The sequence below is a fragment of the Nonomuraea sp. JJY05 genome (assembly GCF_043496855.1).
GTDB lineage: Bacteria > Actinomycetota > Actinomycetes > Streptosporangiales > Streptosporangiaceae > Nonomuraea.
Genome location: NZ_JBIEIS010000030.1, coordinates 115,343 through 165,412, shown reverse-complemented (window position 1 = coordinate 165,412; position 50,070 = coordinate 115,343). Strand labels below are relative to the sequence as shown.

At 68.7% G+C, this 50,070-nt stretch carries 46 protein-coding genes and 3 pseudogenes (1 of these 49 running past the window's edge); 23 read left to right on the top strand and 26 right to left on the bottom strand.

Annotation, left to right across the window (positions count from 1 at the left end; genetic code table 11):
- The 3 genes from ACFKCF_RS39020 to ACFKCF_RS39010 all read right to left on the bottom strand — a co-directional run.
- On the bottom strand, positions 1 to 1,022 hold a 1,022-nt coding region (locus tag ACFKCF_RS39020), incomplete at its 3' end, for a non-reducing end alpha-L-arabinofuranosidase family hydrolase (protein ID WP_394500329.1).
- A 106-nt stretch (positions 1,023 to 1,128) separates the two neighbouring features.
- Positions 1,129 to 3,150, bottom strand: a complete 2,022-nt coding sequence (locus tag ACFKCF_RS39015; protein ID WP_394500328.1) for a family 43 glycosylhydrolase — start codon at positions 3,148 to 3,150, stop codon at positions 1,129 to 1,131.
- On the bottom strand, positions 3,147 to 5,873 hold the full coding sequence (locus ACFKCF_RS39010) for a beta-L-arabinofuranosidase domain-containing protein (RefSeq protein ID WP_394500327.1): 2,727 nt from the start codon (positions 5,871 to 5,873) through the stop codon (positions 3,147 to 3,149). Before ACFKCF_RS39010 ends, ACFKCF_RS39015 begins: the two co-directional genes overlap by 4 nt.
- A 929-nt stretch (positions 5,874 to 6,802) precedes the next feature.
- On the opposite strand from ACFKCF_RS39010, the gene ACFKCF_RS39005 reads away from it, so the two are divergent.
- The gene (locus ACFKCF_RS39005; protein ID WP_394500326.1) at positions 6,803 to 7,381 is read left to right on the top strand and encodes a GNAT family N-acetyltransferase; all 579 of its coding nucleotides are present in this window, start codon (positions 6,803 to 6,805) and stop codon (positions 7,379 to 7,381) included.
- Positions 7,382 to 7,487: 106 nt separating this feature from the next.
- Here the strand turns inward: ACFKCF_RS39005 and ACFKCF_RS39000 are convergent, their stop codons facing one another.
- The gene (locus ACFKCF_RS39000; RefSeq protein ID WP_394500325.1) at positions 7,488 to 8,093 is read right to left on the bottom strand and encodes a DinB family protein; all 606 of its coding nucleotides are present in this window, start codon (positions 8,091 to 8,093) and stop codon (positions 7,488 to 7,490) included.
- A gap of 563 nt (positions 8,094 to 8,656) precedes the next feature.
- Positions 8,657 to 10,510, bottom strand: a complete 1,854-nt coding sequence (locus tag ACFKCF_RS38995; RefSeq protein ID WP_394500324.1) for a PHB depolymerase family esterase — start codon at positions 10,508 to 10,510, stop codon at positions 8,657 to 8,659.
- A gap of 245 nt (positions 10,511 to 10,755) precedes the next feature.
- Here ACFKCF_RS38995 and ACFKCF_RS38990 point away from each other — a divergent pair, with 245 nt between their 5' ends.
- Entirely contained in the window at positions 10,756 to 11,226 is a 471-nt protein-coding gene (locus ACFKCF_RS38990) for a MarR family winged helix-turn-helix transcriptional regulator (RefSeq protein WP_394500323.1), read from the top strand.
- A 231-nt stretch (positions 11,227 to 11,457) separates the two neighbouring features.
- Here the strand turns inward: ACFKCF_RS38990 and ACFKCF_RS38985 are convergent, their stop codons facing one another.
- Positions 11,458 to 12,609 (bottom strand): hypothetical protein, encoded by a 1,152-nt coding sequence (locus ACFKCF_RS38985; protein WP_394500322.1) that lies wholly within the window; start codon positions 12,607 to 12,609, stop codon positions 11,458 to 11,460.
- Between the two features lie 384 nt (positions 12,610 to 12,993).
- On the opposite strand from ACFKCF_RS38985, the gene ACFKCF_RS38980 reads away from it, so the two are divergent.
- Together ACFKCF_RS38980 and ACFKCF_RS38975 are read left to right on the top strand one after the other, a co-directional pair.
- The gene (locus tag ACFKCF_RS38980) at positions 12,994 to 13,335 is read left to right on the top strand and encodes a PadR family transcriptional regulator (protein WP_394500321.1); all 342 of its coding nucleotides are present in this window, start codon (positions 12,994 to 12,996) and stop codon (positions 13,333 to 13,335) included.
- A complete protein-coding gene (locus tag ACFKCF_RS38975) occupies positions 13,332 to 14,330 on the top strand; it encodes a hypothetical protein (protein WP_394500320.1) in 999 nt (332 codons plus the stop codon). The genes ACFKCF_RS38980 and ACFKCF_RS38975 overlap by 4 nt, the downstream gene beginning before the upstream one ends.
- A gap of 374 nt (positions 14,331 to 14,704) precedes the next feature.
- Here ACFKCF_RS38975 and ACFKCF_RS38970 read toward each other — a convergent pair whose 3' ends face one another.
- Positions 14,705 to 15,547, bottom strand: coding sequence for a LysR family transcriptional regulator (locus ACFKCF_RS38970; RefSeq protein WP_394500319.1), 843 nt, complete (start codon positions 15,545 to 15,547; stop codon positions 14,705 to 14,707).
- A 72-nt stretch (positions 15,548 to 15,619) separates the two neighbouring features.
- Between ACFKCF_RS38970 and ACFKCF_RS38965 the strand changes: the two genes are divergently transcribed.
- Together ACFKCF_RS38965 and ACFKCF_RS38960 are read left to right on the top strand one after the other, a co-directional pair.
- Positions 15,620 to 16,849 (top strand): MFS transporter, encoded by a 1,230-nt coding sequence (locus ACFKCF_RS38965; RefSeq protein WP_394500318.1) that lies wholly within the window; start codon positions 15,620 to 15,622, stop codon positions 16,847 to 16,849.
- Between the two features lie 9 nt (positions 16,850 to 16,858).
- Complete coding sequence (locus ACFKCF_RS38960; protein ID WP_394500317.1) at positions 16,859 to 17,038, top strand: hypothetical protein; 180 nt, start codon at positions 16,859 to 16,861, stop codon at positions 17,036 to 17,038.
- Between the two features lie 446 nt (positions 17,039 to 17,484).
- Here the strand turns inward: ACFKCF_RS38960 and ACFKCF_RS38955 are convergent, their stop codons facing one another.
- Complete coding sequence (locus ACFKCF_RS38955; RefSeq protein ID WP_394500316.1) at positions 17,485 to 18,435, bottom strand: helix-turn-helix transcriptional regulator; 951 nt, start codon at positions 18,433 to 18,435, stop codon at positions 17,485 to 17,487.
- A gap of 175 nt (positions 18,436 to 18,610) precedes the next feature.
- Here ACFKCF_RS38955 and ACFKCF_RS38950 point away from each other — a divergent pair, with 175 nt between their 5' ends.
- Complete coding sequence (locus ACFKCF_RS38950; protein ID WP_394500315.1) at positions 18,611 to 18,952, top strand: carboxymuconolactone decarboxylase family protein; 342 nt, start codon at positions 18,611 to 18,613, stop codon at positions 18,950 to 18,952.
- Positions 18,953 to 18,991: 39 nt separating this feature from the next.
- On the top strand, positions 18,992 to 19,597 hold the full coding sequence (locus ACFKCF_RS38945) for a YdeI family protein (protein ID WP_394500314.1): 606 nt from the start codon (positions 18,992 to 18,994) through the stop codon (positions 19,595 to 19,597).
- A gap of 82 nt (positions 19,598 to 19,679) precedes the next feature.
- Here ACFKCF_RS38945 and ACFKCF_RS38940 read toward each other — a convergent pair whose 3' ends face one another.
- Positions 19,680 to 19,826 (bottom strand): hypothetical protein, encoded by a 147-nt coding sequence (locus ACFKCF_RS38940; protein WP_394500313.1) that lies wholly within the window; start codon positions 19,824 to 19,826, stop codon positions 19,680 to 19,682.
- A gap of 267 nt (positions 19,827 to 20,093) precedes the next feature.
- Between ACFKCF_RS38940 and ACFKCF_RS38935 the strand changes: the two genes are divergently transcribed.
- From ACFKCF_RS38935 to ACFKCF_RS38925, 3 genes are all read left to right on the top strand, one after another.
- Entirely contained in the window at positions 20,094 to 20,558 is a 465-nt protein-coding gene (locus ACFKCF_RS38935) for a Tn3 family transposase (protein ID WP_394500312.1), read from the top strand.
- An 86-nt stretch (positions 20,559 to 20,644) separates the two neighbouring features.
- Positions 20,645 to 21,484, top strand: coding sequence for a helix-turn-helix domain-containing protein (locus ACFKCF_RS38930; RefSeq protein WP_394500311.1), 840 nt, complete (start codon positions 20,645 to 20,647; stop codon positions 21,482 to 21,484).
- Between the two features lie 67 nt (positions 21,485 to 21,551).
- Positions 21,552 to 22,133 (top strand): dihydrofolate reductase family protein, encoded by a 582-nt coding sequence (locus ACFKCF_RS38925; protein WP_394500310.1) that lies wholly within the window; start codon positions 21,552 to 21,554, stop codon positions 22,131 to 22,133.
- A gap of 172 nt (positions 22,134 to 22,305) precedes the next feature.
- On the opposite strand, the gene ACFKCF_RS38920 is transcribed toward ACFKCF_RS38925, so the two are convergent.
- The 4 genes from ACFKCF_RS38920 to ACFKCF_RS38905 all read right to left on the bottom strand — a co-directional run bounded on the left by ACFKCF_RS38920 (position 22,306) and on the right by ACFKCF_RS38905 (position 25,460).
- Complete coding sequence (locus ACFKCF_RS38920; RefSeq protein WP_394500309.1) at positions 22,306 to 23,211, bottom strand: alpha/beta fold hydrolase; 906 nt, start codon at positions 23,209 to 23,211, stop codon at positions 22,306 to 22,308.
- Positions 23,212 to 23,414: 203 nt separating this feature from the next.
- Positions 23,415 to 24,224 carry an alpha/beta fold hydrolase gene (locus ACFKCF_RS38915; protein WP_394500308.1) on the bottom strand — a complete coding sequence of 270 codons (810 nt, stop codon included), beginning with the start codon at positions 24,222 to 24,224 and terminating at the stop codon, positions 23,415 to 23,417.
- 115 nt (positions 24,225 to 24,339) lie between these two features.
- Positions 24,340 to 24,465: a hypothetical protein gene (locus tag ACFKCF_RS38910; protein WP_394500307.1), complete on the bottom strand. Its 126-nt coding sequence runs from the start codon at positions 24,463 to 24,465 to the stop codon at positions 24,340 to 24,342.
- Between the two features lie 134 nt (positions 24,466 to 24,599).
- Positions 24,600 to 25,460 (bottom strand): SDR family oxidoreductase, encoded by an 861-nt coding sequence (locus ACFKCF_RS38905; RefSeq protein ID WP_394500306.1) that lies wholly within the window; start codon positions 25,458 to 25,460, stop codon positions 24,600 to 24,602.
- Between the two features lie 685 nt (positions 25,461 to 26,145).
- On the opposite strand from ACFKCF_RS38905, the gene ACFKCF_RS38900 reads away from it, so the two are divergent.
- Together ACFKCF_RS38900 and ACFKCF_RS38895 are read left to right on the top strand one after the other, a co-directional pair.
- On the top strand, positions 26,146 to 26,715 hold the full coding sequence (locus tag ACFKCF_RS38900; protein ID WP_394500305.1) for a terpene synthase family protein: 570 nt from the start codon (positions 26,146 to 26,148) through the stop codon (positions 26,713 to 26,715).
- A gap of 31 nt (positions 26,716 to 26,746) precedes the next feature.
- A pseudogene (locus ACFKCF_RS38895) lies at positions 26,747 to 26,836 on the top strand (hypothetical protein); the annotation flags it as partial.
- Between the two features lie 69 nt (positions 26,837 to 26,905).
- Here the strand turns inward: ACFKCF_RS38895 and ACFKCF_RS38890 are convergent.
- From ACFKCF_RS38890 to ACFKCF_RS38865, 6 genes are all read right to left on the bottom strand, one after another.
- Positions 26,906 to 27,901 carry an RNA polymerase subunit sigma-70 gene (locus tag ACFKCF_RS38890; protein ID WP_394500304.1) on the bottom strand — a complete coding sequence of 332 codons (996 nt, stop codon included), beginning with the start codon at positions 27,899 to 27,901 and terminating at the stop codon, positions 26,906 to 26,908.
- A gap of 125 nt (positions 27,902 to 28,026) precedes the next feature.
- The gene (locus ACFKCF_RS38885) at positions 28,027 to 28,368 is read right to left on the bottom strand and encodes an EthD family reductase (protein ID WP_394500303.1); all 342 of its coding nucleotides are present in this window, start codon (positions 28,366 to 28,368) and stop codon (positions 28,027 to 28,029) included.
- A 66-nt stretch (positions 28,369 to 28,434) separates the two neighbouring features.
- Complete coding sequence (locus ACFKCF_RS38880) at positions 28,435 to 29,427, bottom strand: zinc-binding dehydrogenase (RefSeq protein WP_394500302.1); 993 nt, start codon at positions 29,425 to 29,427, stop codon at positions 28,435 to 28,437.
- A 273-nt stretch (positions 29,428 to 29,700) separates the two neighbouring features.
- On the bottom strand, positions 29,701 to 29,931 hold the full coding sequence (locus ACFKCF_RS38875; protein ID WP_394500301.1) for a hypothetical protein: 231 nt from the start codon (positions 29,929 to 29,931) through the stop codon (positions 29,701 to 29,703).
- 67 nt (positions 29,932 to 29,998) lie between these two features.
- The gene (locus ACFKCF_RS38870; protein ID WP_394500300.1) at positions 29,999 to 31,054 is read right to left on the bottom strand and encodes an ankyrin repeat domain-containing protein; all 1,056 of its coding nucleotides are present in this window, start codon (positions 31,052 to 31,054) and stop codon (positions 29,999 to 30,001) included.
- Between the two features lie 557 nt (positions 31,055 to 31,611).
- Positions 31,612 to 32,550 carry a hypothetical protein gene (locus ACFKCF_RS38865; RefSeq protein ID WP_394500299.1) on the bottom strand — a complete coding sequence of 313 codons (939 nt, stop codon included), beginning with the start codon at positions 32,548 to 32,550 and terminating at the stop codon, positions 31,612 to 31,614.
- A 291-nt stretch (positions 32,551 to 32,841) separates the two neighbouring features.
- On the opposite strand from ACFKCF_RS38865, the gene ACFKCF_RS38860 reads away from it, so the two are divergent.
- Complete coding sequence (locus ACFKCF_RS38860; RefSeq protein WP_394500298.1) at positions 32,842 to 33,459, top strand: hypothetical protein; 618 nt, start codon at positions 32,842 to 32,844, stop codon at positions 33,457 to 33,459.
- 446 nt (positions 33,460 to 33,905) lie between these two features.
- Here the strand turns inward: ACFKCF_RS38860 and ACFKCF_RS38855 are convergent, their stop codons facing one another.
- On the bottom strand, positions 33,906 to 34,745 hold the full coding sequence (locus ACFKCF_RS38855) for a TIGR03620 family F420-dependent LLM class oxidoreductase (RefSeq protein WP_394500297.1): 840 nt from the start codon (positions 34,743 to 34,745) through the stop codon (positions 33,906 to 33,908).
- 93 nt (positions 34,746 to 34,838) lie between these two features.
- Between ACFKCF_RS38855 and ACFKCF_RS38850 the strand changes: the two genes are divergently transcribed.
- Positions 34,839 to 35,705: a LysR family transcriptional regulator gene (locus tag ACFKCF_RS38850; protein ID WP_394500296.1), complete on the top strand. Its 867-nt coding sequence runs from the start codon at positions 34,839 to 34,841 to the stop codon at positions 35,703 to 35,705.
- On the opposite strand, the gene ACFKCF_RS38845 is transcribed toward ACFKCF_RS38850, so the two are convergent.
- A complete protein-coding gene (locus tag ACFKCF_RS38845) occupies positions 35,629 to 36,198 on the bottom strand; it encodes an STAS domain-containing protein (RefSeq protein ID WP_394500295.1) in 570 nt (189 codons plus the stop codon). The genes ACFKCF_RS38850 and ACFKCF_RS38845 overlap by 77 nt on opposite strands.
- A 588-nt stretch (positions 36,199 to 36,786) precedes the next feature.
- On the opposite strand from ACFKCF_RS38845, the gene ACFKCF_RS38840 reads away from it, so the two are divergent.
- Together ACFKCF_RS38840 and ACFKCF_RS38835 are read left to right on the top strand one after the other, a co-directional pair.
- Positions 36,787 to 37,599, top strand: a complete 813-nt coding sequence (locus ACFKCF_RS38840; protein WP_394500294.1) for a class I SAM-dependent methyltransferase — start codon at positions 36,787 to 36,789, stop codon at positions 37,597 to 37,599.
- Between the two features lie 113 nt (positions 37,600 to 37,712).
- Positions 37,713 to 38,207 carry a hypothetical protein gene (locus ACFKCF_RS38835; protein WP_394500293.1) on the top strand — a complete coding sequence of 165 codons (495 nt, stop codon included), beginning with the start codon at positions 37,713 to 37,715 and terminating at the stop codon, positions 38,205 to 38,207.
- 181 nt (positions 38,208 to 38,388) lie between these two features.
- Here the strand turns inward: ACFKCF_RS38835 and ACFKCF_RS38830 are convergent.
- Together ACFKCF_RS38830 and ACFKCF_RS38825 are read right to left on the bottom strand one after the other, a co-directional pair.
- A pseudogene (locus ACFKCF_RS38830) lies at positions 38,389 to 39,379 on the bottom strand (transposase family protein); the annotation flags it as partial.
- Positions 39,380 to 39,951: 572 nt separating this feature from the next.
- Complete coding sequence (locus tag ACFKCF_RS38825) at positions 39,952 to 40,830, bottom strand: helix-turn-helix transcriptional regulator (protein WP_394500292.1); 879 nt, start codon at positions 40,828 to 40,830, stop codon at positions 39,952 to 39,954.
- A 103-nt stretch (positions 40,831 to 40,933) separates the two neighbouring features.
- Between ACFKCF_RS38825 and ACFKCF_RS38820 the strand changes: the two genes are divergently transcribed.
- The gene (locus ACFKCF_RS38820; protein ID WP_394500291.1) at positions 40,934 to 41,629 is read left to right on the top strand and encodes an SDR family NAD(P)-dependent oxidoreductase; all 696 of its coding nucleotides are present in this window, start codon (positions 40,934 to 40,936) and stop codon (positions 41,627 to 41,629) included.
- Between the two features lie 273 nt (positions 41,630 to 41,902).
- Positions 41,903 to 42,736, top strand: a pseudogene (locus tag ACFKCF_RS38815) (IS5 family transposase).
- A 341-nt stretch (positions 42,737 to 43,077) separates the two neighbouring features.
- On the opposite strand, the gene ACFKCF_RS38810 reads toward ACFKCF_RS38815, so the two are convergent.
- On the bottom strand, positions 43,078 to 43,623 hold the full coding sequence (locus ACFKCF_RS38810) for a TetR/AcrR family transcriptional regulator (RefSeq protein ID WP_394500290.1): 546 nt from the start codon (positions 43,621 to 43,623) through the stop codon (positions 43,078 to 43,080).
- Between the two features lie 190 nt (positions 43,624 to 43,813).
- On the opposite strand from ACFKCF_RS38810, the gene ACFKCF_RS38805 reads away from it, so the two are divergent.
- The 4 genes from ACFKCF_RS38805 to ACFKCF_RS38790 all read left to right on the top strand — a co-directional run bounded on the left by ACFKCF_RS38805 (position 43,814) and on the right by ACFKCF_RS38790 (position 48,370).
- Positions 43,814 to 44,653, top strand: coding sequence for an oxidoreductase (locus ACFKCF_RS38805; protein ID WP_394500289.1), 840 nt, complete (start codon positions 43,814 to 43,816; stop codon positions 44,651 to 44,653).
- Between the two features lie 103 nt (positions 44,654 to 44,756).
- Positions 44,757 to 46,208 (top strand): aldehyde dehydrogenase, encoded by a 1,452-nt coding sequence (locus ACFKCF_RS38800; RefSeq protein WP_394500288.1) that lies wholly within the window; start codon positions 44,757 to 44,759, stop codon positions 46,206 to 46,208.
- A 305-nt stretch (positions 46,209 to 46,513) separates the two neighbouring features.
- On the top strand, positions 46,514 to 47,947 hold the full coding sequence (locus ACFKCF_RS38795) for an MFS transporter (protein WP_394500287.1): 1,434 nt from the start codon (positions 46,514 to 46,516) through the stop codon (positions 47,945 to 47,947).
- A gap of 141 nt (positions 47,948 to 48,088) precedes the next feature.
- Entirely contained in the window at positions 48,089 to 48,370 is a 282-nt protein-coding gene (locus ACFKCF_RS38790; protein ID WP_394500286.1) for a transposase, read from the top strand.
- 136 nt (positions 48,371 to 48,506) lie between these two features.
- Here ACFKCF_RS38790 and ACFKCF_RS38785 read toward each other — a convergent pair whose 3' ends face one another.
- Both ACFKCF_RS38785 and ACFKCF_RS38780 read right to left on the bottom strand, forming a co-directional pair.
- The gene (locus ACFKCF_RS38785; RefSeq protein ID WP_394500285.1) at positions 48,507 to 48,869 is read right to left on the bottom strand and encodes a nuclear transport factor 2 family protein; all 363 of its coding nucleotides are present in this window, start codon (positions 48,867 to 48,869) and stop codon (positions 48,507 to 48,509) included.
- A gap of 582 nt (positions 48,870 to 49,451) precedes the next feature.
- On the bottom strand, positions 49,452 to 50,070 hold the 3' portion of the coding sequence (locus ACFKCF_RS38780; RefSeq protein ID WP_394500284.1) for an NAD-dependent epimerase/dehydratase family protein. The gene runs 410 nt beyond the window's last position; the window shows 619 of its 1,029 coding nt (coding positions 411-1,029); its start codon lies beyond the right edge, outside the window — the gene reads right to left on this strand; the stop codon is at positions 49,452 to 49,454.

The window sequence follows — 50,070 nt, the reverse complement described above, 5'->3', positions numbered from 1 at the left end:
CTGCCCGGGAAGTTCCCGATGGGCATGCTGGCCCGGTAGATCTTGCCGTTGTCCCCGGCGAAGAACAGGTACATGTTCGTGCTGTCACCGATGAGCGTCTGGTCGATGGGTCCTGTTCCGGAGCCGGAGATGCTTCCGGAGAAGAGTGTCTGCTGCGATGACCAGCCGTTCGGATTGGTGGGGTCGCTGGAGGTCCTGTAGGAGAAGGCGGTGCCGCCCCACTGGTAGGCCAGCACCCAGATGTTCTTGGGGGCGAAGTAGAAGAGCGTGGGTGCGACGGTGGCGGAGGACATCGTGTTCTGGCTGGCCGAGGCCATGTCGGACCAGTTGGTGAAGAGGCTGAAGTTCATCGAGCCCCACCTGGTCCCCGTGTCGTGCGTCGTGGCGTAGACGAGGTGCCTGCCGTTGTAGGGGGCGACGGTGAAGTCCTTGAGGGAGACCCAGCCCGACTTCGGGGTCGCCAGCGGGCCTGTCGAGGTCCAGCGGTATGTCGACGGCAGATCGCATTGACCGGGGTTGCCGCCGCCGTCGACCGGGACGAGTTGCCATTGCTGGTTGGTGCCGCCCCAGTCGTCGTACTGGACGATGTTGGCGCCGTCGGCGGTGGAGGCGCCCTGGACTTCCAGGGCCTTGTTGCTGTGGCGGGAGATGAGCCTTACGTAGCCGTCTGTGCTGTCGGCCAGGCGCCATTGCTGGTTGGTGCCGTTGCCGTCGGCCCATTGCACGATGGCGCCGCCGTTGGCGGTGGAGAGGTTGTAGACGTCGAGGACCTTGCCGGAGTGGCGGGATTTGACGCGGTAGTAGCCGCCGCCGGAGTCGACGAACTGCCATTGTTGCTGGTTGCCGTTGTTGCGGGTCCATTGGGTGATGCGGCCGCCGTCGGCGGTGGACAGGTTGTAGACGTCCAGGGCTTTGCCGCTGTTGCGGTTGACCAGGACGTACCACGCGTTGGTGTCGACGGTGGCCGCGTTGGCGGACTGAGTCTGAAGGGCGGCGAACAGGCTCGCCAGTAAGGTGACCACCGCCGCGAGAACGGATAGGGACCTTAATTTCATGATTTGCTCCGATTTATCCGACTTGGACGAGTTGCCATTCCTGGTGGTTGCCTTCCTGTGCCGACGTGTCGTCTCAGGGGGTCGTGAGGTCGAAGCGGCGCACGGTCACCGCGCCGCCGAGGGACTGGGTGGCGTAGTTGAAGATCCCGAAGCGGTAGCCCATGAAGAACTGCCAGGCGTTGTTCAACGTGAAGGCCGGGCCGAGGCTCACGAAGGTGCTGCCGTCGGTGCTGTAGGAGAAGCGGGCCTGCCTGCCGGACCCCGGCCGGATGTCGGCGTTGACCCGCAACCAGATCCGGCCGCCCGAGATGTTCGCGCCGGCCGCCTCGGTGCCGGTGCCGGTGGTCTGCCACGAGCTGTTCATGGTCAGCCCGTTGGTCATCACGACCCGGTTGACGCCGTTGTCGCGTTTGACGCCGATCCAGGCCGACTGGTCGCGCAGCATGGCCAGCCCGGCGCGGTCGCCGTTGGCCATCTGCGAGTAGTCGAGCTCGATCGTCGCCGTCGACGACGGGCCCTGGATGCGGTGGGTCAGCGTGTTGCGGGCGTTGTAGAGGTCGCCTGTGACGGTCGCGGTCTGCAGGCGCAGGCCGTTGCCGGTGGAGAAGCGGCTGGTGTCGGGGTTGTGGTTCCACTCCCAGCGGTGCCCGAGGCTGCCCGAGGTGAAGGTGTCGGGGCCGATCATGGACGCCACGGTCCGGCTGGTCTGGATGTTCGGCTTCGGGTAGTTGACGCCCCAGCCGCCGTTGACGGTCTGCACGGTCGGCCAGTCATTGGTCCAGGTGATCGGCGCGAGCGCCGGGACCCGGCCGCCGGGGTAGGCGTCGACGAACGACATGTAGTACCAGGCGCCGTTCTGGGTCTGGACGAGCCCGCCTTGGTGGGGGACTCCGCCGCCGGAGATGGGACCGGGCATGTTGAGCAGGACCTGCCGCATCTCGTACGGACCCCACGGCGAGGTGGAGCGGAGCACGTACTGGCCGTTGGCGGGGCGGGTCAGCCAGATGTAGTAGTAGCCGTTGCGCTTGTAGAAGCGGGAGCCTTCCAGGGTGCCGACGTTGCTCGGGGTCTGGAACACCTGCTGGGCGCGCACCTGGCTGAGCCCGTCGGGGGAGAGCTGGGCCACGCTGATGGTGCTGTTGCCGTAGGCGACGTACATGGTGTCGTCGGTGTCGATCAGCAGGCCGGCGTCGTAGTAGCAGTTGTTGATCTGCGAGCGCTTGGTCCACGTGCCGTCGACGGCTGAGGCCGTGTAGACGTAGGTCCGGTTGAACTCGACGCAGCCGATCCAGTAGTAGGTGCTGTTGCCGGGCCGGTAGTTCAGGCTCGAGGCCCAGATGCCCTTCACGTACGCCCGGCCGCCGTTGAGGTCGTAGGCGCCCGAGTTGAAGTCGAGTCTCGGCACCGAATGTCCGGCGTACTCCCAGTCGACCAGGTTGTAGGAGCGCAGGATCGGCGCGCCCGGCGAGTAGTGCATCGTCGAGGCCGAGTAGTAATAGGCGTCGCCGACCCGGATGATGTCGCCGTCGGCGAAGTCCTGCCAGACGACCGGGTTGGTGTAGTCGCCGCCCGGAGTCGGGTCGTTGCCGACCGGGACGAGTTGCCATTGCTGGTTGGTGCCGCCCCAGTCGTCGTACTGGACGATGTTGGCGCCGTCGGCGGTGGAGGCGCCCTGGACTTCCAGGGCCTTGTTGCTGTGGCGGGAGATGAGCCTTACGTAGCCGTCTGTGCTGTCGGCCAGGCGCCATTGCTGGTTGGTGCCGTTGCCGTCGGCCCATTGCACGATGGCGCCGCCGTTGGCGGTGGAGAGGTTGTAGACGTCGAGGACCTTGCCGGAGTGGCGGGATTTGACGCGGTAGTAGCCGCCGCCGGAGTCGACGAACTGCCATTGTTGCTGGTTGCCGTTGTTGCGGGTCCATTGGGTGATGCGGCCGCCGTCGGCGGTGGACAGGTTGTAGACGTCCAGGGCTTTGCCGCTGTTGCGGTTGACCAGGACGTACCACGCGTTGGTGTCGACTGTCGCTGCTGATGCCTGGGGCGTGAGTGACACGCCCACGAGAAGCAGGCACGAGAGCACCGCGAGCACGCGCCTCACAGGAACCTCCAGAGGTTGTTGTTCGAGCCGTTGTCGTCGGCGAGCACGACCTGGGCGCCCTGGGACGTCCCGCCGAGGCCGAGGACCCGGCCGCCGTTGGCGCACTGGATGCGGAAGGCGGCGCCCGACCCGTGGCGCAGCCGCCAGCGGTGGTCGGCGGTGCCGTTGTCGGCCCACTGCACGACGCGTGACCCGGAAGCGGTGCCGCTGTTCTCCACGCCCAGCACCTTCTGGCTGGCCGAGTTGCGCAGCCGCAGGTAGCCGCCGGTGTCGGCGATCGCCGTCCACAGGTGGTCGGCGGTGCCGGTGTCGCCCCACTGGACGACGAGCGCGCCGTCGGCCGTGGACATGTCGGTGACGCCGAGCACCATCCCGGTTCCCACGTTCTGGATACGCCGCGCGCCGTTGGGCATGAATCGCCACTGGTTGTCCGCGCTGCCGTTGTCGGAGTCCTGGACCACCTGGGCGCCGTTGGCGCTGGAGCCGTTCTGGATGCCGAGCAGCTTGGAGCTGTGGACGTTGCGGAGCTTGACGGAGCCGTCGCCGACGTCGATGATCGTCCAGCGATGGTCGGCGGTGCCGGTGTCACCCCACTGGAGCACCCGGGCGTTGTCGGCGGTCGACATGTTCTCGACGCCGAGCACCTTGCCGCTGTGCACGTTGCGGAAGCGCAGGGCACTGCCGTCGACGACCGGTACCCAGTCGTGGTCGGCGGTGCCGTTGTCGGTCCACTGGAGGGCCAGGCCGCCGTCGGCGGTGGACATGTTCTGGATGCCGAGGGCCAGCCCGCTGGCCGCGTTGATCAGCCGGAAGCTCGCCGCGCCGGCACCGCTCTGGCCGCCGGTGTTCCAGTAGACGACGTAGTTGTGATCGTGAGCGTCGTAGAACGGCCCCAGCCGCACCGACGCCCCGTTGGCCGTGGCCGTGAAGGTCAGGGAGGAGGTGCTGGTGCGGGTGATCGATGAGGGGCTCAGTGCCGGGGCCGACGACAGGCCGGTGTTACCGTAATCGCCCGACAACACGACCGGGCCGTAGGTGACGGCTTGCACGTCTGGGTTGTCGTTGGTGGCCTTCATGACCACGCGCATGGGCAGCCGCACGGTCACGGTGTCGCCCGCCGCCCACGACCGGCTGAGGTCGGCGTAGGCGCCCGGCGTCGTGGCGATGTCCTGCTGGACTCCGTTGACGCTGATCGTCGCGCCCTGGGCCCAGGCCGGGATGCGGACGCGCATCGCCCACGATCCGCTCACGTTGCCGGTGACCTGCAGCGACGTGGTGTCGCCGACCGGGTAGGAGGTTGTCTGGGTGACCATGATGCCGCGCTGGCTCCAGTTGAGCGTGGAGGGCGCGAACAGGTTCACGAACAGGGTGGTGCCGTTGTGGAAGTAGATCGAGTCCATCAGCTTGGTGTTGGTCTCGATGCCGGTGCCCTGGCAGCACCAGAAGGAGTTGTAGTCCGTGCTCCAGGTGCCGCCGCCCCAGGCCGGGCCGACGCCCCGCCGTCCCCCGGGGTTGAGCGGGGTGAAGTAGGTGACGTGCCCGTGTGCGTCTGCCGGGTTCTGCTGCCCGAGCAGATGGTTGAGCAAGGCGTTCTCGTAGTAGTCGAAGTAGTCGGCCCGGGCCGGCGACAGCAGCCACAGCTCACGGGTCAGCTTGAGCATGTTGTAGGTGTTGCACGCCTCGCCGGTGTCCCTCGTCAGGTAAGCGGCGATCGCGTTGGGGGCGCGGAAGTGCTCGGCCTGGCTGTTGGAGCCGTTCGCGTACGTGTGCGCGCCGACGGTGATGGACCAGGCGTTGGCGGCGATGTCGCGGTAGCGGGTGGTGCCCGTCGCCTTGTACTCGCGGGCCGCCCCGATCCACTTGGGCACCTGCGTGTTGGCGTGCAACCCGTTGAGCCGGTCCTGGCCTGAGGCCAGCGGGTCGAAGACGGCCGCGTGGTCGAACCGCTGGGCCGTGGTCAGCCAGCGGGAGTCGCCGGTCATCTGGTACAGGTCCGTGAGCACGGCGTTCATGCCGCCGAACTCGGTGCCGAGCATGGCCTGCAGCCGGCTTGAGGTGAGCCGCGACGTGCGGGTGTCCACCCACCCGGCCAGGGCCAGCAGCACGGTCCTGGCCTGGGTGTTGCCGATCAGCCGCCAGACGTCCAGCAGCCCGGCCAAGGTCTTGTGGATGCAGTAGTAGGGCACGTTGCCGTTGGTCAGGGTGCGGTTCTCCACGGCCGTGATGTCGGACTCGGGGAAACCGGACAGGTAGCCGCTGGTGAATCCGGCGGCGCCGTTGTTGGCCTGGCATCTGGCCAGTTCGGCCACCATGTAGGCGGCCTTGTCCCGGCAGGTCATGTCGCCGAGCACGGCGTAGGCCTGCGCCCACGCCGTCAGGAAGTGGCCCTGCATGTGGGACCGGAACGGGAAGCTGGGCGCGTCCCAGCCGCCGTTGGCCGCCGCGCCGTTGGTGGACAGCCGGTGGTTGGCCCGGAAGACGTACAGCAGCCGGTCGACATCGACCAAGCGCAGGTAGCTCAGGGTGCGGTTCTGGTTGTCCAGCCAACGGCCGGAGGTCAGCCGGACCTGGCCGAGGTCGAACTCGTAGGCCGAGACGCCGATGTCGGATCTGGCCCAGGGGACCGCGGCCAGGGCGGGGGATGGGCCCGCTATCTGGCCGGCGACCGTGAGGGCGGCGGTCGCGCCTGTGGCTTGGAAGAGCTGACGACGGCTCAAGGACATGCGGAGCTCCTTGGAGGTGGGGGGCGGTGACCGGCGTCCGCCGGTCACGTGTGCACCGGGTCAGGCCCTCGAACAGGTCGCTCTCAGGCGAGGTGTTAGCGCTAACAACTCGCTCGTGGGCGGAACCGTGGCGGTCGTGGTTCCTGTGCCGTCGCGGGTAATGAGAGGGGACATCCAGGGCTCCGTTACTGAATCGCAGAGGGGCAGCCTGTTGGCGCTGACACCCGATTCCTGCAGAGAGCTGTGTGGCCTGCTCCGTTTGAGCGCGTTGTCGCGGAGTACATCCGACGGTCAGGCCCGGCGTCAACGAGGGGCGCCCTCACCGACCTGGGCGTCGCCATCCGGACGCCTTTCCGCCTGGAGTTTTGCCTCCAGCGAGATCGCACGGTACTGCTCGTGCATGTGAAAGTTTCATAGAAGTTACGCGGTGGCAATGGGGTAATTTGCGACAGATCGCGAGTTAAGTTGCTGACCTGGAGTCGAGACGCGGGTGATCACCTTGCGCCTGGCGCTGCTCGGTCGCCGCAGTAGGCAACCCGCTGCCGCCAACGGCTGTGCTGCCGACGTGGCCGAGGGCCCTAATTGATCTTAATTAAGTTTCGTCCCCGAGTGGTTGAGGTGTCCGCGCTTGTAGGCCCACTTCTGGTTGCTACCGCCCCAGCGGCTGTAGAGCTGGATCTTGGCGCCGTTCCCCGTGCCTGCGGCGTCCAGGCACTGCCGTAGAGCTTCGGCTGTCCTGCTGAGGTCCGCGTCCACTGCTGGTTGGTCTGGCCGTTGCAGTCCCGCAGCTGGGCGGTGTGCGCCACGTGAAGCCCTCGCAGGGGGCATGACCTGGGTGGATGTAATTATTGGCAGGCACAGCGCGACGGGCAGAGCGCTGGTCGAAACTCGAATGACCGGCAAGTGGCTCGTGCGCGAGAATGCAGCCCATGTCTCAGGCGAAACTCCGCACCGACCGCATCGAGCTTGTCCCGCTGTCCGACGAACACCTCGAACACGAGATCGAGCTCGACGCTGACCCCGAGGTCATGCGGTACCTCGGCAACGGCCGTGCTCGTAGCCGTGAGGAGGTCGAGGTCCTCCATGGGCAGCGGCTCGCGGTCGCGGGTCACGTTGCGGGACTGGGTTTCTGGGCCGGGTTCGTCGACGGGCGGTTCGTCGGCTGGTGGATCCTGGAGCCGCCGGAGCGCATCGATCAAGGGCCGGTCGAAGGGCAGGCCGAGCTCGGCTACCGGATCCTGCGTCGTTACTGGCGCCAGGGATTGGCCAGCGAGGGAGCCCGCGAGCTCATTCGACACGGCTTCGAAGATCTCCGACTGTCCCGCATCTTCGCCGAGACCATGGCGGTCAACACCGCCTCCCGTGCGACCATGACCGCACTCGGCATGGAGCATGTCCGTACGTTCCACATGGAGTGGGACGAGCCGCTCCCCGGCAGCGATCTCGGTGAGGTCGAGTACGCGATCACCCGAGAGCGGTGGCTCGCTTGCCAGGCGGCCGAAGCTTGAGCGCTCGCCGAAGACCCCGCCACGAGGATCGCGGCCGTTCGTTGTGTCCTGCTCGCTTACCGGGTCGCGCGGCAGTGCGAGAGCCAGTTCCTGCGCTCGGGCGCTGTCATGTGCCTTGCGGCTGGTTCTCGGCGGCCTTCCGGGCGGCTTGTTCGAGGCGTTCGCGGTAGTCCGTCCACCATGAGTCATCATCGGCGTTCGGCAGGCGGTCGTGGCTGTGGCGGCCGGCGGCGCCGTCGATCAGCTCGCGGACGATGTCGGCGTGCCCGGCGTGGCGGTTGGTCTCGGCGATCACGTGGACGAGGATGCGGTGCAGGGAGACCGTGTTGCTGTCGGCCGGCCACCAGGCGACATGGCCGGTCGCGTCCAGAGGCAGCTCCTCGATCGTGGCGTCCGCGTGGGCCCAGGCGCGGTGGTAGAGGGCGATCATCTGCTCGCGGGACTCGTCCGGGGTCGCCCACATGTCGGCGTTCGGCTCGGCGCCATCCTCGAACCAGGGCATCGGCTCGCCGGACGAGCGGCCGAAAGTGTCGCCGAAGTAGCCGAACTCGACGCTGGCCAGGTGTTTGACCAGGCCGAGGAGGTTGGTGCCGGTCGGGGTATGGGGGCGGCGGATGTCGTACTCGGACAGGCCGTCGAGTTTCCACAGAAGGGACTCGCGGGCGGTCCTGAGGTAACGGTGGAGGTCCGCTTTCGGGTCCCATCCGGTCATGTCGGCCATTGTGTCAGCGTAGGCCATGAAGAGGGCATATCAGGGTGCGGCGAGCTGCGCGGGATCGCTGCGTGGAGGCCGTGCGGCGACAGGTCAGCTCGACCCACTGGGACCACGGTCCCTTCACGCACGTGCCGTCGTCGGGATCCAGGCGCAGCGGCGTGAACGCGTGTCCGATCTCGGCTGAGATCGGGTTTTCCCTGCTCTGGGCCAGGAGTAGAGGAAACGATCCAGAGTCCGTGCTGGGCCCTCGCCAGGGTGCGCGTCACTGTCGACTGCGGCGTTGTCGCCGGGGTCGAGCTACGAGGGCCCTGGTGGTGCGGGCGGAGGGGTGGGATGACGCACCCAAGAGTGGCGAACACCCCGGGGGGCTTTCGTCCCATAACCCATGGTGTCGCGCGAGTGTTCGTGATCGAGCCGGCTCGCGCGGGATTTTGGTCGCCCGGACCTGCCACAGCACGATGGCGGTACGCAGCCGGTTCGCCCGCCGGTACGGATCCCTTGATCACGGCCCGGTTCCACCTGTCAATGACAGGGCCGTGATCGGGGAAGCGCGCTGATGGTCAGGCGCAGGTGTAGCCGGACGGCAGGGCGGTGTTGCCGTTGGGCCTGCTCGCTTGGAAGCCGAAGCTGGTGGTGCTGGCTCCCGGCGCGAGCGTGCCGTTGTGGCCGGCACTTCTGACCGTGACGGTCTGGCCGCTGGTGGTGACGGTGGCGTTCCACGAGCCGGTCAGGGTGTGCCCGGCCGGCAGGGTGAAGGTGACGGTCCAGCTGGTGATCGTCGAGGTGCTGGTGTTGGTGATGGTCAGCGGCTGGATCACGTACCCGTTCCCCCACTGGGACTGCACGGTCGGTGTGGCCGAGCAGGCACCGGTCGTGCCTCCCTGAGTGGTGATCTGGACGGTGTTGGAGATCGGTGAGACATTGCCGGCGGCATCGCGCGCCCGGACCTGGTATCGGTAGGTGGTGTTCGCAGTCAGGCCCGTGTCGGCGAACGAGGTCGTGGCCGAGGTGCCGACCTGGGTGAACGTGCCGCCCGTCGCGCCGGGAGCGCGCAGGATCTCATAGCCGGTCACACCGGTGTCGTCAGTGGAGGCCGTCCAGGTCAGGCTGGTGCCGGTTGAGGTGGTGCCCGAGGCGGTGAGCCCGGCCGGGGCGGTCGGCGGCGTGGTGTCGCCTCCGGTGGCGGCCGTGGTGAAGGTGACCGGCGCGGAGTTGCCCGACAGGTTGCCCGCGCCGTCACGCGCCCGTACGTACACCTGGTATTGGGTGTTGGAACTCAGTCCGGTCAGGGTGATCGAGGTGGTGGTGGACTGGCCGAGCTGCGGGTCGGTGGCGCCCTGCTCCCGGTAGACGTTGTAGCCGGCCAAGCCGGAGCCGCCCTGGTCGGTGGAGGCGGTCCAGGTCAGCGTGGCACTGGCGGCGGTCACGTTGGACGCGACCGGGGTGCCTGGCGTGGTCGGCGGCGTGGTGTCGGTCGGACTGGTGGTCAAGCCGAAGAACTGGATGGCGTAGAGGGCCATACCGCTCTGCGGAAGAGCATGCCCGGCGCCCTGGATGCTGTACGCCTCCACCTGCACGGTGCCGGACAGATCGGCGTACCGGCTGCGGGTCCAGTTTGCCTGCGGGGTGTCGGTGCTGGTCGGGGTCTGGCTCAGCCCGAACACATTGGTCCACTGCTCGATCGACTCTCGCAGCAGCGAGTAGGGCACGAGGGTGTCGCTGGTGCCGTGCCACAGCTGCATGCGCGGGCGGGGGCCGGAATATCCCGGGTACGCCTGGCGGACCGCATCGCCCCACTGCTGGGATGTTCGGTCCATGCTCCCGCCGGTGCACCTGCTGCTTCCGGGCGGATAGTCGGAGGCGCCGGCGAAGCAGTTGAAGGGCACACCCATGAAGGAGGCCCCTGCCTTGAACACGTCCGGGTAGACGGCGAGCATGTGCTGGGTCATCATGCCGCCGGACGAGCTCCCGGTGGCGTAGACCCGGTTCGGGTCTCCCCGATAGTTCCGCTCGACATAGTCGATCATCGAGGTGATCGAGACCGGATCGCTGCCGCCGCCGCGCTGCTTGGCCGCGTTCGACCAGGTGTCGAAGCAGTTGCCGAACCCTGCCGACTGGGTGGCGGTCGGGTAGATGACGATGAAGCCGTATCGATCCGCCAGCGAGGCGAACTCACTGCCCTGGTAGAAGCCGGGACCGGAGCCGCCGCAGCCATGCATCGCCACCACGATCGCCGGCGAGGCCGGGTGCGAGTCCGGCACATAGACGTGCATCCGCATGTTGCCCGGGTTGTTGCCGAAGCTGGTCACCTCCACCAGGGTGGCGGCGACGGCCGGCGATCCGAGTACCACGGTCATGACGGCAAAGAGCGCCGCGGCGCAGGCACCAGCCAGCACCGTGGTCAATCGTCTCATTCGCGCTCCTCCTGTCCATATCCGCGGCGCGCCGCCGATCGGTCCGCCGCGTATTGACGTCGGTCGCTGGAAAATAGAAGGGCCACGATCCGCCGTCAATGCACGCTTGGTGCGCATTCCCGCCGGTTCACCTGGCAGAGAGCCGTTTTCCCTGGTTATCAAGTAACTTGCTATCAAGATCCTTGATATGGGTGCGGGAAACTTACATTGGAGCTCGTTCTGACGGGGCGCGATATCGTCTCCTGGTGACCGATCCGGGTGTCCCCGCGGCCGCTGCGCCGGACGCACCGCCGCCCCGTGTGAGCTACCTGGTGTTCCGGCTGGAACGCCGCATCCGCGCCTGCCTGGATGAAGCGCTCGCCCGGCACGGCATGACAACCACCGAATACATGGCGCTCAGCGAGCTGCGCCTGCGCGACGCCCCGTCGTCGGCCGACCTGGCCCGCATCGCCTTCGTCACTCCGCAGGCGATGAACCTGGTCATCCGCGATCTCGAGCAACGCGGCCTGATCCGCCGCGACCCGCATCCCCGTGGCGGCCGCGCTCTGCGCACCCGCCTTACCCCGAAAGGCCTGAGCACCCTCCGGCGATGCGACCGCTCCCTCGACAGCATCGAAGCCGTCATGCTCGCCGAGATCGACGACCCGGACCGCATGACACTCGCGGAAGCGCTCACGCTGTGCGCCAGGGCCCTCCATCCGGACATGCGGCCCTGATCCCAGTCCTTCGCTCGCAGAAGCCACCACCGTCGCCCCTGGCCATGCTGTGGTCCGTGGCCGGCCACGGACCGCTCCTACGGGTACGGCACTGCACTGGCAGGAATTCGACGGTGACACCGCGCGGCAGGTCCTATGGGATGTGGCCCGGCCCCCGCCTCCGCGCGGGGGCGATCGGTCCTGGATGATCCGCAAGTGCATCGGATGCCATGCCGCCCAGGCCGGAACCGATCATCCAGTTCGCCATATGGCGGTACGCGCATCGGGAAAATCTCGGCAGGTTTTCTCGCCACCGTCTGGGCTGTAAATGCTGCCGACCGCGTAGACCTCTTGAGAAGCGGGACGCCGAACGAGAGCGCTCACTTCTGCCTTGCAGCCGTCCGGGACGGATAGCTGTTCGCGTGTCCAGCGGCCCTCCGACAGATGCAACAGCTCCGTTGCGAACCTCCAGCACCAAGGAGGGCATTCGAGATGACGGACGCTTGTCATCCACATGCCGCCGGCACCATCAGGTTCGGCATGATTGAGGTAATGATCATCCACCAGGCCCCAGCGACAGCTCCACGAGGCCCCATCCCAGTGCAGGGCCAGCGAACGTGTCGGTCCGTTCCCCTCAAGCTCTTCGTTCGACATGCTCACCTCGCCGACCGCCCATACGTCATCGGCATCCAGGGCCACCACGTCCGAGATAGACCAAAGGTTATAGGTGATCTCCCCGTGCTCCGGATCTTTGCGGGGAGATGGCAGGTTGGGTGTGGGCAGGCCGATTTCCCGCCAGCCGGAGCCCTCCCAGCGCAGCACGTTGAAGTCAAAAGCGTCCGCTCCCGGCGCAACAGCCCACGGTTCGGCTCCATCGTCGCTGAATACCGTCGTGCCATCAGTGGGAAAGTCCGGGTCGGGGGGCGACAAGGTGTGCAACTGCCATGACGATCCCTCCCCATGCAGTACGCGCCCGAACAGCCTGACCCAGGACCCGTCGGCGGACACCGGATCGCCCCACGAGTCGTTGACGTGGGTGGAGTGGGTGCCCGACAGGATGTCACTGCGCCAACGACCCGCATCGAAGGTGTGGACGACTGCTCCAAGGGTGACCGTCAAGGGGCTGTCCCGAGGGTACTCCACGACGTTGAAGACGTGTACCTGCTGCGCCGACGTCACAACCATCGCGATGTCGACCGGGGACTCACCATAAAACTGTTCGGTCGGCACGATGGGAGATGAGGGGACGTCGAACGTCTGCCAAGCCTCACCGTTCCAGCGGCGTAGACGGTCCACCGCACCATCGGATGAAAACATGTCGTAAAGGGCCCAGAGCGTTCCGTCAGCGGCGACCGACACCTGTCTCGGATCGCTGTAGGTGTCATCGTTGTCAACAGCGAGCATCTTCCAACTCGACCCCTTCATGGGAGCACGGAAGTGGTTAACGCGGCGCGGCGGCTGACGACACAATGCGGGCTTAGCCGGGATGCGCTTAAGCGCTGAGACGTTGACCGCGCGCGGAGACAGCGTCGCAGCCGCCGTCGGAGAGGGCGAGGCGGACACATGGCTCGGGGCAGGTTGGCCGCTCCTGCCAGATGGGGGTTCGCCGCCGGACAAGGCCGAACATGCGCACAACCCCACCGTCAGCACGACCACCGCCAGCCGTGAACCCAACATGGGCCTTCTACCGTGAATCCGGACGATCTTGTGATCTCTCAAATTTACAACATCCTTGCCATTATATATTGTTGGACATGATATACCAGACCTGTGAACGTTACGGAACCCATGTTCTTGGCCCTAACCGCGCTGGTGGACGAGCCACGTCACGGCTACGGAATCGCCCAGGAGGTCAATCGCCTGTCAGAGGGACGCATACAACTCAAGATCGGGACCTTGTACGGCGTGCTCGATCGACTCTCGGCCGACGGGCTGATCGCGCTCGACCGCGAGGAGGTGCAGCAAGGGCGGCTGCGGCGTTACTACCGGCTGACCGACAAGGGCGTCCACACGCTCCAGGAGGAGGTCGCCAGGCTGGCCGCCAATGTCAGCGCCGCCACGGCCCGCCTGCGCGCCAGGCGCTCTGGTGGAGCCGCCCCGACGAGCGCGTTCGCCGGAGGTGCCGCGTGAACCTGCTCGAACAGCGTTATCGCAACGTTCTGCGCCTATTGCCTGCCTCCTACCGCGCCGGACGCGAAGAGGAGATGGTGGCCGCGTTCATGGAGATGTCCGGCGACGCCCCCAACGTGGGCTCGCGCCCAGGCTGGGGCGAGATCGCCAGCGTCCTGGCACTGTCGGTACGAGTGCGATTCGGCGCTGAGGGCGCCCCACCCCGCGCCTTCGCATGGGGCGAGACGGTCCGGCTCGTCGCGCTGCTGGGGTTGGCCTATCAGATGATGAACGCAGCCATCAACATGGTGATCCTGATCCGCGCACTCGCGTCGGCCGATGACCGGTACCCGGTCGGGCCCGGGCTCAGCATCGGCGAAATGGGGGCCGCCGCCTGCTCCGCTGTGGCCTTCATGGCGATCATGCGAGGCAGCCCACGCCTGGCGAAAACCGCGGCGCTCCTCAGTACGACACCCGCACTGGTCTATTTCGCGATTCCCCTGCAAATGCCCGGCCCCGCCGGAATGATGCGTCCGCTGGAGGAGGTGGCCAACGCCATAATCTCGATAGTGCCGGTGATCGCGCTCATGCTGGGCTTTCATCGCGACGTTGCACCACTGCGCCGATCATGGTGGCTCACTCTGTCGCCGCTCGCCGCGGCTCTGATGGTGCTGGGCTGGGTCGCGGTGGGGTGGTATTGGCTGCGGCTCGGCGAATCGAAATGGCTGTATCTATGGCTGGACGAGCTAGGGATGTCGATCGTCGCGCTGGTCGTGGGCTCGGCGTTCGCGATAACTCGCAGACGCGGGCCATCCTGGCCGCTCGCCTTGTCGGCCATCGGTCTGCTCCTGCTACTGGCCCGGCTGCCGATGATGATCGACCTTTTCGGGTGGCCCGGCTACGAGATCGTGAACACGGTGCTCTCCGGACAGGTCGCGTTGCTTGCCGTGCTGATCGGCACGCTGGGCACGATGGGCCTGCGGTCGCTACCCGATGCGCGCGCCACCCTGACCTGAAGCTCCACTGCCGCGATCCGGTGAGATCCTCACCGGATACCGATCGGGGTTAGTAGCTGCAAGGCCTCCCGCTCGGGTCGCCGTCCACACGAGCAAGCTGACCTTCCTGGACTGCAGAGGGCTAAGCGTCCTCATTTGCGTGCAGGCCTTCGCCGAACAGCATGGCACCGCCTGTACCTGGCCGCCGTGCGCGCCGCGCCCGCTCGCCTGCTGGAACTCCCCGGCACCGGGCGGCGCCTGCACTGGTACCCCAGCGCGGAGCACACCCTCGACAACTGCCGACCCACCGTGACCCCGCCAATCCGATGACGTCTCTGCGTAACTTGCGCGGCGGTCGCGTCGAGTTGACGTGCTGTCTCGTACGGCTGCCTCAGTCAGATCATGCGTCGTAGCGCGATCTCCACGGCGTCGATCAGGGGATCGCCGTCCGTCCGTGGATGCCGTGCGAGACCCAGCTCGACGTCCGGCAGAGTGGGCAGGGCGTCCTCGTCGTGGCAGGCCATGGCCGGTTCGAGGTTCGTGGGCATGAGCGCCGCCACGCCGAGCCCGGCCCGTAGCGCGGCGAGCACGCCGACCAGGCTGTTGCTCTCGAACGTCACCCGCCAGCGCCGATCGGTACGTTCCAGCGTTTCCAGCACCGACGTACGCCAGGCGCACGTGCCCGAGAACAGCACCACCGGCAGGGGATCGGCCGCCACGTCCACGCCGTGGCCGACCGCCCAGACCAGCGGGCGGCGTACCGTCCAGCGCGGTGGCCCGGGAACGTTCGGCGCCTCGTCGAGCACGAGGTGAACGCGGCCCGCGTCGTACGCCTCCCGCGTCGCGGCGCTGGAAAGGCTGAGCACCTCCAGCGTCGCGCCCGGATGCAGCCGGGCGAGGTCGGCCAGCGCCTGCGAAAGCTGGGACGCGGCGAGGTCTTCGAGCAACCCGACGCCACAGTGACCGGTGAGCGCGCGCCCGGTTTCGGTGAGTGCCTGCGCGGAGAGCGCGAGAATGCGTTCGGCGTACGGCAGCAGCTCCTCACCCGCCCGCGTCAGCGAGACGCCGGACGGCGACCGGTAGAGCAGCGGACGGCCGACGACGCTCTCCAGCCTGCGCACCTGCTGGCTCAGCGCGGGCTGAGTATGTCCGAGTACGGTCGCCGCCCGGCTGATGCTGCCCGCCCGCACGGCGGTGACGAACGCCCGCAACAACGCGGTCTCGAGATCTCGGGCCATAAGAAACCATTATGTCAGCCCCAAGGAATTAACCACTTCCTATGACATGACGGGTCATCTAGCGTCACCCGGGTGACCAGCTACCGGCAGGTTCTCGCCGTACCAGGAATGGCATCGCTGCTGGGCGTCTCCCTGCTCGCCCGTGCCGCGATCACGGCCGACGTGATGGCGCTGACGATGTACGTCGTGCTCGGCCTGAAGATGAGCTACGCGGCGGCGGGCGGCGTCGCGGCGGCTCTGACCGCCGGGGTGGCGCTGGGCGGGCCGCTGCTCGGCCGCCTGATCGACCGGCGGGGCCTGCGTACCGTGCTGCTGGTGACCGTCATCGTGCAGGTCGTGTTCTGGCTGAGCGTGCCGATCCTGCCGTACAAGATCCTGCTGGGCGCCGCCTTCGCGGCAGGTCTGCTGATGGTGCCGGCTCAGCCGGTGACCAGGCAGGCGATCGCCGCGATGACGACCGCGGGACAGCGCCGGGCCGCGTTCGCGCTGGAATCGGTGCAGGGCGAGCTGTCGTACATCGTGGGCCCGGCGTTGGTGATCCTGTGCGCGGCCGAGATGTCCCCCGAAGCGGTGGCCTGGGGCGTCGGCGCGGTGATCGCGGCCGGCGGAGCCGGGATTGCCCTGCTCGACCCGCCCCTGCGCGCCGAGGACGAGGCGGATGACGGCCCGGCCGGCCGGGTTCCGCGCCGGAAGTGGCTGGGCGCCGGCATGATCGCCGTACTGACGATGGCCTTCGGCACCACGATGCTGCTGAGCGGCATCGACCTCGCCATCGTCGCCACGCTCGAGGAAGCCGGTCAGGTGTCCTGGGCCGCCGTGGTCGTGGCCGTGTACGGGGTGGCCTCCGTCGCCGGCGGGCTGGTCTACGGCGTACTGCCACGGTCGCTGCCCACATGGGTGCTGCTCGTCCTGCTCGGCGTCGTGACGATTCCCGCCGGGCTCGCTCCCGGCTGGCCCTGGTTGTGCGTGGCCATGGTCGGCGCCGGGCTGCTCACCGCGCCGACACTTTCCACGGTGGCCGACGCGGTGAGCCGGCTGGCGCCGGCCGGCGTGCGGGGTGAGGCGACAGGTGTGCAATCCTCGGCGCAGAGCGCCGGTTTCGCGCTCGGAGCCCCGATCGTCGGGGTGGCGATCGACGTCTCCGTACCGGCGGGCGGGTTCGCGGCGGCGGGACTCGCCGGCGTCGCCGCCGCGCTGACAGGGTTGCTCCTGTCCCGCCGCCGCTCCGAGGGTCGTCAGGCGGGCAGCCCTGCGGATGCCATCGGCAAGGAGCCACGGCGGTCGCCCAGAACAAGCCGCTGAAGAGGGTTGGTGCCAGATCTGCCGTTCCGGACCGGCCTGCCCTTCTGGCGGCCGTACGAGCGGCAGAGCCCGTACTGCGAAGCGATGCTGCAGACGGCGGCCACCGCAGTGCAGCCGGCCGCGAACGGGAGGATCATTCCCGGCGGCACGCTCGGCGCGGCGCTGCAGCCCGCTTCACATCGGCGGTGAGGTAGGCCGGCCTCCGGTGGGGCTCAGCTGCCGGTGGACGCAGCCGCTGACCTGAAGGTCTTGTACACGACGCCGACGGACACTTTGACAGCGGTGGCGATCTCGCGGATTGACCGGCCTTCGGCGCGGGGCCAGTGGACCCCGGGGTTGAGGAACCGGCGGACAGCCGTATCGATGAGAATGCCGCGGTACGTGCGCCGGTCGGGCAGGCACCGTCATTTCTCCCAGCCCGAAAGCGCACCGTTTAGCCGCCCATCACCGGTCAGTTTCGCGGACCACCTATCTGAGACAGCGTTTCCGCAGGTCGCGTCTTCGCGGACCGGCAGTGCGGCGTGTCTCGTTGAGCGAACCTCGATTGAGACAGTCAAGATCGCAGTCGCACTTCATGATGGCCGGCGACATCCGTCACTGCAGGTAGCCGTGTCAGCGATCGGCGGGTGTTCGTGTTACTGGTTGTCGTTGAGGAGTTGTTGTGTGCGCTTGAGGAATGCCTGGCGGACCTCTTCTGGGTGCAGTATCTGGAGTGGTCGGCCGAGGCTGAGCAGGTAGCGGGCCAGGCCGTCGGCGTCTGGCCCGCCGATGTCGATGATCGTCGCGTCATCGCCGTCCGGGTGGTGGACGCCGACCGTTGGTGGTACCAGCCTGCGGGCCTCATCGGCCGGTACGGCCAGGCGGATGGTCACCCGCACCGGGTAGGGCCTCAGCGCGATGCCCGTGCTGACCATCTGTGCTGGATCCGGCGGGTCGGGCAGGGCAGTGGCCTGCCCGGTGGCTGTGGCATCGATGATGCGATCGGTACGGAAGGTGCGCCAGTCCTGCCGCGTCAGGTCGTAGGCGAGGAGGTACCAGCGGCGCCCGGTGTAGATGAGCCGGTAGGGGTCTACTCGGCGGGTGGACGTCGTTCCGGCCCCGTTGCGGTAGGCCAACTGGGTGCGTTCGCCTCGCCGGCACGCGGTGGCCAGGTCGAGCAGCAGCGCGGGGGAGATCTGGCTGTCGTCGGGTCGTGCGGTGTGGGTGAACGCGGCGTCCAGCTCGCCGAGCCGGCCGGCGATCCTGGCCGGCAGCACCTGGCGTAGTTTCAGCAGCGCCGACAGGGCCGCCTGGTCGCTGCCGGAGACTCCGCTGAAGACGGCGGTGCGCAGCCCGACTGCGACCGCGAGGGCCTCCTCCTCGTCAAGGATCAGTGGCGGAATGCTGGTCCCGGGCCCGAGGTGGTAGCCGCCCCATGGGCCCATCTCCGATTCGATGCCGTAGCCGAGTTGACGTAGGCGGGCGATGTCCCGGCGCACCGTCCGTTCGGTGATCTCCAGCTGGGCGGCCAGATCAGCGCACGTCCAGGACTGCCGCGTTGACAGCAAAGACAGCAGCTGCAGCAGCCGCGCCGAGGTGTTGACCATGGCTAACAGTCTGCTCGATAACCAGGACCGTTTCTGACCGGGTCATACCGTAACGTCGCCGGCATGACCGAGAATTGCTCGGCCGAAAAATCCATGACGACGACGATGATCTCCGCCAAGGTGCGGTAGATGACGGGCCCGGATGGGCGCACGTAACCGACGAGGGGCAGGAGCCGTGGAAGCACGCATGAAGAGCGTGGCGAATCCCGACGTGATCACAGGGATCCAGCATCTCCACAAGGCGATTCACGCCGGTGGCGTCGACCCGCTGGTGCTCGAGCTGGTCCATCTGCGGGCCAGCCAGATCAACGGCTGCAGCCCGTGTGTCTTCGCCGGCGTCCAGTCGGCGAAGAAGCATGGAGAGACCGAGGAGCGGCTGCACAACGTGGTCACCTGGCGCGAGACCCCGTTCTTCACCGAGGAGGAGCGGGCGGCGCTCGCGCTGACCGAGGCCGCCACCCGGATCCAGGACGGCGCGCCGGCAGGCCCGCCGTCCTGGGCGCCCACCTTCGGGTGACCGCCGACAACCATCCCTTTGATGACCCCCAGGGGGCACATGACGATGAGCAACGAACCACTGGAACTGACCGTTACCGATGCCCGAGCCTGGCGGGAGTGGCTCAGCAGGCACCACGACAGCTCGGCAGGGGTGTGGCTGGTCCTCGCCAAGCAGAACACGACCCGGCCCACCAGCCTGACCTATGACCAGGCGCTCGACGAAGCCCTGTGCCACGGCTGGATCGATGGTCGGCTACGACGGCGGGATGAGATCACCTTCTGCCGGCGCTTCACCCCTCGCGGAAGGCAAAGCGCCTGGTCAGCGCGGAACGTTTCCATCGTCACCCGTCTGATCAGCGAGGGCCGGATGCATCCGGCCGGAATGACCGAGGTCGAACGCGCCAAGGCCGACGGCCGCTGGGAGGCGGCCTACGCGGGACAAGCCGGCATCGAGGTACCAGCCGACCTGGCCGCCGCATTGGCCGCGAAACCCCAGGCACAAGCGATGTTCGACATCCTCACCTCCCAAAACCGCTACGCCGTTCTCTATCGGATCGCGAACGCCAAACGCGCCGAGACCCGAGCCCGCCGTATCACCCAGTTCGTTGACATGCTCGCCCGCGGCGAGACGATCCACCCACAAAAGCGCGCCCTCGGCAGTTGAATACCGGCCCACCCCTCTCCCACGCACATGGCGGCTCGGCGTTCGGCCAGATCCGGAACCTTACCCAGCCCCCAAGAACCCGTCATGGGCGCAGGCTCGGCTCAACAGCGGCCGGGCGCAAGGGGCGCCGGCCGCCTCCGTCGAGTTCGGCGAGCTCGGCTTCGACATCGGCGGTGATGACGCCGAAGAGGTTGACGTTCTCGCTGTGGGCCGGGGAGATGTGGGCCAACAGCTCATCAGGAACATCCCGGCCGCCCGCGCGCAGGGAAGGGCCTGGCCTGGCTGAAGATCGCCGAACGGCGCAACGCCGGGGCGATCCATCTCACCCCGCTGGACGCCGCCCCGGAACCGCGCAACCTGCGCCGGCTGAAGGCGGCGATCCGGGACCGGTGGGGCGCCGTCCCGCTGATGGACATGCTGACCGAGACCCCCCCTGCGGACGGGCTGCCTGAACGTCTTCGCCCCGGCCGGGACGCAGGACCACCTGGACGCGGCGGTGCTGTTTGAACGGCTCCTGCTGCTGATCTACGCCTACGGGACGGGGACCGGGATCCGCGCGGTCGCCGCCGGCGACCATCCCCACACCCAGGACGACCTTCGGCACGCGCGCCGCCGCTACCTGACCGTCGAGGCCTGCCGAGAGGTCGGGCTGAACGTGGTGGAGAACTACAACGGCGTCAACGACTACATCAAGTTCGGCGAGCGCGGAGAGCTCGCCTCCAACCGGCGCGAAGAACAGGAACCGGGGATGTTGTACCTGCACATTCTCCAGTCGGCCCTCGGTCTGATCAACCCGCTGATGATCCAGGACACCCTCGCCCTACCCGAGTGGGAGAACGTCCTGACCGACGCCGACCGGCGCGGGCTCACGCCGCTGTTCCACACCGACATGACCCGCTACGCTGAGATCCAGCTGCGCACCGACCGGCGCCTGGACCTCACCGACCTGGCGACTGCGTAACGCCGGACGCCCGCCCGTTCCGGCGGCAGCGCGGCTGGACCATCCCGGCGCTCGATGCCGGCCCGGGCGTCGGCGATACTGTGGGCGTGGAGTACGTGTCCAGAGTGCCGCGACCGCCGCTGGACGGGCTGATCGACGACCTTTACTACCTGGAGGGTGCGCCGCCGTACGCCCGGCTGACGCTGCCGCCGGTGCCGGCGGCGTTGCTCATCATCAACCTCGGGGCGCCGTTCCGCATCCGCGCCGGCACCGACATCGAGACGGCCGAGTACGCCGACGGCTGCGTGGTCACCATGCCCACCCGCGCCTTCGAGTTCGGCTATCCGCAGGGGACCCGGTCCGTCGGCGTGCACGTCAAGCCGTGGGGGCTGGCGCCGTTCCTGCCGATGCCCGCGGCCGAGCTGTGTGACCGGCCGGTGACGGTAGAGCAGGTTTGGGGCCGGCCCGCCATTGCTGAGCTGCGAGACCGGCTGGCCACGGCGGGCGGACCGCACGAGATGCTGAAGCTGCTCGAGGAGGAGCTGATGCGACGGCTGCGCGAGACCGCCGGCCTGGGGCTGGTCCGCCATGCGAGCAGCGTCATCGCGGCGACCAGCGGGGCGGTGGCGATCGGCGACCTGAGCGTGGCAGCCGGTGTCAGCAGCACTCATCTGGCACAGCGGTTCAAGGAGCTCATCGGCGTCACGCCGAAGCGGCTGGCCCGCACCCACCGCTTCGCCGCCACCGTGTTCGCGATCGACCCCGCCGGACCGATCGACTGGAGCGACCTCGCCGGTGGAGCAGGCTACTTCGACCAGGCCCACTTCGGCCACGAGTTCCGGGCGTTCACCGGGCTCACGCCGACCCGGTACGTCGAAGTCCGGCGGCGGTTCCTGCGCGAACATCCCGGCCACGTGCTGGACGGCTGGCCGCTGCCGGCCGATTGATTTCTTACAAGAGCGGCAGCTCACGACACGCTAATTTGGGGGCACCCCAAAAGCAGAGGAGAGCCCCGTGGGCAAGGTGGTCATGTACAGCTCGGTGTCGGTCGACGGCTTCGTCGCGGACGAGAATGACCAGCCCGGACCGCTGTTCGACTGGTTGTCCAGCGGTGACGTCCCGTTGGACGAGAGCGGCGAGCTGAAGGTGTCGCAGACGTCCTACGACTACACCCGCGCGTACTGGGGCCAGATCGGAGTCACGATCGTCGGCCGCCACGTCTTCGACCTGACGGACGGCTGGGGAGGCAAGCCGCCGAGCGGCATCGACCACGTGGTCGTCGTCACGCACCGGCCGATGCCCGAGGGCTGGGACCCCGAGGCGCCGTTTCACTTCGTCGACGGCGTCGAGGCAGCCATGGCCAAGGCGCAGGAGCTCGCGGGTGACCGCATGGTCGAGGTCGCCGCCGGCGACGTCGGTGGCCAGGTGCTTGCCGCGGGCCTGATCGACGAGGTGCGCATGGACGTCGTACCCGTCGTGTTCGGGTCCGGCAAGCGCTACTTCGGGTCCGTCCACGTGCAGCACCTGTTGGAGGATCCTGACGCGGTGATTCAGGGCAACCGGGTGCTTCACCTGCGCTATCGGGTGCGCCGTTGACCGATCTGAGCGGGTACGCGAAGAAGTCCACTGCGAATGGGGTGAGCTGGGATTGACCATTTCCGACTACGCCACCTGAACACGCCGGCGCCCGCAGGTGGACGGCTCGGTGAACGCCCAGCCCCGCCCGGCCGTACAAGGGTCTACGGGCGCCTGGGACGGTTCTCCCGTGTCAGGGTCGCCGGCCGGTGTGGGCGATGATCGTTGCTGCGAGGGGCGGCACGATCGCGCGGGGCAGTGCGTGGCCGAGGCCAGGTACTGTGACGAGAGTGGCGCTGGGGATGGCGCGCGCCAGCCGGGTGGCGTGCGGGGGCGGGGTGATGGGATCCTCCGGCGCGTCGATCACCAAGGTGGGCAAAGAGACGTTCGCGAGTTCGGCCCCGCGCTCCATGCCCGACTGGTCGGCCAGGGCATGGGCGGCGGGGCTGTGCCAGCTGCCGCTGTGGGCGGCGATCCGGCGTTCAAGATCGGCGAACTCCTCGTCGTCGAAGGGCAGGACGTCCCCGTTGAGGACCCTCCAGTGCTCGACGCGCCAGCGCAGCTCCGTCTCGGGGTCGCGCTCTTGGCCGAGCTCCGCCCACAGAGCGAGCAGCCGGGGGTCGGGCCCGGGCAGGTCGTCGTCGGAGATGCCGGGGTCGGGGGCCGCTCCGCCGAGCAGCGCGGAGCCGAAGATCGTGGCGCTCGACAGCCGGTCCGCGTGGTCGAGGAGGAGCAGTTGGACGAGGGTGCCGCCCAGCGACATCCCGGCCACGTGAGCGCGTGCGATCCGCAGCGCGTCGAGGACCGCGATCGCGTCGTCGGCCAGCGCCCGAATCGGGTAGGGACGCTCGTGGAAGGCATGGGTGGAGCGCCCGGTGTCGCGGTGGTCATAGCGGACGACGAAGTGGTCCCGGGACAGCAGCTCGACCAACTCGTCGGGCCAGCCCAGCCCGCTTGCGTTGGCTCCCATCACCAGCAACAGGGCGGGCCGCTCCGGATCGCCGGCCATCTCCACCCAGAGCCGATAGCCGTCCGCGACATCCACGAAGGTCTCAGTGCGGCGAAGTCCACCGGTCTGCGGGTCGGCCTCTCGGGCCATGACTCACTCCTCATAGGTTGGGGCCCCGGCCCGGCCGCGGTGCGGACCTGAGCCGGCCGCGGCAGCTTGGCCGAGGCGTACCGTCGGCGGCCGGAAAGATCGCGGACTGGTTGGTCGACCAGGCCGAGCCGGGGGTGATGCCGCATGGTCTTCACCGTGGCACCGGCGAAGGCCGCTGCCTGGTCAGTGCGCTGCTCAGGTCTTCAGCGTCGGCTGCGGTCGAGGGCGGCGACTTCGCGTACGGCCACGGCGATGGCGCGGAAGTCCTTACGCAGGATCGCACCGTGGTTGCCGGCGACCTTCGCGCCGATGCGGATGTTCGGGTTGCCGGCGATCACCGTATCGAGGCTGGCGCGCATCCGTTCTTGCTCATCGCTGCGGCTTCCGAAGGACGTCCCCGAAGCGACCACATACCGCGCCGGGACGGTGATGTTGTTCAGCACGGGGCCGAGCTCGCGCTCGCGGGAGATCACGCCGAGCTCGATGTTGCTGTCCGCCTGCTGGTCAGCGGTCATCCGCGGGGCCATGCCGAACGGGCGCAGCAGCGGCCAGAACCAGCTCATCCGCCGAAACAGCTTGCGGATCCGCTGCTCCATGGCCTCGTCGAGCCAGTCGTGCGGGTACGCGCCGTCAACCAGGACCGCGCCCGCGGTACGGTCGGGATTGCGGCTGGCCCAGTGTGCCGCGACTGCCGCGCCGTAGGACCAGCCGACCAGAAGCGGCCGGTGCACTCCCCGGGCCGCGAGAACGGCATCGACATCGCGGACGTTCGTCTCGAACGAATAGTCCGCCGAACGCTGCGATTTGCCGCGAGCCCGCATGTCGTAGGTGATGTGCCGCCACCCCGTCCCCAGTTCGGCGATGACCCGCCGCCATTGCGGCTGAATGCCGAACTGGCCGTTGAGGTAGACCACCGGGACACCGGGACCGCCGGTGTCGGTCACGGCCAGCGCCGTGTCGTCGACCGGCACCATGCCGGTCCAGGTCGCGTTGGCCGGGTTCGAGGTCGTCATGTGTGCTCCTTTGAATCTGCGAACGATGTACCGCGATCGCCGGCAAGGACGTCCGGGACGTTATGCGTACGGTCGCGACCACGCCGACCGCGACCGTAGGTGAAGATCGATCGAGCTATTTCGCGCTGGACGTACCGGCGACCAGCGGCAGCGAGACCGACGTGCCCGCCAGATCGACGGTGACCTTGGTCCCGGTGCCGGGTTCGGCGTCGCCGAGGTCGGCGTTGGTTCCCGTCAGCACCAGGCCCAGCCGGTGCCCCGCTCGCGGATGGCGAAGGCAGGGAGGCCGGATCTGCCCGGCACAGCGGGGCGGGTCTGATCACGGCGCGATGCCCGGCAGTGGGCGCCGGCCAGGCGGGGGGTCGAGGGCCGCGGTCAATCGGCGGTTCCGGGGGCGGGTACGGCGTGTTCGGCGGCGCGGCTGACCTGCTCCCAGGCGGCCCAGGTCTCCATCCGCCGGCGGGAGATGTCGAAGGCCAGGTCGTAGACCATGCTGCCGAGCAGCAGCCGCAGTGGCGGGTCTTCGCTGTCCACCAGCTTCAGCAGCGCTTCGGCGGCCAGGCGCGGCTCACTGTCGATCGAGCCCTCGGCCCACTGCTTCTCCAGCTCGGTGCGCAACGGGCCGTACTCCTCCAGAGGTGACGTTGTCGTCATGCTGGTGTACAGGTCGGTCCAGTAGCCGCCGGGCTGGACCATGGTGAGCTTGACGCCGAACGGCGCGGCCTCCATCGCCAGGGCCTCGCTCATGCCCTCCAGCGCGAACTTGCTCGCGCTGTACATGCCGGTGCTCGGGAAGCCGCCCAGGGCGGCGATGCTGGAGACCTGCACGATGTGACCGGAGCCCTGGGCACGCAGGTGCGGCAGGGCGGCCTGGCAGACCCACATCGCCCCGAAGAGGTTGACCTCCAGCTGGGCGCGTGCCTGGGCTTCGGTGAACTCCTCGATCATGCCCGAGGACATGGTGCCGGCGTTGTTCACCACGATGTCGAGCCGGCCGAAGTGCTCGACGGCGGTGTGCACGGCGGTGAACACCGCGTCGCGGTCGGTCACGTCCAGGGCAAGGGTGAGCAGCCGGTCTCCGTACCGGTCGTCGAAGTCCTGTCGGGTGATGGTCCGGGCGGCGGCGACCACCTGATCGCCGCGCTCAAGCGCGGCCAGGGCGAAGGTACGGCCCAGGCCGCGGCTGGCTCCCGTGATGAACCAGGTGCGGGAAGAGACGGTATCCGCGGTGCGCATATGCAGAACTCCGATCGGTTGCGTCGAGCTGCCGAGACGATCCGTCTCGTCTCGACGAGACGTGACAGTATCGGCTCTCCATTGCTAAGTCAAGACGGACCGTCTCGTCTTGTTTGGTTGTCAGGTTGGACGGCATGACGACACAGCGCAAACTCCTCTCCAGCGCGGCCCGGCGGAGGGAGGCCTTCCAACGGGCCATCCTCGCCGCCGCCTTCGGGCTGGTGCAGGAGGTCGGATACGCCAAGCTGAGCATCGAGGGCATCGAGGGCATCGAGGGCATGGCTACCCGGGCCGGTGCCGGCAAGCAGACGATCTACCGCTGGTGGCCATCCAGGGGGCGGTTCTCTTCGATGCCTTCCTTTGGAACGACCTGGACGGGCGGCCGTTGCAGACCCTGGCCATGGTCGCCGAGGCCAACCTCGGGCACCTGCGCACCCGCGAAGGCATGGCCCTGGCAAAGAAGAATGGCAAGCTGAAGGACAAGCAACCCAAACTGCCCGACCCGCTCGGCGCTCCGTCCGTCAGCGATACGCCGAGGGCGGGGTGTCCCTCGCCGACCTGGCCACCGAGTACAGCGTCGGTCGCTCCACCATCCACCGCGTCATCCACGGGGCAAAGACCTCGGGATAGAGCGGTCACGCGCCGAAGCTGAAGCTCACAGTTCATAAAAGATCATTCTCAGCGGGTGCTGCACGGCGGCGTTCCCGCCAACCGGCTCGCCGAGGCCTTCGCCGACCTGTGGATCCGCCTGTCGGCCGGGCGATCCATCCACTGGCGCGACAGCTTCCGCCGGCACGGCGTCAGCTGGCTGAACACCCTGTACGTCGAAGCCACCGACCGGATCACCGGACATGTCCCGTCCATGGCCGACTACCTGCCGCACCGCCGCGACTCCGTCGGCATCGAGATGTACCTCGACCTGTGCGAAGTCGTCCGCGGCACGGACCTGGGCCGCGCGGTGTGCCTGCTGCCGGCCTTCGCCCGGCTCCGCCAGGCGGCCTGTTCAACGACATCATGTCCTTGGAAAGGACACCGCGAACGGATACTGGCATCACGACGTCCACTTCCTGCGCCATCACACCGGCGGCACCCGGCAGGAGGCGCTCGACCAGGTCAACGACCTGACCACCGACTCCGCGAGCTGCCGGTTGACCTCCTCGCGGACCGCGAGGTGGTGCTGGAGGTCGAGGGTGAACGAGTCGAGCGCCGGTTAGGCGGAGAAGTTCATCCGCCTCACCCGCCCGCCAGGCGATGAGGTCGTCCTCGACCTGACCGGCACCCCGCTCATGGACTGCAGCGGGTTGACGGTGCTCTGGCGCCTGCACCAGGACGTGGGATGCGACGGCGGCGCCCTCCGCCTGGCCGCGTTGCAGCCCCCGGCGACCGTCCACCGCATCCTGGCGAGGCAAGGGCTCAACCGGCTCCGGCTGTACCCCATTGGCGGGTCAGTGCGCGAGCACGTCCGGGAAGCCGAACGTCGCGACAAGCGCGGGATCATGGAACTTGATCACGCGGGAGACACCCGTGGCGGTGGCGGCCAGCACCACGACGCCGTCGGCCCGGAGCGCGCCGTCCGCGTCCCGGTGGTACACGACGGCGGCGGGTTGGCCGTTGGCGGTGGTCGCGATCATTCGCCAGTCGCCCGGTGCGCCCAGCACGTACGCGTCGAGCACGTGGATGCACATCGCCCGGCCCGCGTGCCAGTCACGGAATGGCGTCGCCTCCAGCGTGGCGTCCGTGCGCAGCACCTGTTCCAGCAGGCCGGCATCGGAGCGTTCAAAGGCCGCGATGTAGCCGTCGAGCAGCGCGCGTGCCCGTTGGTCGGTCGGTTGGAGCAGTTCCGCGGGCTCCGGCTTCAATTCGTCGAGCCTGGCGCGGGCGCGCTGCAGACCGCTCTTGACCGCCGCCGTGGTGGTGTCGAGGATTTCCGCGGTCTCGGCCGCCGAGAATGCCAGCACCTCGCGCAGGATGAGGATCGCGCGTTGGCGGGCGGGCAGGTGCTGGAGGCTGACGATGAGCGCCAGCCGCAGTGACTCGCGTTCGATCACCACTGCGGCCGGATCGTCGGCGGGCGGGGCGATCCATGCGTCCGGCAGCGGTTCGAGCCACGAGACCTCGCCCGGCGCAATGGGACTCGGCGGGCGATCGGGTCCGTCGTACGAGCCTGTCAGGCCTGAGGGCAGCACCCGGATCGGGCGCGGCTGCAACGCTGTCAGGCAGACGTTGGTGGCGATCTTGTAGAGCCAGGACCGAATCGACGCCCGGCCCTCGAATCCGGAGTAGGACCGCCACGCCCGCAGATAGCTCTCCTGCACCAAGTCCTCGGCGTCGTGCGCCGAGCCGACCATGCGGTAACAGTGCGCCAACAACTCCCGGCGGAACCGCTCAGTCTCGGCGGTGAACCGGTCTTGATTCGGTGCCGCCCGCAGATGCGATGTCACGCCGCGAGCCTAGTGCTGCAACATGTCTGGGCATGGTCGACGTGGCGATGCCGCCGACAACGCCAGGCCCGGCCCTGGCCACCACCGACGACGCGGGTACCTTCTCGCAGAGGCGACATCTGCGATCAGACCTCGTCGAGCTGCAGGATCATGCCGCGGAAGGTCGCGTGGCGGGCCAGGTTGGCCACGGCGTCCTCGGCGGTGCGCCGGCCGATCTCGGACCCGAGCGCGGCTTCCAGCGCGGCCATGTCGTCCCAGTCCAGCATCACGACCATGTAGCACGGCTCGCCGATCACGACTGCCGGCTCATGACTGCGCGTGTAACGACGCAGGCCGGGATACTGTTTCGCCAGCGGGATGTGGACATCGTTGTAGTGCCGTTCGAACGCGTCGACGTCGGAGGGGGTGTCGTACATCACGACGAATCGCGCCATCTGCTTGGCGGCCCGGTCCATGGTTGCGGTCATCCGTTTCAACTCCTGTCATGGGACCTCCGGTGTGCGGCGTCACCGGCTCGGTACAAGGGGGCTTTCTCAGGGCAGCAGGGCCAGTTTGCCGACGGTGGCCCTGGCTTCGAGTTCCGTCAGCGCCTTCGGGCCGTCGGTCAGGTCGTATACGGTCGGCAGACTGGGGACGAGCACGCCGGCCGCGATCAACGCGGACAGCTCACCCATCAGCTCGCCGAAGATCTGCGGCGCGGCCTGGATCAGCACGCCGATATTGAGGCCGATGATGTGAACCTGGTGCTTGTACACCAGCTCCCAGTTGGTGATCGGGGCTTCGCCGCCTGCCGCGCCGTAGACGACGACCCGGCCGGTGACCCGCTTGGCCGCGGCCAGGCTGGCGGCGAAGGTGACGCCGCCGGCCGACTCCAGAACCACATCGACGCCGGAGCCGCCGGTCAGCTGCGTCACCTCGGCGGCGAGGTCGCCGCCGAGAGAGTCCAGGACGTGGTCGGCTCCCAGCGCCAGCACTGTCTCGTGCTTGCCCGGCGAGGCGGTGGCGATGACCGTCGCACCGTAGTGCTTGGCCATTCTCACCGCGGCCTGGCCGGTCCCGCCCGCCGCGGCGTGGATCAGCACAACGTGCCCGGCAGCGATGCCGCCCAGAGGCTTGAGTGCGGCCAGCGCGGTGGGCCAGTTCACGACCAGGCCCAGCGCCTGCTGCTCCGTCCAGCCCGAAGGCACAGGCACCGCCGCGGCCGCGGGCAGGACCATGTACTCGGCGAAAGCGCCGGTTCCCACACCGACGACGCGTACCCCCGGTTGGGGGTCGGTCACCGCCTGGCCCACCGCGACGACCTCACCGGCGGCCTCGAAACCCGCCAGGTACGGTGGCCGCGGGCCGTCCAGGAACGTGCCGTGGGCCTTGGAGATGTCGGCGAAGTTGACCCCGGCGGCGGTGACGCGGATCAGGACCTCGCCCTGGCCGGGGCGCGGCACCGGCGCCTCTGTGATCAGGCGCATGTCCTGCGGGCCGTTGAGGGAAGTCTGCTGCAGCGCGCGCATGGTCGCGGGAATGGTCATGGGCGATCAGCCTTTCTTGCTCGGTGTACTTGAGAGACACCGACCGGCCCGTTGCGCGGGCCGGTCTGTCATGTAGACCCCGGCCACCACGAAAAGGAATCGGCCGCTCCCGAGCGGCACGGGGTCAGCTTGCTGATCACGCCCAGCAAGCGATCTTCGTTGGATGAACACGCCGGGCACGACTACGGAAGGTCGTCTGCGTCTGGGATCCACCGCGCCCGGACCTGTCGGGCGGCGTCCAGCGCGGCCCGTCCTGCCACCTGGCCGGACTCGTCATCGGTGGTGTCCAGCGCGACGTAGATCGCGGCTTCGACGGTCTTCGGTCCACGACAGCCCGACCTCGCGGGCGATCTGCACGGAGCGGTCGACCATCGCTTCGGCGGCTGTGCCGGTTAGGCCGGCGTAGGCGCCCGCCGCCTCCAGCAGGACGAGCGGATCGGTGCTGGAGGCGCGCTCGACGACCGCACCGATCATGACTTGGGTGTTCAGCGCGGGGCTGTCCATGGCGACGACGGTGCGTTGTCGAACGCGGATCGATAACCCTGAATTGTCGCCTGCCTGGGCGTTGCGTTCACGCCGGTGGCGCGGTGACGGCCGCCAGGAGGGCCTCGACCTGGTCATGGCCGGGGCTGGCCCGGTGGCCGAGTTGGGCGCGGGCGTGGCGGCACCATTCCAGCGCGGTGCGATGCTCGATCGGGTCGCGTCGGTGGGGGTTGGTGCCGCGGCGCAGCAGGTGCGCCACGCTGGCGGAGCGGCCGTTCGTGGCGGCCAGGCGCAGGGCCTGGCGCCGGTAGTGGGCGTCTTCGGCGTCGATCGGCGTGCCCGCCTCCAGGAGCTGGTCGATCACGGTCAGCCGTTGATGATCGGCGGCCATCACTAGGGCACGCACCCGCTCGTTCAGCGGGGTGTCGGGCTGCAGCCAGCCGAGCAGATCCCCGGCCGCGGCAGCGTCGCTCAGGCTGCCGATGCGGGCTCCGGCGGCGAGCAGCAGGTCCAGCACGTCGGTCATGCCGAAGACGGCCGCGTGCCGCAACGCGGTGCCGCCGGGCACCCCGCCTGCGTGCGGTGCGGCGACGGCTTCGAGGTCGGCGCCGGCCCCGATGAGGACGGCGGCGACTTCGGCGTCGCCGTAGCTGGCGGCGGTGATCAGCGGCGTTTCCGGATCGCCCGCCTCGCCGTCCACCGGCGCGCCCGCCTCGATCAGGGCCCGGGCGATGGCCCCGGTGCCGGCCAGCGATCCACTCTGTGGCCCCGTCAGGCCGAGCCGGGCGGCGTCAAAACGCAGCATCGCGATGTAGCCGAGCGGACTGGCGCCGTGTGGGTGATCGCGCCAGGAGCGCATGCTCTGTCGGGCCTGCTCAGGCTGCTCGGCCAGCAGCGCCGCCAGCCGGGGCAGGTCGCGCCGGTTGAGGATGTCGCGGCGGTCGACTTCGGTCTTCAGTTTGGCCCAGCTGGCGAACCCGTAGGATCGGGCGATCGCGAGTTGGGCAGCGCTCAATGTGGGTCTCGTCGCCACGGTGGCGAGCTGGGCGTGCGCGTCGGGCTCACCGGCTTTGGCCGCGCGCAGCAGTTCTTTGGCATGGCGGCGCAGTTGGCCGAGATCGGGACGGGCGGGAAGCTGGGGCATGACGTCTCCTCGCGCGGCCGGGGTCCGCGTGCCGGGCCGAAAAGGAGATCGTCGCCGGTGTACTGGGTGCGGTGAGGTGGACTCTGTCCTGCCCGCGGACCCGGAGGCGCCCTCACGCGCCCTCGATGCACAGGATAGAACGGCCACGGTCGGGGCAGGGACTTCGCCGTCGGGTTGGCGGTCAGCCAGTCGGCCGCGGTCTCGGCGGAGGCGAAGAAATTGGCCACCGCCAGCAGATGGAGCAGCACATCACCGACCTGCTCGTCACCCGCCCAGCCCTGCGCGACCTGCGGCAACGGGCGGCCAGCATCGATCCCGTGGGACTGCGGGCCGGAAGAGACCTGCGCCATCCTCGCTCCGTTCCCGCACCTGGGGCACCGAGCACTGGCCGCGGACAAAGCGCGTGCAGGTGTGTGGTGTTGCGGCGGCGAAGATCCTCGAGTCGCGGTCTCGCGGAAGCCGGCTCCGGCCCGACACGATCAACTTCTTAGTTCAGAGAAGGTCTCCTGCCGACCGGGCAGCCCGGGGTCGAGGAACGCGAGCGCCGCTCGGACGCCTCAACCGCGCAGCAGCTCCTCCCGCCTGGCCAGCAGCCGCGCTTGTTCTTTGGACAGCTCGGCGTCGCGATGCCGCAGGTGCGTCCCCACGTCCTGGATCCATCGGGCCGTCCGCTCTACCTCGGCGCGGGTGCTCTCGATGCGCTGATGCTTCATCAGATCGGTGATGATGTTGTCGAAGAGCGTGTCGACGAACCACCGCGTGTCCACCGTGGGCAGCCGGGCACGCGCGGACACGCCGACGTCGGCGAGTTCGCGGGAGAAGACGTCCAGGGCCCGCTGGGCGTGCCAGGCGGCCGCGTCGGCGGAGCGCAGCCGGTTGTGCTCGACGGCGTCGGCGATCAGGCCACCGCCCAAGAGGTCCCAGGTGGAGGCGCTTTTGGCCGAGCCGAGGTAGCCGAGCACCTGGGCCAGCGCCTGCAGCGCGGCCTGCCCGGCCTGGTACGCCTCCATGTGTTCGCGCAGCTCCGCCGAGACGCGGTCGAGGGCGGCGCCGAGGTTCGTCAGCTCACTGGCGCGGGCATCACCGCGGGCGAGGAGCTGCCGCTCCTTCTCGGCCAGCAGCTGCTCGTACTCTTCGGAGGCCGTCGCGAGCCCGGCCAGCTCGGCCTCGATCGCCCGCGCGTCCGCCTCGATCTGGGCCAGCCGGGTCCGGTGGCCGTCGAGCCGCTGCTTGGCGGCGGCGGCCTCGGCACGTTCGCGGTCCAGCAGCTCCTCGCGCTGGCTCACCAGGCGGGCCAGGAAAGCGGTCAGCCCGCCTTCCAGGCGGGTGACGTCGGCCTCCTCCTTGGACAGGTCCTTCTCCAGGCCGGCCAGGGTGTGGTGGGCCTGCCGGATCTGCTCCGCGGTGGCCGCGTGCCGGCGCCGCAGGTGGTCGGCCCGGTGCGTTCGGGCGGCCGCCGCACGCAGCCGCTCGTCGAGTTCTGAAGAGCTCGTCACACTTGGATGACGAACGAACAACCCCAGACGTTCCAGCCGGCAGGTCACCGAGCTCGGTCCGCGCGGCCTCGATGCCGGCGACCGGGTCGGCGGCGGGCGCAGGCCGGAAGGTCCTCTCCAGGCAGGGCAGGAACTTCTCGCGATCATGGGGCGGTTCGCAGGCACTGCGGCAGATGGGCGAGGCCGGCCGGGCCCGGACAGCGGGTCCCGCGGGCGAGACGCTGAGGCCGCCGCGATGACTGACCGCCGCACGCATGGCCCTTCCCACTCACACCGTAGAGCGAGAGGGCCATGTGGCTACACACCGTTATCGCCCCCATGCTCGCCCGGCCCGTCGAACGCTTTCCGCCGGGCCGGCCGGGGGACTACGTCTACGAGCCGAAGCTCGACGGTTTCCGCTGCCTGGCCGTGATCGATCGTGACAGGGGCGTCCACCTGCAGTCCCGGCGCGCGACGCGGTTCAACGAAACCTTCCCAGAGGTCGTGTGGGCCGTCTATGAGCAGCTGCCGCCCGGCACCGTCGTCGACGGGGAAATCGTGCGCTGGTCACTGGCCGGGCGGCTGGACTTTCTCGCGCTTCAGCAACGCAACGTGGCCGGACGGCGCGCAGCCGAGCAACTGTCACGCTCGCAGCCGTGCCACTATGTGGTCTTCGATCTGCTCCGGTTGGGCGGCCGCGATGTGACCGCCAAGCCCTTGGCCGCGCGCCGTGCCCTGCTCGAGCAGGTGTTCACGGCCGTGCCGGCGGCGGGCGTCCTGGCCTTGAGCATGCAAACCACCGACGAGGGCGAGGCGCGATCCTGGTACAGCCACCCGCACACCGCCGGCGTCGAGGGACTCATGATCAAGCCGACGCGTCCCCGGTACGAGCCCGGCACCCGCGGTAAAAGTCCCGGCCAAGATCATTAGTGCGTGTCGATGTCCGAAGTCGGCTGCGCGGATGTCCGAAGTCCTGTGCACGGGCCGCCCTGGACGCCGCCCGACAGATCCAGGCGCGGTGGATCCCGGACGCAGACGACCTTCCGTAGCCGTGTCCGATCGTTATCTTGGGTCGTCAAGAAGAATAGCTGGTCAGCCGCTTGAAGGGCTGTCGGGCACGTCAGGCAAGTAGGTGGCGCTGACGTCAGGTGTGGTGGGCCATCTTGATGGCTGAGATCAGCCTGCCGCCGGCGTACTACCCCGCCGTCCCTCCCAGCCGCCGAAGGTCGGCAGCAGCTCCTCCAGCTCCGTCATGGCGTGGGTGATGTTGATGCAGATGCAGCCCCCGCGTGGAGACCCCTTGGACACAGTTGGGACGGACCCGCACCGGAGGTTGTGGTGCTCGCCGACGTGGACGCCGACGCGTTCGCGCCCGGTCACTCGGGCCTGATGGCCAGCACGGCGTCGGAGACCGCTCGGAGGGTGGCGATGGGGTCGTCGCCGAGGGGGTAGACGCCGACGTGGTCCGCGCCGGAATCGAGGTGCGCGGTCAGGCCGCGCGCGAGGTCGGCCGGGTCGCCGTAGGCAAGCAGCGCGTCGATGACGCGGTCGCTCCCGGTGCCGGAGAGGTCCTCGTCGGTGAAGCCCAGCCGCCGAAGGTTGCTCGCGTAGTTGGTGACCTGCAACGCCTTCCCGGGCGGTGCGGCCCGGGCGACGGCGCGGGCCCGCTCGACGTCGGGCTCCGCAAGCGCGAAGTGGCCGGGAAGTAGCAGCTTGCCCGCACCCAGGACCTCCCTCGCCCGCCGGGTGTGCTCGGGCGTGACCATGCAGGGGATGGCACCCGCGGTGCGGTCGCGGGCCAACCGCATCATTCTCGGACCGAGGGCGGCCAGCACCACCCGCTCGGCCGGGACGCCGGCCAGCGCCAGTTGGTCCAGGTAGGACACCAGGGTGTCATATGGCGACGCCCACTCGGCGTGGACCTCGCGGTGCCCGACCCCGACGCCGAGAAGGAACCGGCTGGGGTGCCTGGCGACGATTCGGTGGTAGGAGGCGGCGACGGTCTCGGCGTCGGCGGTCCACACGTTGACCACGCTCGTGCCGATCACCAGCCGGGTGGTGGCGTCGAGGAGCTTCTCCGCGAAGGCGAGGTCGGCCGGTGGCGATGCGTCCAGCCAAAGCGTGCCATAGCCGGCTCGCTCCACCTCCATCGCGCTCTGCGGGCTCACCTCATGCTCGCGTAGGTGGGCGCCGAGCAGACCCAGATCGATATCCATGATCCGATCCCAGCACCACGCCCCATTCGGAAACCAGGACCAGTTCCGACGCGCTCGATAACCTGGAGGCATCGTCGCAGAACAGGGGGCTCGGTGGAACTGCGGTCACTGCGCTACTTCGTTGCGGTCGCCGACGAACTGCACTTCGGGCGGGCCGCCGAGCGGCTGCACATCGCCCAGCCCGCGGTCAGCAGGCGGATCGCCCAACTGGAACGGGAGCTGGGAGTCCGGCTGCTGGACCGTTCACCGCGCCGGGTTCGGCTCACTGCTGCGGGGCACCGGGTGCTCGCCGCGGCGCGTGATGCGCTGGCGGCCGCGGATCGGGTCCAGGCCGCCGCCGGTGCGCCGGCGGGCACCATGCGCATCGGTACCGCCGCCGGGTTCACCGCTCGCCTGGAACGCGGGATCGACGCGCTGCGCGAGCACTCCTCGGCGCTCGGCGTCGACGTCGTGCTGGTCGACCTTCCACTGGCGGCTCGTCTGGACACCGTGCGACGGGGGGAGATCGATCTGGCACTGGCCCGGGGGGTGCGTGCGGCACCCGGACTGCGGGTGCTGCCGACGTGGACGGAGCAGCTGTTCGCGATCGTGTCCGTGCAGCACCTCGCCGCCGGTCGCTCGACAGTCGACCTGGCCGATCTCCCCGTCGGCGAACTGCGGATCCCGTCGCGGGACCACGGCCTGTTCCTGCCGGAGGCCTTGAAAGCCGCGATACGGAAGGCCGGGGTCGAAACTCGGGTCGGCCGCCTTGCCGGGACGGTTCAGGACACGATCGTCGAGGTCGGTTTCAATCCGCGTAGCTGGACCGTGCTGCCAGGCGACCAGGTCGCGGAGATCCGTTCCACCCGGGTGCGGGCGATTCCGTTCACCCCGCAGACCACGATCACCGGCAGCGTCGTGGTACCGATCGACCTCCCGCACACCTGCGTCGCTGCCCACCAGGCAGCCTTCGGAGATTGACCCGTCCACAGCAAGCTGCGAACCGACGCGGGCGCGCCGTGGTGCTCGCTCCGACACCAGGAGTTCGTCGCGGCCTACACCGGAGCCCGGAACGCTCTGGCATGACCCCCCGACAACGCCAGCAGCCGAGCGCTCCCGCCCGTCGCCGGGCTGCGTGGAAGCTGGTTCGGTAGTCGATCACAGCAAGAGACCTGTGCAGCGCGGCGAGGATGGCCTGTTCCACGCTGTGGTGCACGGCTAGGACGGGCCTGGCGCCTGTGTTGTTCAGCAGGCGGGCGGACGAGTCCTGCAGAGAGGCCAGGTGGAGGTCACTGCCGTGCTGGCGGGTGAGGGCCCGGGCGTTGAGGAGCGCGCGCAGGCCTGAGCGGCCCAGGAGCGGCACTTCGCTCAGGTTGAGCACCACGTGGTCGCCCAGGTGCCGGCGCGCCCGGCTGATGAAGGCATCTAGCTGGGCGGCGCCTGCGGTGTCCAGGTCGCCGGCGATCGAGATCACGGTGACCCGCGTCCCCGGCGGGCATGCTGTGGCCGAAGGCGATGTAGTGGAGGGTCACATCGGGATATTCGTGCCGGCCCACCCGGCGGAAACCCTCCTGGCATTAGGCCAGGAAGCACAGGGCCGCGCCTTCGGTGCTGTGGGCGAGGATGCCGAGATGCCGAGATGCCGAGATGCCGCATGATGATCACTCCTTCGGCGCCGTGGAGCGATTCGCGGGAACCGTGAAACTGGACGGTATTGGGCTGCAACTCGCTACTAATCGTTTATCGAGCCACTGAGGTTTTCTCAGTGGTGATCACTTTCAGAATGCGTTGAGAATGCGGGTGAGGCCGCCGATGCGGTTGGGGCTGAGCGTGACGTGCGGCGGGTGCGTCATGGCTGCTTGAGCTCGGCGGCAGTCGCTCGCCGAGCGCGCGCACGTGCCGCTCAGCAGGCGCGGAAGATCGACCGTGCGTTGGCGGAGCCGTCCCCGCGCGCGCATCCGGAGTCGGATTTCGAGGCCGTTCGAGCTGCTCGTGGCCACCGGTTGGTCGGCGAGTCCGACAGCGTAGTAGGCCGGCCCGCCTCCGTGTATCGTCCGGATTCATGGGTGATCTGGCAGGGCGCTGGCGGGAGTTGAACAAGGCGTACTGGGACGAGCGGGTGCCCATTCATCTGGGCGCGGCCTTCTACGACATGGTGGGGTTCCGCGCCCGGCCCGATTCGCTGAAAGACTTCGAGACGGCCGAGGTGGGGGATGTCAGGGGTAAGCGCCTGATCCATCTGCAGTGCCACTTCGGCCGGGACACGCTGTCGTGGGCGGTACGAGGAGCCCAGGTCACCGGGCTGGACTTCTCTCCACCTGCGATCAAGGCGGCTTCACAACTCGCAACCGAACTCGGCATCGACGCACGCTTCCTGACCGCGGACGTCTACGACGCGGTCTCGGCGGTCGAGGGGGAGACCTTCGACATTGTCTACGTCAGCTTCGGGGCGCTGAACTGGCTTCCCGACATCAGCCGCTGGGCGTCGGTGGTCGCTGAACTGCTCGCTCCCGCTGGGTACCTGTACCTTGCGGAATTCCATCCCTTCAGCTTCGTCCTCGACGACGAGACCGCAAGCACGGTCACACACGACTACTTCGATGAAGGTCCGGAAGCCTCGGGAGGCCCCGGCACCTACGCCGACGAGGCGGCAACGACCGAGGACAACGAGACCGTCGAGTGGCGCCACAGTCTGTCGACCGTTGTCTCGGCGATCGCCGGAGCTGGGCTAAGGATCCAGTTTCTTCACGAGCACGACTACACCTTCTACCTCCAACGCCAGTCGCTTGTGCGCCACGACGGCGACATCTACCGGCATCCCGAGGGCGCTCCGCGCATTCCCCTCACCTACTCGATCCGCGCCGAGAAGGCTTGAGCCACTCGATCCAGCGCGGATCGGGTATGCAGGCCCCCGGCTCTAACAGACGTGAAGTCCCTGGTAGGACAGGCCTCTCTCACAAGATCGCCCGCTGAGTCGGAGGCCTCACCTTGGTCATCTATGCTGCCGCGCTCGACATTCCGCGCCACGTCGTGGAGTACCTGTCCCGTCTGCTGGCCGCATACCGACGGCGCATCGGCACTCCGCGCGGCAGTCGCGCGCTCGGCCCGTTCCGCCAGGCCGTGCTGGTCCTGCGCTGGTTTCGCGAACGCGGCTGCGTACACTGCCTGGCCCGAGACGCCGGCGTCTCTCGGGCCACGGGCTACCGCTACCTCCACGAAGGCATCGACGTCCTCGCCGACCAGGCCGCGGACCTGCACCAGGTCCTGGACCGCTGCCAACGCGAGGGCATGATCCACGTGATCCTCGACGGCACGCTGATTGAGTCCGACCGCGTCGCCGGCGTCCGCGACAACGGCGACGACCTGTGGTTCAGCCAGAAACACAAGGCCTTCGGCGGCAACGTGCAGTTCCTGTCCGCCCCGGACGACACCCCGCTGTGGGTCTCCGACGTCGAGCCCGGCTCCACCCCCGTCAGACGCTGAGCGGTCCGCTCGACCGACGTCATCGCACGCGCCTCCCGGCTCAACCCGCCAACGGACGGAACAAACCGAGCGAGACGAACACGCACGCAACAGACGAAGAAGATCACAGCTTCATCAACCCACCCGCTCAAGCTTTCAAGATCATCTCAATGTGGCTTTTGGGCTTATGTGGGCTGCCCCCCAAGAAGTCGACCAGGAACGCGGTCTCGCTGGTCACCGTGGCCGGACGGCCGCCGGCCGCGACACCTTCGGCCCACCGTCCGGCCGGGGTCTGGCCCAGCGTGGCGTGTACCTGGCCGTGGTAGGCGGCCACCGCCAGGGCCAGCCACCGGCTCAGCTCGGCGACGGTCAGCACCGCCGTGGCCTGGCTGTCGTAGCTGCCGCGCTCGGCCGGGTTGGAGAAGGTGGTGCCAGGCAGTTCGTGCACCATCTGCATCATCGTGCCGATCAACCGTTCGGTGATGCCGCCGAAGTGCGGCATGCCCTTGGGCCGGTATGTCAACGTGATGCCGTGCTGCACGCAGCCCCGGCGCAGCGCCTCACTGTGGAATTCCACGGCATTGTCCACGTGGATCTCCTGCGGCTTGCCGCTCATCAGCCAGGCCACCGCCTCCACCCCGAGCCGCTCCAGCCACGGCCGCTTGTCGCACACCGTGTGCGCCAGGCACAGCCCAGCGGACAGCGCCGAGGGCGCCTCCAGCGTGACCACCAGGCCGACCACGCACCGGCTGGCCACATCGATAGCCGCGGTGACGTACGGGCGGCCGATCGGCAGCCGATGCCGCTCATCGACCACCTCCAGATCGACCGGCGTGTAGTCGATCTGGACCTGCTGCAGCAGACCCTCGATGCTCGGCGGTTCCCCGCCCGCCGGTCCAGCACCGGCGTACGACCTCCCGGTAGACCGCCGCCACTGATCGCCGCTGCCGGTCCAGATACCGCGAACGGATCACCTCGGCCATCACCGTCTCGACCGCCGCCGGCACCCGGCCGAGCCTCCGGCCGCCGCTGGAGCGCCGGGGAAGCAGATCTGAGACGACGCCCTCGCCCGCGCGCCACCGGCCCAGCAACACGTACACCTGACGCCGCGAGATACCCAGCTCGTTGGCCGCCGCGTCCGCGGCCGCCCATCCCACCCGCGGCTCGGCGGCCAGCCGGCCGATCACCTTCGAAAAGTGACAGTGTGTGTTGGTTTCCGAAGTCGCGTGCACGGATGCGCGAAGTGGTCTGCACGCCTGCGGGCGTGGTGGTGCTGCTGGCCACCGGCTACCGGCCCGGCGTGGCATACCTGGCCGCCTTGGACGGCGCGCTGGACGGCGAGGGGATGCCGCGCCACCGCGGCGGGGTCCCTGGCCCACCCCGGGCTGGGGGTTCGTCGGCCTGGAACGGCAGCGCTCGTTCGCCTCGGCCACGCTGCGCGGCGTGGGCGCTGACGCCGCCTACGTCCCGGACCGACCAGCCCGTGAGGACGGCATCACCCCCCATACCGGCCTGGATCCGGGCGGGCAAGCTCGCCATGACCACCATCCTGCGAGCTCGCGTCCGCCTCGACTATCGGGTGAACGAAACAGCGAGTTCGTTCCGCTCCCGGAGTGGGCCGATGTTCTGGACCGCGCACTTTCCCGGCCGCTGGCCAGTGACACCCGAGGCCGGGACAGATCCCATACCTCGGGACACACCCGTGAGCGGTCGTTTTCACTGGCGGACTCGACCTCTGCTGGACGAGACCCGGCCGGCCCGAGTGTTACGACGTGGAGAACAGACCGGGCCCCGGAGGCGAGGAGCCGCCGGGGCTGACGCCGTTCGTGACCCGCAGGAACTCCAGCTTTTCCGCATCGACGGAACCCGTGGCCACCGTGTAGACGACGAGCCGGATGTCACAGCCGGGGACGGTGAGTACGTCGCAGTCGCACGTCACCTCGCCAACCTGGGGGTGCACGATGGTCTTGCGAGCCGAGACGTGCAGACCGACCGCACCCTCGTCCCACAGCCGGGCGAACTCCGCACTGGTGGAGCGCAGTTCCGCGACCAGGTCGATCAGCCCACCGTCGCGGGGGTAGTCGACGAGAGCCGTGCGCAGATCGGCGACGAGGGCGGGCTTCAGGGTGTCGCCCTCCTGGAGCACGGGCCAGGCCGCGAGCCCGCTGGGCCCTGCGGCGAAGACCGCCCGCACCAGGTTCCGCTCGACGTGCGTCCGTGCGCTGGGGTCGCCCAGCAGCACTGCCCAAGCGGGAGTCCAGGACAGCAAGGTCCAGTCGGCACTGAACACGCCCACGGGGAACTCCCCGAGGCGAGCCAGCATGCGTTGGACCCCCGCCGGAACATGCGTGGAGATCGTCCCCTCCTGTGGCGGGAGGAGGCCGGCCAGCCGGTAGGCGTAATCGCGCTCCACGGGTTCCAGTTGCAGTGCCCTGGCCAGGCTCGCCACGACCTGCGCCGAAGGGCTCGTGGCGCGCCCCTGCTCCAGCCGCACCACATAGTCGACTGACAGCCCTGCGAGCTCGGCCAGTTCCTCGCGTCGCAACCCCGCCGCACGTCGTCCGGGCCGCGAAGTCCGGCCGACGTCGATGGGAGAAAGCCGGTCGCGCCAGCGGCGCAATGCCGTGCCAAGGGTCTCGTCCACTCGACCATTATGTCCACTGGGCAGCTGTTTTGCCTGGTACTGGCCGTCCTACCCCCGCAGAGGGCACTGGTTGTCCTCTCGCCACTGGCCGAGAGTGAAACACATGACAACAACGTTCATCACAGGAGCCAACAGATCCCTCGGGTACGAAACCGCCCGCCGATTGATCGAGGCCGGCCACACCGTCCTCATCGGCGCTCGCGATCCAGAGGGCGGCCAGGCAGCCGCCGAGGCGCTCGGTGCCCGTTTCGTCCAGATTGACGTGACGGACGACGCGTCGGTGGCCGCGGCCGCCGCCAACGTCGAGGCTCGCGAGGGAGTCATCGACGTCCTCATCAACAACGCAGGTATCTTCGGGACACACAACCCTGCCGACCAGATCACGGCCGCTGACGCCAGCGCGGTGTTCGAGGTCAATGTCGTGGGGATCGTCCGAGTGACGCACGCGTTCCTGCCTCTGCTGCGCAAGTCCGCGAACCCGGTCATCGTCAATGTGTCGAGCGGTATGGGGTCGTTCGCGGCAACCCACGACACCGAGCGCGTCGAGTCGAGGCCCGTCGCGCCGCTCTACACATCCTCGAAAGCTGCCGTGACCATGCTGACCACGCAGTACGCGAAGGCCTGGACGGACGTGAAAGTGAACGCCGCCGACCCGGGCTATACCGCGACCGACTTCAACGGGCACAGCGGCCCGCAGACAGTGACCGAGGGGACCGACGCGATCGTCGAACTCGCCACCATCGGGGCGGACGGACCGACCGGAACCTTCCGTGACCGTCACGGTGAGATGGCCTGGTGATCCACCTCTGAATTCGGGGCGTGCCCGGCACGGAGGGGGAGACCCTGGCAGCCTGCCACGCCATCGGTCACCTCGATCTGTCCTGGACCCCGTCCCCGGCCATGCAGGCTGTGACCGCATCCCCCACCGCACTCGACCGGCTGCAATCCCTGATCCAAATCCCCGGCCACACCAGCCTCGCCGCCGCACGCGCCATCTAAGGGGTCCTTGCAGAATGATCCTTTTGTGGCCCGGTGGAGATGTAGGTGATCCCGTGTTTTGTGGGGTGTGACCATGGCGCGGCGGAAGCCGTGGGAGGTCAGTGACGAGTTGTGGTCGATGATCCAGCCGCTGTTGCCGAAGCATGAGCGGCGTTTCCGGCACCCGGACGTAAGCGGATCGATGACCGCAAGACGCTCCAAGGCGTGCTGTTCGTTCTGTACACCGGTGTCCAGTGGGAGTTCCTGCCGCAGGAGTTGGGGTTCGGTTCGGGTCCCACGTGCTGGCGGGGGCTGGCCGAATGGCAGGAGGCAGGGGTGTGGGAGGAACTCCAGCGGGTGCTGCTGGACGGGTTGCGGGCGGCTGACCGCCTCGACTTCTCCCGCTCCACGATCGATGCGCTCCACGATCGATGCGTCCCACGTGCAGGCCAAGCGGGGGGCCAAGCAGCCCAAAAGTCGGCCCGAGCCCGGTTGACCGCGCACGGCCGGGCTCGAAACACCACGTCCTGACCGACGCCTGCGGCACCCCGCTCCGGGTGTCACTGACCGGCGGGCGCGCAACGACGTCACCCAGCTGTCGCCCCTGGCCGACAGCCTTGGGCCGGTGCGGGGCAAGCGGGGCCGGCCCCGGCCCAAGCCCCGCACGTTATACGCCGACCGGGGCTACGACCACGACGTCTACCGCCGCCGCCTGCGCGAGCGCGGCATCACACCGAAGATCGCCCGACGCGGCCAGCCGCACGGCTCGGGCCTGGGCAAAGTCCGGTGGGTCGCCGAATCCGCAATCGCCTGGCTGCACGGACCCCGCCGCCTACGGATCCGCTGGGAGACCCGAGACGACATGCACGACGCGTTCCTCCAACTCGCCCTCTGCATGACCCTCGCCCGCAAACACCCAGCATTCTGAAAGCACCCCCAAGACGGACGCGGCGACGCCCGCAGACAGCGCATCACAAAAACGGCAGTAAGTGCCCACGGCCCAAGACGCGGTCGCACTGGATCAACTGCTTGGCACAAACGTCCCCATGCCCGATGTAGGGCGAGGGCCGTCGGTTCGACCCCGACAGGTAACTCGCAGATCCGGATGTGCAGACGCGCCCCGGACCGATCACGGTCCGGGGCGTTCGTACGCACCCAAGCGAGTTGTTGCATCCGCAGGGCAATCCGCACGGCTGATGAGAGTTCGAACCGTCGATGGGCGAGTTGCCAGAGGTCGCCTTGGGCCACCGCGGCCGGGCCGGTCGGTCGTCAGGTGGCGCCGAGGCCGCTGAGGAAAGTGCTGGCGACGAGGTCGGCGGCTTGCGGGGGATCCATGGCGGGGAACTGGTGGGCGGCCGTGTCGACGAGTCCGTCGAGGACCGCCCGCGCCCAGACCGCGTCGGTGCCGGCGCGCAGGTAGCCCTCGTCGATGGTGCGGCGGACGAAGGCGTCGAGTCGGGCGCTCTGCTCCTGGCGACGGATGCTGGCCTCGGGGTCCTTCTGCATCATGCGGCGCGTGTCGACAGGCCATTGACGGCTGACGGGGATGATCCCTTCCAGGTAGCGGTGGAGGGCGACCGGAACAGGGGCCTCGGTGAGGCGTGCCTCGTCCAGGACCTGTTCGGCGGAGTCGAGTTTGGCCTGGAAGACGGCACTGAGCAGCGCCTCGCGGCTGGCGAAGCGGCGGTGGACGGTGGTGCGGTCTACTCCCGCGGCGGCGGCGATGGCCGCCATCGAGGTGCCCGGGTCCTCGGCCAGCAACTGGGCCCCGGCCTGGAGCACAGCGGTGAGGTTGCGTGCGGCGTCAGCTCTCATGATCTGGAGATTCTACGTCCAGTGGTCACTTTCGGCGCGCCGTCCAACGTGTGAGTAGCAACACCAATAGAAAATGCCACATCTATGTTGCAGTAATGGGAGATTTCTCTACTATGGAGTGGCAAGCCCGCGCTGGAGCGCTGGGAGAACGACGAAACGACGAGACGACGCACGAGAAGAGGGATGCGCTATGTCACGGACTTGGCTGATCACCGGCGGATCGCAGGGGCTGGGCAAGGCTCTGGTTCTCGCGGCGCTGAGCGCCGGCGACAGGGTCGTGGTGACTTCTCGAAGGCCGGAGACGCTGACCTCCTTGCGGGCCGAGCACCCTGAGCGACTGATGGCGGTGGCGCTGGACGTCACCTCCCCGTCCGACGCCCGGGACGTGGTGGCGACGGCGGTGGAGCAGTTCGGTTCGATCGATGTGCTCGTGAACAACGCCGGTTACGCCACCAGCGGCTCGATCGAGGACTTTCCAGAGGACGAGTTCCGCGCGCAGGTCGAGGCGAATCTGTACGGCGTGGTCAACCTGACCCGGGCGGTGCTGCCAGTGATGCGGGGCCGGCGGTCCGGGCACATCGTGCAGATATCGTCCATCGGCGGACGCGTGGGCGGCACGCCCGGCCTCAGTGCCTATCAGACCGCGAAATTCGCGGTCGAAGGGTTCTCCGAGGTGCTGGCGAATGAGGTGGCCCCGTTCGGCGTCAAGGTCACCATCGTCGAGCCCGGCGGCATCCGCACCGGCTGGGCCGCGGGCGCGGCGGAGCCGTCCGGTCCCGTCACCTCCGACTACGAGGAGACGGTCGGCGCGTGGCTCGCGAGGTTCGCCGAGTACGCCGGCAACGAGCCGGGTGACCCCGACCGCATGGCCCGCGCGGTCGTCGGCGCGGTGGAGGCGGCGAAGCCCCCGCGTCGGCTGCTCCTCGGCAGCGATGCCCTGGAGATCGCCATCAGCGCCGAGGAGGCGCGCCTCGCCGAGGCCCGCGAGTGGGCCGAGGTCAGCCGCTCCACGGACTACCCCGCCGCCTGACCACTTCGTTCCGGTGATGCGCCCGCACGCTCGGGCACCATCGGGAGCTGCCCGACCACCGGAGGTCGGCACAACCACCAGAGCACAAAGGAACCGTGAAGACATGACTGTTCGCGACAAGCTCTACATCGGCGGCGCATGGGTCGCCCCCAGCGACCCGAATCTGCGGATCGACATCCTTTCCCCGCACGACCAGTCCCTGCTGGGCAGCGCCGCGCAGGCCGCGCCCGCCGACGTCGACGCCGCCGTCGCCGCGGCCCGCACGGCCTTCGACGACGGGCTCTGGCCGCGCACCAGCCCCGAGGAGCGACAGGAGATCGTCCGGCGCTACGACGCCCTGCGCGCTGCCCACGCCGACGAGGTCGCTCGGGCCATCTCCGTCGAGAACGGCTCGGCCGGCTGGTTCACCAAGGCCGGCCAGCCCTTCCTGACCCGCCAGGTGAAGGCGTACCTGAAGGCGGCCGAGGAGTTCGGCTGGGAGGAGATCATCGAGCCGTCCGACCCGTCGGTGTCCTTCGACACCATCGTCCGACGGGAGGCGATCGGCGTGGTCGCCGCCGTCATCCCGTGGAACTCGCCGTTCTCCGCAGCCACCGCCAAGCTGGTCCCGGCCCTGCTGGCCGGAAACACCGTCGTCCTGAAGGTCTCCCCGGAGAACTCTCTCAGCATGATGCTGCTGGCGGACCTGTGGCACGAGGCCGGGCTTCCCGCGGGCGTGCTCAGCATCCTTCCCGCCGACCGCGAGACCAGCGAGTACCTCGTCTCTCACCCCGACGTCGACAAGATCGCCTTCACCGGCTCCACCCGCGCCGGCCGGCGCATCGCCTCCATCGCGGGCGAGCACCTCAAGCGGGTCAGCCTGGAGCTGGGCGGCAAGTCCGCCGCCCTCATCCTCGACGATGCCGACCTGGACGCCGCCGTCCAGGGCCTGCGATTCGGCTCCTTGGCGAACAACGGCGAGGCCTGCATCCTCCAGACCCGCATCCTGGCCCCGCGCAGCCGCTACGAGGAGGTCGTCGCCGCGATCAAGGCCATGGTCGAATCGCTGAAGGTCGGCGACCCGTCCGCTCCGGACACCTTCATCGGCCCGATGATCCGCCCCGACCAGCAGCAGCGCGTCATCGACTACATCCACGTCGGCATAGCGGAGGGCGCCCGGCTGGTCACCGGCGGACCGCAGATCCCCGAAGGCCTGGAGAGGGGCAACTACGTCACCCCGACCGTCTTCGCCGACGTCGACAACTCCATGCGCATCGCGCAGGAGGAGATCTTCGGCCCGGTCCTGTCCGTCATCGCCTACGACGACGAGGACGACGCCGTCCGCATCGCCAACGACTCCGCCTACGGCCTGTCCGGCGGCATCTGGACCATCGACCCTGAGCGGGCCCTTGCCGTCGCCCGCCGACTGCGCACCGGCACGGTCACCCTGAACGGCTCCCCGATGAGCTTCGACGGTCCGTTCGGCGGCTACAAGGCGAGCGGCATCGGCCGTGAATACGGCAAGGTCGGCCTGACCGGCTACGTCGAGCACAAGACGATCACCCGCGACCGGTAGTCGCACACCCTGCGACACAAGCACAGCGCAGCCACAGCCCCTGCAGCCAGCGCCCCCGCGCGCCGGACGGGCCCGCCCGCGAAACGGCCCACCAACGACACGGGCCCACCCGCGGCACGGCCCGGCCCGTCCGGCCCCCATCCGGCCGACTGCGTCGCACACCGGCGGTAGACCTTCGGTCCCGCCCATGAGATGCCGGCCCGCACGAATCCGGCCAGGCCCCTCGAGCCGTGGCCGTCCCAATCACGGCGTGCGACTGCTCCCGGCGCCCTTCGCCATCCTCCCGTTCCCCGGAGAGTCATTCCATGCCCAGCAAGTCGCCCCGCCTCACCTTCGCGGTCCTCGCCAGTGGTGCGGGCGTGTTCTCGATGCTGCAGTCGCTCATCGCGCCGGCGTTGCCGACGATCCAGCACGCCCTGCACAGCTCTCAGTCCACCACCACGTGGGTGATAACGGCCTATCTGCTGTCCGCCTCGGTGTTCACCCCGATTCTCGGCCGCGTCGGCGATCTGCTCGGCAAGACGCGCACGCTCGTCGCCGTCCTGGTGGCAGTGCTCGTAGGGTGCCTGCTCGCGGCGCTGGCACCCACCATCGGCGTCCTGCTCGTCGCCCGTGTCGTCCAGGGCATCGGCGGAGCGGTGTTCCCGCTCTCGTTCGGCATCATCCGCGACCAGTTCGAGGCCGGCCAGGTCAGCGGCAGCATCAGCAACCTGTCCGCCGTCATCGCCGCGGGCGGCGGCGTCGGCATCGTCGCCGCCGGGCCCATCGTGGCCGCGCTCGACTACCGCTGGCTGTTCTGGATCCCCGTCGCCATCGTCGCCGTCACCGCCCTCATAGCCGCGCGCTGCATCCCCGAATCGCCTCACCGTGCGCAGGGACACGTCAACTGGCTCGGCGCGCTGCTGCTGTCCGGCTGGCTGGTGGCACTGCTCCTGCCGGTCAGCCGGGGCAGCCGGTGGGGCTGGAACTCCGCCTCCGTGATCTCGCTGTTCGCCGCGGCCGTCGTCCTCTTCGGCCTGTGGCTGCGCGCCGAGTCACGCAGTCCGAGCCCGCTGATCGATCTGCGCGTTCTGCGCACGCGGCCGGTGTGGACCACGAACACGGCCGCTCTGCTGTTCGGCGCCGGCCTCTCCTCGGTCTGGGCCTTCCTGCCGGGCTTCGTGCAGACGCCGAGTTCGGCCGGATACGGCTTCGGTGCGAGCGTCACCGCATCCGGGCTGCTCATGCTGCCCATGCTGATCGCCATGTTCGTCGCCGGTGTCCTCAGCGGCCGCCTGGAGCCACGGCTCGGCGCCAAGCACCTGCTGATCGCCGGTTCGGGCCTCGCCGCACTCGCATGCGCCATCCTCGCCCTGTTGCATGACGAGCAGTGGCAGATCGCCGTCGCAGCGGGAGTCTTCGGCCTCGGCGTCGGCCTGGCTTTCGCGTCCATGGCCAACCTCATCGTCAGCAGCGTGCCCGCCGAGCAGGCCGGCGCCGCGACCGGCATGAACGCCAACCTCCGCTCCATCGGCGGTGCCATCGGAACCGCCATCATGAGCCTGCTCGTCACCAGCCACCTCGCGCACACCGGCCTGCCCTACGTCTCCGGCTACACCCACGGCTTCTCGGTGCTGACCCTGTTCCTCGTCGGCGCCGCACTCGCGGCGGCCCTCGCGCCCGCTCGACACGCCGCCCACACGCCGCGCCGAGCGACCGACAGCCCTGACCCGCAGCCGGATGCGGTCACCCGGGCCTGATCAACGGAACAACCGAACAATCACGACAGCAACGGCAGCAACGGCACACCGCGACCGTTCAGCTCGAAGAACGCGCCGTCCAGGCACAGCAGAGCATGGCTGTGGCGGGCTAGAGGGTGTCTGAAAAGCCGGTCAGCGGGCATGTGGGCTGGTAGCAGGGTGGTTGCGCACTGTCGGGGGCTGGAGTGCGCGGGCTGGGTGCCCGTTACACGACGGATCTGCGTGAACGCGCGCGCTTACTGGCTGCGGGCCCGCTGCGCATGGAGACTGCTGCCGCACGACCTGCCGCCCTGGCAGACCGTGTACCACTACTGGCCGCAGTGGCGGCAAGATGCCGTGTGGGAGCGCATGTTGACCGGGCTGCGCGAGTGCGATCGGGTACGCACTGAAGGACAATTTCGCCGAGTTGTCCGAACGGTCTGAGGGCGGGCCCGGGCTCCAGTGGGGAGAGGCCGGTACCCACCTGCGGGGACGGCTCGTGGATCTCTTGGCTGACGACCGATACGGGACCGCGCAGCGCGGTGCTTAGTTCGGAAAAGACGCCGTAGTAGACGTGGCTCTACGCCGCGTAGACGGGCGCCAGGTCGACGAAGATGCGGTAGTCCGAGATCAGACCGTCGTCGCGGGTATGCCAGATCGACACGGCCACGACGCTGACGTCCTTGCCGTCGAGCCGCCGGTATGTCACCTCGGTCTCGGCAATGGTGTCGGCGTCCACCTGCCACGTTCTGACGAGCCTGTGCGCGAGGCCCGCGATGGTCGCGAAGAACATCCGCAGCCCCTCGGCGATGGCGGCGCGTCCCACCATGGGCTCGGCATTGCCGAACGCCATCCTGGCGTCCTCCGCCAGCAACTGCACGAACTTGCCGGGCTCGAACGAGTCGACCACTTGGAACACGCGCTGTGCCTCATCGTCGGACATGCCGATCTCTCCTCCCGTGGCGAGGGTCGCTGCTCGGGACGTTACGTGGCGACGGGCAAGATGCAACCCCTTCTGAAAACCAGCTGACCGGATCGAGAAGAGCCTGGCCGGTCCCTCAGATATGCCTTTGGGTGGCCATCGGCCTGAGGCCCCCGCATAAGCGTGACAGTGTCGGAGGTCAGAGAGATTTGGAACGGAATCCGGCATTAACGGGGTTCGGTTCCATCGCCCTGCGGCACTCCGCTGACAAGCAGCCTGACGCCCGACAGCGGGACACCTCGCTGCCCTGCTGTGCCGCAGGCGTTCCCATCTACGAAGCCCCCTCCAATCTCCCTCGACCACGCGGGCTTCACCACGCTGCTGCACGAGGGGCCGCCGTCGGCGACAGCATCCGCATCGCCGACGTCGCCCGCCTGTTCCGCATCGCGGCGCGCTTGCGCTTGCGGCCGGCCGGCGACAGTTTGGCGAGCTCGGCCAAGTAGCCGGACCGGTGCGGCGCTCAGCTCGCCGATCTCCTCGCCGTGGTGGGCGCCGCAGTCCTCGCGTCGCCCGTTCCGGACGGCCGGCCCCCGACCGGGGAGCTCAGTTGCCTTCGGACAGTCGGGCATCCCACGCGGCCAGCACCTGCTGCTCCTTCTCGCCGGCGAGGCCGAGTGGCGGGACGCCGGGCGCGGTCCGGACCTCGCCGCCTGACCGCAACCACTGCCAGGTGTCTCGGACGGAGTCACCGAACGGGCGGGTGCGCAGTCCTGCTGCTTTCGCTGAAGCGCCGGACACGGCCCAGAACCCGGCGGTGTCCGGTACGTCCGGGATCCACAGGGGAAGCTCGGCCCATGGCAGCACCCCTTGCGAGAGCAGGAAACCCTCATCCACCCACACAGGATCGGCGTCCGAACCAGTTGCCTGCACGCACTCGCCGACCAGCCGGCCCATCGTGGTGTTCGGCCCGTCCGGGACGACATTGTGGATGCCGCCGGCCTGCGCCTCGACCTGGTCCAGTACGAAGGCCGAGAGATCACGCACGTCGATCAGTTGCAGGCCGCGCCCCGGGTCGCCGGGCGCGATCACCCGGCCGCCCTCGGCGATCCTGGCGAGCCACCACGGCAGCTGGCCCAGGTTGTCGTGCGGTCCCACGATCGACCCGGCGCGCGCGACCAGGCAGGCGTCAAGCCCGTAGGTCTGTTCGACCGCCAGTTCGCAG

What these genes read in the sequence shown, in the direction of transcription:
- ACFKCF_RS39010 (WP_394500327.1), bottom strand. Translation starts at nt 5,873, where the DNA reads ATGTCCTTGAGCCGTCGTCAGCTCTTCCAAGCCACAGGCGCGACCGCC.
- ACFKCF_RS39005 (WP_394500326.1), top strand. Translation starts at nt 6,803, where the DNA reads ATGTCTCAGGCGAAACTCCGCACCGACCGCATCGAGCTTGTCCCGCTG.
- ACFKCF_RS39000 (WP_394500325.1), bottom strand. Translation starts at nt 8,093, where the DNA reads ATGACCGGATGGGACCCGAAAGCGGACCTCCACCGTTACCTCAGGACC.
- ACFKCF_RS38995 (WP_394500324.1), bottom strand. Translation starts at nt 10,510, where the DNA reads ATGAGACGATTGACCACGGTGCTGGCTGGTGCCTGCGCCGCGGCGCTC.
- ACFKCF_RS38985 (WP_394500322.1), bottom strand. Translation starts at nt 12,609, where the DNA reads ATGCTCGCTGTTGACAACGATGACACCTACAGCGATCCGAGACAGGTG.
- ACFKCF_RS38980 (WP_394500321.1), top strand. Translation starts at nt 12,994, where the DNA reads ATGTTCTTGGCCCTAACCGCGCTGGTGGACGAGCCACGTCACGGCTAC.
- ACFKCF_RS38970 (WP_394500319.1), bottom strand. Translation starts at nt 15,547, where the DNA reads ATGGCCCGAGATCTCGAGACCGCGTTGTTGCGGGCGTTCGTCACCGCC.
- ACFKCF_RS38955 (WP_394500316.1), bottom strand. Translation starts at nt 18,435, where the DNA reads ATGGTCAACACCTCGGCGCGGCTGCTGCAGCTGCTGTCTTTGCTGTCA.
- ACFKCF_RS38945 (WP_394500314.1), top strand. Translation starts at nt 18,992, where the DNA reads ATGACGATGAGCAACGAACCACTGGAACTGACCGTTACCGATGCCCGA.
- ACFKCF_RS38920 (WP_394500309.1), bottom strand. Translation starts at nt 23,211, where the DNA reads ATGGCCCGAGAGGCCGACCCGCAGACCGGTGGACTTCGCCGCACTGAG.
- ACFKCF_RS38915 (WP_394500308.1), bottom strand. Translation starts at nt 24,224, where the DNA reads ATGACGACCTCGAACCCGGCCAACGCGACCTGGACCGGCATGGTGCCG.
- ACFKCF_RS38905 (WP_394500306.1), bottom strand. Translation starts at nt 25,460, where the DNA reads ATGCGCACCGCGGATACCGTCTCTTCCCGCACCTGGTTCATCACGGGA.
- ACFKCF_RS38885 (WP_394500303.1), bottom strand. Translation starts at nt 28,368, where the DNA reads ATGACCGCAACCATGGACCGGGCCGCCAAGCAGATGGCGCGATTCGTC.
- ACFKCF_RS38880 (WP_394500302.1), bottom strand. Translation starts at nt 29,427, where the DNA reads ATGACCATTCCCGCGACCATGCGCGCGCTGCAGCAGACTTCCCTCAAC.
- ACFKCF_RS38875 (WP_394500301.1), bottom strand. Translation starts at nt 29,931, where the DNA reads ATGGACAGCCCCGCGCTGAACACCCAAGTCATGATCGGTGCGGTCGTC.
- ACFKCF_RS38870 (WP_394500300.1), bottom strand. Translation starts at nt 31,054, where the DNA reads ATGCCCCAGCTTCCCGCCCGTCCCGATCTCGGCCAACTGCGCCGCCAT.
- ACFKCF_RS38860 (WP_394500298.1), top strand. Translation starts at nt 32,842, where the DNA reads ATGTGGCTACACACCGTTATCGCCCCCATGCTCGCCCGGCCCGTCGAA.
- ACFKCF_RS38855 (WP_394500297.1), bottom strand. Translation starts at nt 34,745, where the DNA reads ATGGATATCGATCTGGGTCTGCTCGGCGCCCACCTACGCGAGCATGAG.
- ACFKCF_RS38840 (WP_394500294.1), top strand. Translation starts at nt 36,787, where the DNA reads ATGGGTGATCTGGCAGGGCGCTGGCGGGAGTTGAACAAGGCGTACTGG.
- ACFKCF_RS38820 (WP_394500291.1), top strand. Translation starts at nt 40,934, where the DNA reads ATGACAACAACGTTCATCACAGGAGCCAACAGATCCCTCGGGTACGAA.
- ACFKCF_RS38810 (WP_394500290.1), bottom strand. Translation starts at nt 43,623, where the DNA reads ATGAGAGCTGACGCCGCACGCAACCTCACCGCTGTGCTCCAGGCCGGG.
- ACFKCF_RS38805 (WP_394500289.1), top strand. Translation starts at nt 43,814, where the DNA reads ATGTCACGGACTTGGCTGATCACCGGCGGATCGCAGGGGCTGGGCAAG.
- ACFKCF_RS38800 (WP_394500288.1), top strand. Translation starts at nt 44,757, where the DNA reads ATGACTGTTCGCGACAAGCTCTACATCGGCGGCGCATGGGTCGCCCCC.
- ACFKCF_RS38795 (WP_394500287.1), top strand. Translation starts at nt 46,514, where the DNA reads ATGCCCAGCAAGTCGCCCCGCCTCACCTTCGCGGTCCTCGCCAGTGGT.
- ACFKCF_RS38790 (WP_394500286.1), top strand. Translation starts at nt 48,089, where the DNA reads ATGTGGGCTGGTAGCAGGGTGGTTGCGCACTGTCGGGGGCTGGAGTGC.
- ACFKCF_RS38785 (WP_394500285.1), bottom strand. Translation starts at nt 48,869, where the DNA reads ATGTCCGACGATGAGGCACAGCGCGTGTTCCAAGTGGTCGACTCGTTC.